The 57671-nt window shown below is 47.8% G+C and carries 45 protein-coding genes, 1 pseudogene and 1 riboswitch (1 of these 47 running past the window's edge); of the genes and pseudogenes, 9 read left to right on the top strand and 37 right to left on the bottom strand.

Annotated elements, in window-relative coordinates; genetic code table 11:
* From AC3WU2_RS20970 to AC3WU2_RS20900, 15 genes are all read right to left on the bottom strand, one after another.
* A protein-coding gene (locus AC3WU2_RS20970; RefSeq protein WP_492456999.1) for a hypothetical protein crosses the window boundary here: on the bottom strand, positions 1-403 show its 5' end (the start). The gene continues 806 nt to the left of window position 1, outside the view; only the first 403 of its 1209 coding nucleotides appear in the window; it begins with the start codon at positions 401-403; the stop codon falls past the left edge of the window.
* Positions 393-1511: a GNAT family N-acetyltransferase gene (locus AC3WU2_RS20965; protein WP_492456998.1), complete on the bottom strand. Its 1119-nt coding sequence runs from the start codon at positions 1509-1511 to the stop codon at positions 393-395. The genes AC3WU2_RS20970 and AC3WU2_RS20965 overlap by 11 nt, the downstream gene beginning before the upstream one ends.
* Before the next feature lie 34 nt (positions 1512-1545).
* On the bottom strand, positions 1546-2670 hold the full coding sequence (locus AC3WU2_RS20960; RefSeq protein WP_492456997.1) for a GNAT family N-acetyltransferase: 1125 nt from the start codon (positions 2668-2670) through the stop codon (positions 1546-1548).
* The gene (locus AC3WU2_RS20955; RefSeq protein WP_492456996.1) at positions 2667-4151 is read right to left on the bottom strand and encodes an oligosaccharide flippase family protein; all 1485 of its coding nucleotides are present in this window, start codon (positions 4149-4151) and stop codon (positions 2667-2669) included. The genes AC3WU2_RS20960 and AC3WU2_RS20955 overlap by 4 nt, the downstream gene beginning before the upstream one ends.
* Positions 4141-5262 (bottom strand): glycosyltransferase family 4 protein, encoded by a 1122-nt coding sequence (locus tag AC3WU2_RS20950; RefSeq protein WP_492456995.1) that lies wholly within the window; start codon positions 5260-5262, stop codon positions 4141-4143. The genes AC3WU2_RS20955 and AC3WU2_RS20950 overlap by 11 nt, the downstream gene beginning before the upstream one ends.
* Positions 5259-6608, bottom strand: a complete 1350-nt coding sequence (locus tag AC3WU2_RS20945) for a phenylacetate--CoA ligase family protein (RefSeq protein WP_492456994.1) — start codon at positions 6606-6608, stop codon at positions 5259-5261. Before AC3WU2_RS20945 ends, AC3WU2_RS20950 begins: the two co-directional genes overlap by 4 nt.
* A complete protein-coding gene (locus AC3WU2_RS20940) occupies positions 6599-8776 on the bottom strand; it encodes a bi-domain-containing oxidoreductase (protein ID WP_492456993.1) in 2178 nt (725 codons plus the stop codon). The genes AC3WU2_RS20945 and AC3WU2_RS20940 overlap by 10 nt, the downstream gene beginning before the upstream one ends.
* A gap of 18 nt (positions 8777-8794) precedes the next feature.
* Positions 8795-10780 carry a heparinase II/III family protein gene (locus AC3WU2_RS20935; RefSeq protein WP_492456992.1) on the bottom strand — a complete coding sequence of 662 codons (1986 nt, stop codon included), beginning with the start codon at positions 10778-10780 and terminating at the stop codon, positions 8795-8797.
* Positions 10781-10786: 6 nt separating this feature from the next.
* On the bottom strand, positions 10787-12055 hold the full coding sequence (gene wecC, locus AC3WU2_RS20930) for a UDP-N-acetyl-D-mannosamine dehydrogenase (protein ID WP_492456991.1): 1269 nt from the start codon (positions 12053-12055) through the stop codon (positions 10787-10789).
* A gap of 27 nt (positions 12056-12082) precedes the next feature.
* Complete coding sequence (locus tag AC3WU2_RS20925) at positions 12083-12754, bottom strand: sugar transferase (protein WP_492456990.1); 672 nt, start codon at positions 12752-12754, stop codon at positions 12083-12085.
* A gap of 14 nt (positions 12755-12768) precedes the next feature.
* Positions 12769-13665, bottom strand: coding sequence for a UTP--glucose-1-phosphate uridylyltransferase GalU (galU, locus tag AC3WU2_RS20920; protein WP_492456989.1), 897 nt, complete (start codon positions 13663-13665; stop codon positions 12769-12771).
* 247 nt (positions 13666-13912) lie between these two features.
* The gene (locus AC3WU2_RS20915; RefSeq protein ID WP_492456988.1) at positions 13913-14605 is read right to left on the bottom strand and encodes a CpsD/CapB family tyrosine-protein kinase; all 693 of its coding nucleotides are present in this window, start codon (positions 14603-14605) and stop codon (positions 13913-13915) included.
* Positions 14586-15338 (bottom strand): YveK family protein, encoded by a 753-nt coding sequence (locus AC3WU2_RS20910; protein ID WP_492456987.1) that lies wholly within the window; start codon positions 15336-15338, stop codon positions 14586-14588. The genes AC3WU2_RS20915 and AC3WU2_RS20910 overlap by 20 nt, the downstream gene beginning before the upstream one ends.
* A gap of 20 nt (positions 15339-15358) precedes the next feature.
* A complete protein-coding gene (locus AC3WU2_RS20905; RefSeq protein ID WP_492456986.1) occupies positions 15359-16123 on the bottom strand; it encodes a tyrosine-protein phosphatase in 765 nt (254 codons plus the stop codon).
* Positions 16124-16198: 75 nt separating this feature from the next.
* Positions 16199-16633 (bottom strand): hypothetical protein, encoded by a 435-nt coding sequence (locus tag AC3WU2_RS20900; protein ID WP_018757558.1) that lies wholly within the window; start codon positions 16631-16633, stop codon positions 16199-16201.
* A gap of 210 nt (positions 16634-16843) precedes the next feature.
* Between AC3WU2_RS20900 and AC3WU2_RS20895 the strand changes: the two genes are divergently transcribed.
* Positions 16844-17215, top strand: a complete 372-nt coding sequence (locus AC3WU2_RS20895) for a helix-turn-helix domain-containing protein (protein ID WP_314590530.1) — start codon at positions 16844-16846, stop codon at positions 17213-17215.
* A gap of 74 nt (positions 17216-17289) precedes the next feature.
* On the opposite strand, the gene AC3WU2_RS20890 is transcribed toward AC3WU2_RS20895, so the two are convergent.
* From AC3WU2_RS20890 to AC3WU2_RS20875, 4 genes are all read right to left on the bottom strand, one after another.
* Positions 17290-17454 carry a hypothetical protein gene (locus AC3WU2_RS20890; RefSeq protein WP_492456985.1) on the bottom strand — a complete coding sequence of 55 codons (165 nt, stop codon included), beginning with the start codon at positions 17452-17454 and terminating at the stop codon, positions 17290-17292.
* A gap of 473 nt (positions 17455-17927) precedes the next feature.
* Positions 17928-22529: a glutamate synthase large subunit gene (gltB, locus tag AC3WU2_RS20885; protein WP_492456984.1), complete on the bottom strand. Its 4602-nt coding sequence runs from the start codon at positions 22527-22529 to the stop codon at positions 17928-17930.
* Positions 22530-23038: 509 nt separating this feature from the next.
* Positions 23039-25036, bottom strand: a complete 1998-nt coding sequence (locus AC3WU2_RS20880; RefSeq protein WP_492456983.1) for a YhgE/Pip family protein — start codon at positions 25034-25036, stop codon at positions 23039-23041.
* 115 nt (positions 25037-25151) lie between these two features.
* Positions 25152-25730: a TetR/AcrR family transcriptional regulator gene (locus tag AC3WU2_RS20875; RefSeq protein ID WP_492456982.1), complete on the bottom strand. Its 579-nt coding sequence runs from the start codon at positions 25728-25730 to the stop codon at positions 25152-25154.
* A gap of 247 nt (positions 25731-25977) precedes the next feature.
* Here AC3WU2_RS20875 and AC3WU2_RS20870 point away from each other — a divergent pair, with 247 nt between their 5' ends.
* Positions 25978-27099: an MGDG synthase family glycosyltransferase gene (locus AC3WU2_RS20870; RefSeq protein ID WP_492456981.1), complete on the top strand. Its 1122-nt coding sequence runs from the start codon at positions 25978-25980 to the stop codon at positions 27097-27099.
* Between the two features lie 149 nt (positions 27100-27248).
* Here AC3WU2_RS20870 and AC3WU2_RS20865 read toward each other — a convergent pair whose 3' ends face one another.
* Positions 27249-28148: a cation diffusion facilitator family transporter gene (locus tag AC3WU2_RS20865; protein ID WP_018757551.1), complete on the bottom strand. Its 900-nt coding sequence runs from the start codon at positions 28146-28148 to the stop codon at positions 27249-27251.
* Positions 28149-28300: 152 nt separating this feature from the next.
* Here AC3WU2_RS20865 and AC3WU2_RS20860 point away from each other — a divergent pair, with 152 nt between their 5' ends.
* Entirely contained in the window at positions 28301-28486 is a 186-nt protein-coding gene (locus AC3WU2_RS20860) for a hypothetical protein (protein WP_018757550.1), read from the top strand.
* 908 nt (positions 28487-29394) lie between these two features.
* Here the strand turns inward: AC3WU2_RS20860 and AC3WU2_RS20855 are convergent.
* The 5 genes from AC3WU2_RS20855 to AC3WU2_RS20835 all read right to left on the bottom strand — a co-directional run bounded on the left by AC3WU2_RS20855 (position 29395) and on the right by AC3WU2_RS20835 (position 35931).
* Positions 29395-30381, bottom strand: a complete 987-nt coding sequence (locus tag AC3WU2_RS20855) for an S-layer homology domain-containing protein (protein ID WP_492456980.1) — start codon at positions 30379-30381, stop codon at positions 29395-29397.
* A 209-nt stretch (positions 30382-30590) separates the two neighbouring features.
* Entirely contained in the window at positions 30591-31799 is a 1209-nt protein-coding gene (locus AC3WU2_RS20850; protein WP_492456979.1) for an MFS transporter, read from the bottom strand.
* Between the two features lie 189 nt (positions 31800-31988).
* Positions 31989-32978, bottom strand: a complete 990-nt coding sequence (locus AC3WU2_RS20845; RefSeq protein WP_492456978.1) for a helix-turn-helix transcriptional regulator — start codon at positions 32976-32978, stop codon at positions 31989-31991.
* Between the two features lie 145 nt (positions 32979-33123).
* Positions 33124-34740: an ABC-F family ATP-binding cassette domain-containing protein gene (locus AC3WU2_RS20840; RefSeq protein ID WP_492456977.1), complete on the bottom strand. Its 1617-nt coding sequence runs from the start codon at positions 34738-34740 to the stop codon at positions 33124-33126.
* Between the two features lie 237 nt (positions 34741-34977).
* Positions 34978-35931 (bottom strand): MBL fold metallo-hydrolase, encoded by a 954-nt coding sequence (locus AC3WU2_RS20835; RefSeq protein WP_492456976.1) that lies wholly within the window; start codon positions 35929-35931, stop codon positions 34978-34980.
* 237 nt (positions 35932-36168) lie between these two features.
* Between AC3WU2_RS20835 and AC3WU2_RS20830 the strand changes: the two genes are divergently transcribed.
* The 3 genes and pseudogenes from AC3WU2_RS20830 to AC3WU2_RS20820 all read left to right on the top strand — a co-directional run bounded on the left by AC3WU2_RS20830 (position 36169) and on the right by AC3WU2_RS20820 (position 38953).
* Positions 36169-37305 carry a conserved virulence factor C family protein gene (locus AC3WU2_RS20830; protein ID WP_018757542.1) on the top strand — a complete coding sequence of 379 codons (1137 nt, stop codon included), beginning with the start codon at positions 36169-36171 and terminating at the stop codon, positions 37303-37305.
* A 258-nt stretch (positions 37306-37563) separates the two neighbouring features.
* Positions 37564-38216 (top strand): annotated as a pseudogene (locus AC3WU2_RS20825) (transcriptional regulator).
* 533 nt (positions 38217-38749) lie between these two features.
* Positions 38750-38953, top strand: coding sequence for a DUF6199 family natural product biosynthesis protein (locus tag AC3WU2_RS20820; protein WP_492456975.1), 204 nt, complete (start codon positions 38750-38752; stop codon positions 38951-38953).
* 14 nt (positions 38954-38967) lie between these two features.
* Here AC3WU2_RS20820 and AC3WU2_RS20815 read toward each other — a convergent pair whose 3' ends face one another.
* The 4 genes from AC3WU2_RS20815 to AC3WU2_RS20800 all read right to left on the bottom strand — a co-directional run bounded on the left by AC3WU2_RS20815 (position 38968) and on the right by AC3WU2_RS20800 (position 43434).
* Entirely contained in the window at positions 38968-40839 is a 1872-nt protein-coding gene (locus AC3WU2_RS20815) for an ABC transporter ATP-binding protein (RefSeq protein ID WP_492456974.1), read from the bottom strand.
* 155 nt (positions 40840-40994) lie between these two features.
* Positions 40995-42053 carry a stalk domain-containing protein gene (locus AC3WU2_RS20810; RefSeq protein ID WP_492456973.1) on the bottom strand — a complete coding sequence of 353 codons (1059 nt, stop codon included), beginning with the start codon at positions 42051-42053 and terminating at the stop codon, positions 40995-40997.
* A 100-nt stretch (positions 42054-42153) separates the two neighbouring features.
* Entirely contained in the window at positions 42154-42864 is a 711-nt protein-coding gene (locus AC3WU2_RS20805; RefSeq protein WP_492456972.1) for an anti-sigma factor, read from the bottom strand.
* A complete protein-coding gene (locus AC3WU2_RS20800) occupies positions 42865-43434 on the bottom strand; it encodes an RNA polymerase sigma factor (RefSeq protein WP_492456971.1) in 570 nt (189 codons plus the stop codon).
* A gap of 226 nt (positions 43435-43660) precedes the next feature.
* Between AC3WU2_RS20800 and AC3WU2_RS20795 the strand changes: the two genes are divergently transcribed.
* Together AC3WU2_RS20795 and AC3WU2_RS20790 are read left to right on the top strand one after the other, a co-directional pair.
* The gene (locus AC3WU2_RS20795; RefSeq protein ID WP_492456970.1) at positions 43661-43828 is read left to right on the top strand and encodes a hypothetical protein; all 168 of its coding nucleotides are present in this window, start codon (positions 43661-43663) and stop codon (positions 43826-43828) included.
* A gap of 75 nt (positions 43829-43903) precedes the next feature.
* A riboswitch (Lysine riboswitch) is annotated at positions 43904-44092 on the top strand.
* Between the two features lie 118 nt (positions 44093-44210).
* Positions 44211-45671, top strand: coding sequence for an amino acid permease (locus tag AC3WU2_RS20790; protein ID WP_492456969.1), 1461 nt, complete (start codon positions 44211-44213; stop codon positions 45669-45671).
* A 65-nt stretch (positions 45672-45736) separates the two neighbouring features.
* On the opposite strand, the gene AC3WU2_RS20785 is transcribed toward AC3WU2_RS20790, so the two are convergent.
* The gene (locus tag AC3WU2_RS20785) at positions 45737-47215 is read right to left on the bottom strand and encodes an arylsulfatase (protein WP_492456968.1); all 1479 of its coding nucleotides are present in this window, start codon (positions 47213-47215) and stop codon (positions 45737-45739) included.
* 44 nt (positions 47216-47259) lie between these two features.
* A complete protein-coding gene (locus AC3WU2_RS20780) occupies positions 47260-47625 on the bottom strand; it encodes a DUF4180 domain-containing protein (RefSeq protein WP_492456967.1) in 366 nt (121 codons plus the stop codon).
* 176 nt (positions 47626-47801) lie between these two features.
* Between AC3WU2_RS20780 and AC3WU2_RS20775 the strand changes: the two genes are divergently transcribed.
* The gene (locus AC3WU2_RS20775) at positions 47802-48923 is read left to right on the top strand and encodes an ArsR family transcriptional regulator (RefSeq protein ID WP_492456966.1); all 1122 of its coding nucleotides are present in this window, start codon (positions 47802-47804) and stop codon (positions 48921-48923) included.
* Between the two features lie 43 nt (positions 48924-48966).
* Here AC3WU2_RS20775 and AC3WU2_RS20770 read toward each other — a convergent pair whose 3' ends face one another.
* The 6 genes from AC3WU2_RS20770 to AC3WU2_RS20745 form a co-directional block, all read right to left on the bottom strand.
* Entirely contained in the window at positions 48967-49719 is a 753-nt protein-coding gene (locus AC3WU2_RS20770; RefSeq protein ID WP_492456965.1) for a class I SAM-dependent methyltransferase, read from the bottom strand.
* 104 nt (positions 49720-49823) lie between these two features.
* Complete coding sequence (locus tag AC3WU2_RS20765; RefSeq protein WP_492456964.1) at positions 49824-51248, bottom strand: amino acid permease; 1425 nt, start codon at positions 51246-51248, stop codon at positions 49824-49826.
* 110 nt (positions 51249-51358) lie between these two features.
* Positions 51359-52630, bottom strand: coding sequence for an MFS transporter (locus AC3WU2_RS20760; RefSeq protein ID WP_492456963.1), 1272 nt, complete (start codon positions 52628-52630; stop codon positions 51359-51361).
* Between the two features lie 14 nt (positions 52631-52644).
* On the bottom strand, positions 52645-53757 hold the full coding sequence (locus tag AC3WU2_RS20755) for a transglutaminase domain-containing protein (RefSeq protein WP_492456962.1): 1113 nt from the start codon (positions 53755-53757) through the stop codon (positions 52645-52647).
* A gap of 19 nt (positions 53758-53776) precedes the next feature.
* Positions 53777-56125 (bottom strand): S-layer homology domain-containing protein, encoded by a 2349-nt coding sequence (locus tag AC3WU2_RS20750; protein ID WP_492456961.1) that lies wholly within the window; start codon positions 56123-56125, stop codon positions 53777-53779.
* Between the two features lie 101 nt (positions 56126-56226).
* Positions 56227-57156 carry an alpha/beta hydrolase gene (locus AC3WU2_RS20745; RefSeq protein ID WP_492456960.1) on the bottom strand — a complete coding sequence of 310 codons (930 nt, stop codon included), beginning with the start codon at positions 57154-57156 and terminating at the stop codon, positions 56227-56229.
* Between the last annotated feature and the right edge of the window lie 515 nt (positions 57157-57671).

Here is a 57671-nt window from a genome sequence, read left to right as displayed (position 1 = left end):
CTTGCACGAAATCTGCTGCATTGGGACCAACAATGCCATGTGTTGTCCCATGGTAGGCAAGCTCGAAGTTCGGGTGATCGTGGATATATCGGAAAAACTGCTTGCTCTCCTCATCCGCATTCATGGGTACCGATACCGTCTTGATGACCGGATTGTCAATCATACCGACCCGAACCCCAACCGGCACGAAAAAAGTGACCTTGACCTCGGGATGTTGCAGCAAGATGTTTTCGTTCAAAAAACGAAACGAGGACTGCTCTTGATTCCTGAAGTACCCCCAGTCTTCGCCCAAATCGACCGTCCCATTTCGATTCGTGTCTACCCATGTATTCGCCAAGTCGTCAATCATGAATAGAACAGGAGAATCTGCATCGTTATACCACTTGCTTATATCAATGTGCATAGCCTTTTCTCCTTATCGCTCGAATCGTATGGTTCACGCTTGCCATCCATCTGTACAGTTTCACGCGATTCTTCGACATATTCCACATCGTAAACGAATAATTCACTTTGAACTGGTTCGTCCACTTGAATTTCCATGGGTAGCTCCCCGATCCGAAATCAATCTGATTCCCCACACCGTGTTCATATAAATACTGAATCATCTCCAGCATAAGCACATCCGCAAGACTATGGAACTGAGAATATTTCGGAGAGTACCCCGTATTCCAGCCATGCAGCGTCTTTTTGTAGAGATAGCATACCCGGTAAATAATAATATCCCCCGCTTCATCCTCAAGCAGGAAAGTAACAACTTGTCTGTTCTCTTTAAAATGTTTCTTGAAAAATGCTTCATTCTGTTTGTCGTCGAATATACTCTGCCGTTCGCTTCTTCCCTTCTGGGTCTGCAAATACTCTTTCTCCTGCCGATGCACCTGAGCTATTCGATGATAGAGATCGTCGTTATGACAGCCATAGAACACTTTTAATTGATACGGGAATTCTCTGCGGAATTTCTCATTCGTCTTCTTCGCCCTCGAATATACCCTCGCCTTCATAAAATCCTCGAAATTCGAATAATCCGATAGCTTAACCGCTGGGCACGACGTAAGATAGCTAATATGCGGATTATATTTGTCATGGCGTAGCAAATAATACAGCAGCTGGGTATCGTTAGCCATATGCGTTAGTTCGCATTTTTCCCATCGATCCGCATGCTCCTCAATAGCTGCGAAGAGGGATTTATAAATCTTCAGATCTGTCGGATCCTTCTTGTCAACGATAAACGTGAAATAATCCCCCTTCCCAAGGAAGCATAATACATGGAACTTCAGCCCTTTCTTCTCCGTATGACGAATCATTAACGGCGCAATTCCGACCAAGCGATTATCTCGGTAGCTGCAGATGATGAATAGCTCTTTACTCGCATCCGATCCATAGGTCTCCCACCAGGCATAATTATATTGAAACGTACTATAGTAGGTGCAATCCGGATCTCGCTGTTCCAGCCTTTCCCAGTCCTCTTGAAGTCCGCGAAACCCTTCCATATCCGATATGATCTTTGTATTCATGCCATCATTGAACTCCTTTAGCAGATAATTTCCCTCACAATAACATCCCCGTCTGTATATCTTGCAGTTCAATCACGAATATTCCTCGCACACCCGCCAACAAGTGGAACAGCCTCACTTTCCACTTTGCCTTGTTCCACTTTCTGAAGACATAGCTCACCTTGAATTGACGCGTCCACTTAAATTTCCATGCATAACTTCCAGCACCGCAGTCGATTCGCCCGGCTAAAGGATGCTCGTAGAGATATTGAACGGTCTCGAGCAAGAGTACATTGGATAAGCTGTGCACGTAAGAATATGCTGGAGAATATCCCGAGTTCCAGTCATACAAAGTTCCTTTGTACAAATAATTGATGCTGTACATAATCATTTCGCCGGCTTCATCTTCGAGCAGGAAGGTAACCACTTGTGCATTCTCTTTCAAGAACCCCTTCAGAAAATCGTCCGTCCGTGGGTCGTCGAACAGGCTTCGTCTTTCCATCCTGCCTTTGTGCTGAAGATAGTCTTGTTGGGCTTTGTGAATACACGCCACGCGTTCGTAGATCGTATCATCCTGTCCACCTAGGATCACTTTGAACTGATACCGGACGGTTCTTCGGAATTTGTCCCGTGTTTTTCTTATTTTCACAATCTCCCCGGACTTAACGAAAGCCTCGAAGGAGCGATAGGCTTGCAAATCAATAATCGGACAAGAGGTTAAATAATCTACATGCGCATGATAATGGTCATGCCTCAACAAATAGTGCAGCAATGTCGTATCTTGGGCTAAATGCGTGAACTCGATTTTATCCCACTTCTGATGATGCTGTTCGATCGTTTGGATTATCACCTCTACGATCTCCATTTCAGCTTGATCCTCACGATCGATCAGGAACGAGAAATAGTCTCCTTTCCCTAAGAAGCATAGTGTCAAACATGTAGCAATAACCTTATTCCCGCGCCGGATCATTAACGGGGCAATCCCTACAAGTTTATGTCCACGGTAGCAGCAGATGAGGAAGAGCTCCTTCTGCGGATCGCTCCCGAAAGCTTCCCACCACGAATAGTTAAATCGAAACGTGCTGTAGTAAGCGCAGTCAGGATCTTGCTGCTCCAACCTCTCCCAATCTTCTTGAATACTTCGAAATTCATGCATATCCGTAATTATCTTTGTATTCATGATTCTGACTGCGCTCCTTTGATCTGTATTTTTTTCGACCTCCGTTCCATCCAATACTGTACCGCACCCGTAAGCTCCGATCGCGAGATCAATTTGAACCACACACTGCAAGCAATAAAGAGCAGGCATAGGACCACGTTCAACGCAATTTCGAGCATAAGAGAACGAATAAAAGGCATATAGATCAAATAGATCGCATACACCGGAACATAGATCATTAAATATTTATAGGGATACAACACGCCAAGATTTAACGGATAATATTTTGAACCATAATAATAGAACACGACATTGGTGAAGGCATAAGCAATAACCGTCGAAATCGCCGAACCATATATCCCGAGCCACGGGAGGAGCAGAAGATTGAACCCTACATTGATTAATGCCGTAAGCACTGTGATCATAGAGTTCAATCGCATTTTGTTCGCAATATGTAGTCCGAGCGAATAGAATGAAATGACGCCGGATAGAAAATAAGAGCAAGCAATAATAGGCACCAGATAGGCAGCGCCTTCGTAGGCAGATGTCGCAATCAGCTGGATCGCCACATTAGCGAAGATGGACAGCCCTAGTACACATAACCATCCGATAAAATTATATATCCGGAACATTTTACGTATCCGCTCTGGACCATCTTTTTCTTTGTAAACCTTGAATTTAAAAGCGGTAAACACAGCGTTAAACGGACTAATGAATACGGGATTGATCAACATTCCAATTTTGTAGCCAATCGAATACACCGCTACGGATGATAGATTCATATAACCTTTGATCAAGAAGCGATCACTGAGTGAGAGTACCCATGATGATAAGTCGCCAATTAGGAGACCCGTCCCATAGTTAAGCATTTTACGAAGCGGATCCAGTCTGAGTGAAATCTTGAATCCCCGAATATGCAGCAAAAACAACGTGATGAACACAACCAGATTCCCCAATAACTGCGCCAGTAAAATGCCGACGATTCCCTGCTTCAGCTCCAGAAAAAAATAGAGGGCAAACAATAGTGTAGCAAGCATGCTGGATAGCTGTATGCTGCTTGATTGAATCGCCTTGAACTGCATGGCGTAGAAGCTTGAGAACGTCATGTTCAAACAGACTGATACTGAGCTCATCACAATAAAAGGGACGAACAAGTAGGCAGATGGCGTGTGACCGAACATGAGTGGATAGACGAAAGGATTAATCGCCCAAGTGAGCCCGATACAAATGCCGCCCCATAACATTGAGAACGTAAGTGCCGTATTCTTTAAATCTTGCTTGTTCTCGAACTCATTAAAAAAACGTATCATCCCCGAATACACACCTAATGTTATCGCAATGGCTAACAACTGCTGCACGCTGATGATTAAATCGTATTGACCGTATTGTTCCTGTGTCATATTCCTCGTATATAGAGGAATCAGAATCAAATTTACTGCTTGGGTAAGTAGAGAGGTACAGAAATAAGCGACGCCATTGGACAACATTTTCCTATTTTCCATCAATGTTCATAACTCGCTTTCCTCTGGTCCATCCCCGTCTTGCCACCTGATGGTAGATCGCGATAAGATCCGCAGCATAATCATCATTCCTGCTGAGACGATAAGCCTCTTGTTGATATGTATCGTAGTTCGCTATCATATCCAGCACTAAGTTAACAAGCGCAGTGACATCGCGTGATGGGAATAGAATTGTACCTGTTGGTCTCTTGCATACATCGCTTGCAATTGCTGGCACCGCATAGTGGAGTGCCTCGGCTATCGATACCCCGTACCCATCCGTACATGTTGGCCGAATGAATAAATGGCTGCGCTCAAGGATCGGATAGAATGCCGAATTCTCCACTTCATAGAAGTAGAAATAACGTTCCAGATGCTCCGCCTGCAGCTTCTGCTGAAGTGATTCATAATATTTGCGCTCCTGCGCGGTCTGTTCCGCAACCCCTAGCACGGCAAATAATAACCGAACCGTTATGCCCTGCTTCTTCAATTGATGTACCAACGCTATGAGCAGGTCTACACCGTACAAATCTTGCTCATGGTGGAAGCGAATGAAGCCATTAGCGCAGATGACAAAGCCGTCCCCCGCCATAAACTCAAATACCCGGTCTGGGATCATACGGCGAGCTTCCTCAAGGTCTACCGGATGAATGTATGCTGGAATCGTCCTTACTTGCTCATGGCGAAACCCTGCGTCTAACAACGTTTTCGTCGTTGCTTCGTTCACACATACGATTGCGTCCAACGACTTCAAGCTGCGCAGGAGCAGCCTTCGTACGAGCCGGTTGGATCGCTCCAGTTGCTCTGCAAGACTCTCCCCATGGATCGTTAACATCAACTTCTTGCCGAAGAGTTTATATACCCCTAAGATCATCCGCAGTCTTCGATCAATCGTATGGAAATGCAGAACATCTCCACGCAGAAATGGAATCTGAAATAAAAACCATCTAAAATTGTCGATCGGATAGATCTGTTCCTCTGCATTCCCGATCTTCGCTTCGTTATAGATAACGCAGTCCAACCCTCGCTCCTTTACAGCAGTGGACAACCTTTGAATATGAATCGAAATTCCACCGATGGGCGGTGGTACCGGTCCAATCATCACGATTTTCACACGATCACCGATTCCTTTACAATGCGTACTTCAACACTCTTAAATTTCCCTGTCGCAGACCGAGGAATATGCGGTACGATCGAGAGCTTAAAATTCATCTCGGACGAAAAAATCTGCTCTAGCTTTGCCGTGACTATCTTGAGTTCTTCCATAACCCTTTCTTCTGAGGCGATTGATTCCACGACGAGTTCGATCAGATCATATTGGTGTTGAATCATTTTGCAAGCGCTGAGCGTCTTTGTTCCTCTTAAAGCAATAGCAACCAGGGAAGAGGACAACCAATCACCATTTGGCTTATACATGATCTCTCCCATTCGGCCGTCAATCGCTGGAACGACGGGAAATAAATGCGACTGTTCTGGACGAGGCTGTGGTTCAAACCCTGCTGTTTCATCTGTTAATTCATATCGAATCAGCGGCATGACATCATTCACAAAGGATGTGCCTATAATCGCCTTTGTCTGCGGATTGTGCTCCACGTAACTATACAAAGGTAAAAAATAATAGGCCTTGGACGAATCCTTCCATCCCCCCAGTGCGACTCTCTCCGTCTGTCCGTAATGCGCGAAGATCGAAGCGTCTTGGAAGACATGCTGAATGCAATTCACCTGATAATCATGGACCGCTTCACATGCAAGTAGTACGGCTCTCGGTTTATAGATCCCAATGAGATGGTGATCTGCGACCAACTTCGAGAACATTGAGAGCGCAGAAGGAAATCCATAGAGATATGCATAGCCCGATTGGCAGATCACCTCGACGATTTCTTTAATATTGGAGGCATGGATTGCTGTCGTATTAATTCTCAATGTTCTATGGTACGGGTCCGCAAGATAAACTTTGTTGTTCGGCAATGATCCTCTGAATTCAACACGACCATCTCCCGGCTTATACCCTACGCTAGCCCATTGGTAGCAAATCGCCGCCCATTCTCGTTGTTCGACAGCCCGATTGGAATAGAGGACCAGCGAAGTTCCTGTCGTACCGCTCGTCCCCAATTGCTTCAACTTCTGCGGTCGATATTGGGATACGATCATATCGAGTCCACGAGCTCTTACAGCCTCTTTACGAATCACTGGAATACGCTCAACATCTTCCCAGCTCCGAAGCATTGTCGGATGAAAATCATTTTCATCGTATAGATGTTTATAAAACCGGGTCTGATCGTACGCCAACGTTACAATGCGCCGGAGGGATTCAAATTGTTCTTCGCGAATTTGCTCATAGGTCATCTGCTCCATACGTTCAAACTTGTTCAACCAGCTGTGGAACTCCCTGCCCACATTCACATATCGAAACGGAAAATAGGATAAGACTTTCTTGGCAATCTCTCTCGTTACACCCATTCCATACGCCGCCCTTTATTCAATAATTGCTCTACCTCAAGTGCAATGTTCGTTGCTTGAACCTGCTGCCATAGCGGGATCGGCCAATCCTTACGTCCTAGAATCGCTTCACCGAAGCTTGCGAGGGCCTCACGCTGTCCCTTCTCGGCGAACTTCGTTTCGATGCCTTTCGCCTTACTCCCTACGATCGATAACCGTTTGTAGTTATCCAAGAATAGATTGGCCCCATCGACGTAGATGTCCATCTGTTCTTTCGGATAGTCTGGCGAACCGAGAGCGCTATAGGTTACCGTAGCAATCGATCCATCTGCAAAAGCTAGATTCGCAACGAAATTATCCGTATGAGAATAATGCTTGGTAGCCGGAGCAAGATGGGTGACTTGAATATCGACAACCTTACTATCTGTCAGATACGTGAACAAATCATAGATATGGCAGCATTCGCCGCGATTTCGTCCGCCTCCCTCGCCTGTCTGTGTCCAATGATCCAAAGGAATGTAACCCGCATTCATGCGATAATTCATAATCATCGGATTGCTGCGATGGCGTACAAGCGCTTTGGCCTTTATGGCATAAGGCGAGAACCGACGGTTAAACCCCGTGAACAAGAGAGGGGCGCCTTGATCAGCTGGAAATGTCGCATAGTACTGCTCAATTCCGTGTATTTCCTGCGCTGTAAGCGCAAGTGGTTTCTCCACGTAGACATGCTTGCCTGCTCGCAGTGCATCGAGAACGATAGAAGCATGGGTATCATGCCTTGTCGTAATGATAACTGCATCGACCTCTGGGTCTTCCAGCAGCATCTGATAGCTGGTAGCCGCGTATACAGCACCGAATTGCTTCGCAGTAGCCGCTGCGTTATGGCCCGTCTGACTCATCACAGCCTGCAGCCCAAATTGGCCGGAGAGGGATTGCAGATTAGGCAAATGTATACTCTTGGCAAATTCACCCGCTCCGATTAATCCAACGCGAACCTTACGATCAGCGTCTGTTAACGATTGAATGCTAGGGTTCATCAACACTTTACACGCTCGTGAAGGATCTGTTGTCTCCCTCGGATAAGAGAGCAGCACCATCATCGGTTTGTGTTCTGACTGCTGAATATATTCGTAAGCTTGCGGTGCGTCATGCAGCGCGAATATACGAGACACCATCTGCTCAACCTTAATCTTCCCCGACGCTAGCAGCTTCAAATATTCTTGCATATTGCGATTTTCCGTCCAGCGTACATAGGCGAGCGGGTAATCATGCCCTTCTTCTTCATAGTTCCGATCATATCTGCCTGGACCATAAGAAGTCGAAATATAGAAATCGAGCTCTTTCTCATAGATGTCTGCCCGATTGATGTGCAGTCCAACATCTCCAACCACCACTACGCGTCCTTTGCAGCGTGACATGTGGAACGCGTTCGATACAATACCGTGGGACCTCGCTGCTGCGGTTATGATGACACCATCCGCTCCGAACCCATCCGTAAGTCGATGCACCGCATCCACACTGCTCGATTCGAATGGATGAATCTCGTAATCCATGCCCAATTGTTTAGCGAGCTCAATACGGTTCAGATCTAGATCAGCGCCAATGACGCGACAACCATTCGCTTTTAAGAGCTGCATGGTTAATTGTCCTAAAATCCCTAATCCGATAACAACAAATGTCTCGCCTAAAGTCGGTTTTGCTCTTCGCACTCCTTGCATCGCAATAGCTCCCAAAGTCACAGTGCTTGCCGATGCCATGTCCAACGATTCGGGAATGGCCGTTACTAGGTTGCGAGGAACCCGAATAATCTCAGCGTGATGTGCGAATTGTGCACCTGCACAGGCAACGCGATCCCCTATTTTCAGATCGGTTACCCCTTCGCCCACTTCAATTACAACCCCGGAAGCGGAGTATCCTGTCGGCTGCGCCGTGCTCACTTTACTTCTCACCATTGCCTGTGTTCGCGTTAGCCCTTGCGAAGCAACCATTTGGATAACCTTCTTTACTTTCTCCGGTTGTTCCAAGGCACGCTTCCATAGTGGAACACCGCTCGACTTCAAGCCGCTCATCTCAGTCCCAATCGAAATGCATGAATGATCGACCTGGACCAACAGTGTCCCTTTCAACACCTGAGGTGAAGGGATTTGTTCAACGACGGCATGCCCTTGCTGTATCATGACTTGATTCATCTTATGACCCCTTTCACTTCATCCCCAACGTATGATCGTGCGCAGCATCGATTCCTTCCCCTTGACCCGCAGCAGCAGGCTAGGCACTTGCACCCCGTAACGACGCGAGACCCCTTGATCTTGAAGCTCGATCGATTCCGCACCATCGAACAGCATCACGAACGCTTGATCACGAACCCGCAGCCGAATTTCTCCATCACACCGCTCTACTTCGACCTCCGGCGCTAACATATAAGAGGCTACGAGACAAGGCATAGATCGCCCCGCATCCTCGATCTGTTCGAACGTATCTACGATTTCGAGCTCCGCATTACGCAAGGTGAATACTCTCCGGTGGATGACGCCGCATTTCTGCACATACCCTAGATGACTCCCTGCGAAATAATCCGTCCGGAAGTCTTCACAACGCGCGAAGCTCTGCTCGCGCATCAGAAATAGATTGCACTCATCGAAGTCGTTCTGCTCATATCCGTCTGCTTGTACGGTGTTATGCACCTTCGTGCTTCGGAACACATTACGCATGCGATAATCCGCCGTGTAGACATAGGATCCTGGATCCACGATGAGATCTTGGCCGGCGGCATGCAGCACGAAGCTTAACTGATCATTATGACTATGCGCCCCATGTCCATGGAACGACAGATCGCCGCAGCGAATCAGACAGTAAGCATTCGCATTTCGCAGCACGTAATATCCGCCATCAGGAAAGGATACAGATTGGAGCGGCACGCTTGCCTCTACGTTTGGCTTCACGTCGCCAGCAATCCACTTCGCATCTTCTTGTTCGAATCGTCCCGCATCACGGAAATCATCCCGATCGAAATACTCCCCTGCGACAGCGAGCAAATGGCGGAAATCATCCCGAACCCAGCTGCCGTAACACGATACGATCAGCAGTCTGCCATCATCCGCATCACCGATGAGCGGTGTCAGGCCATCCGGCTTCATGATCTGATGTAGGAAATCATGCATCTTTTCAAGTCTTGCTTCATATTCCTTCGTGAACGTGACGCCATTGCGTGCGCACCAGATCGTCGGGATCAGGAATAATTCCGCTACTAATCGATGATAGGAAGTGGAAGCCTCATAGTTCGATCCGTCGGGGTTTACTTGCACGAACATTTCCCGCTCCATTTCGCGGCAGCCGTATTCGAGCCAATTCCGAGGATGATTCCAGCCGGATTCCTTGGTATCAAGTACAAAATCTCCAAAATAAAGCCCGAGTGCAACCAATCCAACCAGATTGGATAGATAGTGATTCCCGGTATGCTCCCCTTCATTCTCGAGATTCCTCATAATGAACAATCCATGGCGATAGAGTGAAGCGTTCAGCTGACTCCAGAACTCTCCGCTAAGCAGCGGACTATCTTGGAAAAAATAGATTGCTGCGATCCAGTTCACCGCCCGGATGGCCACATCCATCGTGCATGTCCAATTGACGCTCATCTCGACCGGGTTCTGACGGATCCAATCTTCGATTTCAGCTTGGAACTCTAGCGAATATGTCTCATCTTGCGTAAGCCAATAGGCTTTTCCTAACGTGAAAAAATGCTGACACCGTGAAAGCTCCCAAGGGATTTTCACATCTGCAGCATTATCTAAATCGACGATCTTCATATGTTTGTAAAATGTAGGCGGGAATCGAAATCCGGCCTTAAAATCCTCATGCCATGGAAGTGAACCACCTAAATAACGTTCACCTGAACCGAGCAGATTGAAACGGTGTGCACAAATTCGATCGGCATCCTGAATAATTTCCTGGTCACGTCCTGTATTCATAAGAACCTTCACATAGCGCTCACGATCCTGTGGATCGAATAAGAAGCGACTCGTGCTTCGGAATTCCCGGAATGCCTCTGGCTGAAGGGTCAATGGGGTCCATTGAATCCGATACCGCCGATAGACGTGCTTCGTCTCCCGAGCAGCCTTGCCGGCGATCATCTTTACCGCCGCTTGAATCGGCATTCCCCTTAGCTTCCGCACCTTCTGCATCAAGGTGGACATATCGACTCACACCCCAACCTTGATCCGGGACTGGTCCGTGAAGAAACCTCTCGTATCGATAACAATCTTTTCTTGCAATAGATCCCGGTCAATTCCTTGGAAGGCCTCATGATTCACGAGCAGCACCACGATATCCGATTTACGGATCGCTTCTTCCGAACCCGTCAGGCAGATATGCTCCGATTGCAGCGATGCTGGCAGTGCCTGAATATGCGGTTCCACAATATGAATCGTTCCGAGCTCCATCCGCGAGAGATGCTGTACGATTTCTAGCGCAGGACTCTCACGCAAATCATCAATATTGGCTTTAAAGGATAACCCTAAACAAGCAATAACAGGAGACTTCAATCTTCTAGCCCGTTCCGCAATTTTCTCAATCACATAGCCAGGCTTATAATCATTGACAATCCTCGCGGTATGTATCAATCTGGCCTGCTCTGGCGCAGCATCGACGAGGAACCACGGATCAACTGCGATACAGTGACCGCCGACACCCGGACCCGGCTGAAGAATATTGACCCTTGGGTGATGATTGGCGAGCCGTATCATTTCCCATACATTAATATCAAGATGATCACAGATCAGCGACAGTTCATTGGCGAATGCAATATTCACATCTCGAAATGAATTTTCGGTCAACTTCGCCATCTCGGCGGTACGTGCATTCGTCTCCAGAATCTTCCCGCTAACGAATTGTCTGTAGAACAGAACCGCTCGGTTCGTTGATGGACCATCGACGCCGCCAATAATACGATCATTCTCAACCAATTCGCGAAGAATTTGTCCGGGCATCACCCGTTCTGGGCAGTGCGCAACATAGATGCGCTGCTGAATAGAATGCACCGCTTCTGATATATTCAGATCCGTTCGTGCTTCAAGAATCCAATCGGTGATCTTCTCTGTCGTACCAACTGGACTCGTAGATTCCAGAATGACCATGTTCCCAGGGCGTACATAAGGAACGATGGATAACACAGCTTGATGAACATAGGATAAGTCCGGCTTTTGATTGTCTTGAAAAGGAGTCGGAACCGCCAAGATGAAGACATCCGCCTCTTCCGGTTTCGTCGACACTTGCAGTTGACCGCTCTGTACAGCGGCTTTCACCATAATATCAAGGTCTGGCTCATAGATATGAACCTCGCCTTGGCTGATCCGATCAACGGCATGCTGATTCACATCAACGCCATGGACATGGAATCCTTTAATGGCGAGCAAACTCGCCGTCGGAAGTCCAATATAACCTAACCCAACCACACATACCTTCTCTACCATTCGGAGACCCTGCCTTATGTACAAATTTTAGAAAGCATCTTTCGTTCCAACCAATACTCTTACGGTTTTGAGGAGAATCAAGAGATCAAAGCGGATGGATTGTTTACGAATATATTGAAGATCCAGTTCTACCATCTCTTTGAACCCGAGCTGATTCCGGCCGCTAACCTGCCAAAGACCCGTACATCCAGGGATGACGGTTAAACGCTGCAAATCATATGATGTGTATTCATTGACTTCACGCGGAAGCGGTGGACGAGGGCCAACCAAACTCATTTCCCCTCGTATAACATTGAATAATTGGGGTAGTTCATCGAGACTCGTTCGACGAATAATGCGCCCAATCGGGGTCACCCGTGGATCATTTTTCATCTTGAACATCGCACCCTGAATTTCATTCTTGTGCAGCAGATCCTGCTGCTTCGCTTCCGCATCCCTGACCATGGATCGGAACTTATACATCTCAAAGGACTTCCCATCCTTGCCGATCCGAATCTGCCTATAGATACCGGGCGCTCCCGGCTCTTCGACCTTAATCAGAATCCAGAGAAGGAGCAGTAGCGGCGAAATAACAATACATGCGGTACAAGACAAAATCACATCCATGGCCCGCTTCATCATGATAAATAACTGATTATTAGCCTGCTTATGTACTTGAAATTGAACTTCGAGATCCCCCTGCCGTTGCGGCAAACTCACGACCTTCACACCTCTCATTGTACTCGTCCTTGCTTCTCAGCCTGCAAAATCCGATCCAATTCCTTTAGCAAATCCAGTCTGAGATCCTGCTCACGTAATGCAAAATCGACCGTTGTTACGATAAAGCCCAGCTTCTCACCAACATCAAATCGATCCCCGATGAACTCATAGGCAATCGTACCCTGAAGCAAATTCAGCTGCCCAATCGCGTCCGTCAGTTGAATCTCCCCTCCATACCCAACCTCTTGGCGTTCCAGAAAATTAAAAATCTCCGGCGTTAAAATATACCTGCCCATAATCGCCAGATTCGATGGCGCCTCGCCAGCCGCCGGCTTCTCCACAACCCTCTGAATGGAATAGGTACGCCCGCTCGCATCCAGCACATGCAAGGGATCAATAATGCCATAACGATGCGTCTGATCCGATGGAACAGGGCCCACCCCTAGTACTGATCGTCCATACATCTCATACTGATCCATCAATTGTCCGATACATGGATTCTCCGATCGAACAATATCGTCTCCAAGCAGTACAGCGAAAGGTTCGTTACCGATGAAATTACGGGCACACCATACGGCATGGCCTAATCCTTTGGCTTCTTTCTGCCGGATATAATGAATCTCCACCTTCGATGATCGCTGTACCTGTTCGAGCAAATCCAGCTTCCCTTTTTCAAGCAAATTATTCTCGAGCTCGTACGCGTAATCGAAGTGATCTTCAATCGCCCGTTTTCCCTTGCCTGTCACAATAATAATGTCTTCGATGCCCGAAGCGATGGCTTCCTCAACGATGTACTGAATCGTTGGCTTATCGACGATCGGAAGCATTTCCTTGGGCATTGCTTTCGTCGCAGGCAAAAATCTCGTCCCGAGCCCTGCTGCTGGAATAATCGCTTTTCTCACTCTGCTCATTTGCGTATCCTCCACCTACCAATGATCTTCATACGTATCAACCACCTACGAACTCGCAGATCGACACATGAGCTATAGGGTCCGTAACCCCATAACTCATACTTCCATCACGAAGTATGATAACGGGCATTCAACCCGGCCTCACACCACACCATCGACGATGAACGTCTAAGGTACTTTTGTACCCACAGCATGACCGAGTGCCTACCGTGATAGAGGTGCAGTAGGCATGACCTTAGGCGGTAACTCATTGTTCTTGCAGACCGTAATAGTAATAAGGATTCGCCTCAGATTTATGGAATTTCTTATTATTTAGAACAACACCCAGGAGATGCGCTTGAACATGCATAAGCTTCTCTTTGACCTTCAGAATATGCTCTCGCTTCGCTTTTCCCGCCATCACGACGAGAATAACACCGTCACTTACAGCAGAGATGACTAGTCCGTCAGCCACTGCCATTACAGGTGCCGTATCAATGAGAATCAGATCATATTCTTCTTTCAGTTGCTCAATCAGCTCGTTGAACTTACCAGATGACAACAATTCTGCCGGATTGGGGGGAATCGCCCCTGAAGGGATGATCGATAAATTCTCAATCGATGTCAGGCGCACCGTTTCATGATATGGACATTGATTCGCTAATATGTTTGACAGCCCCATTTTGTTCGTGATGTTGAACATGGCATGCAGTGAAGGGTGTCTTAAATCCCCGTCGACGAGAAGCACCTTTTTCCCCTCATGCGCATATGCAACAGCCAGATTACTAATCGTCGTGGTCTTACCTTCGCCTGCCAGTGTCGAAGTGACTGCCATCACTTGCAGTTCATGCTTCCAGCTAGAAAATTGAATATTGGTACGGAGACCACGATAGGCTTCAGCTATAGGTGATCTTCGATTAATGTCCATGATTAATTTCGATTCATTGGCTGATCGTCGCATATTGCTGCTCCCCCACTTTATTTTTCCCTTTGGATCGCACCCTCGTTCGGAGATCGCGTTTGCTCATTCGTCCGATCGTCCCTAATGTAGGCATCTCCAGGTAACGCTCGACATCATAGTCGGTTTTGATTGTATCGTCTAAGTATTCAATGAGAAGGACAATGCCCACCGCGATCAACAAGGAAGCGACAAAGGCGATGGCCATATTCAATTTAATAAGCGGACTCACGGGTGCAGGGTCTGTCTGAGGGCGTGCTGTATCGAGAATGGAGATGTTGTCAATTTTCATAATCTTGGGGATCTCTTCTTTGAACACCTGAGAGACTGCATTCACGATATTCATCGCTTGCACATAAGAGGTGTCACGTAGTTGAAGGGTAATAATCTGTGAGTTTTGTGTCGTAATCACTTTCATGCGATCTCTTAAGTCCTGTGCAGTCACCTGAAGTTCTGGATGCTGCATTACGACCTGATCCATAATTTTGCCGGAGCTTAAAATCTCTTTATAGGAATTAATCAACATAATGTTCGAATTAATCTCATTGATATCGAGGGACGGTTTGCCTTCTGCATCCAGATTGGATTTATTCACAATCAGCGTACTGGATGCCTCATAGACTGACTTCATCCAATAAATACTGTATACGCCCGCTGCCGCCGTACAGATAACGACCGTCAATAGCAGAAACCATACCCTTTTCCATAACATGCGTATCAATAATTTCAGTTCCATGATTCATCCCTCCACCTTGGCTAGATTTCATCCATGTGCTGCTGCTCAGTCAGAGCATTGACATTCGCTGTAATGATCTCCTCCCCCCGAATCAGGCGAGTCGCATTGGATCGCAACTGTGATAGATAGGTCACGCTTGAACATTCCACAACGATTTTGCTTCCTTCTCGCATATAGAATTTCCGACGTACAGGATCATGTGCATCCGATGCGATAAAATGAGCCCATTGCCGCTTACAGATCCATTTCGCCGTATCCTGTATTTTCTGGCCAAAATAGCCAACAAGCGACTGTGTCGTAACCTGCAACAATACGCCATGCTCCAGCCAATTCTGTAACATCGCGGGCTGTTTAATAATCTCGTAATTTCTTTCTGGGTGTGCAATAATGACGTGAATATGATGTCGATTCATATAAGCGAGGAATTCCATGAAGTAATCTGGAACAAGTCTGGATGGCAATTCAACGAGTAAATAAGAGGTGCCTGCCAACGTCTGTATGCGGCCTTTGCGGTAGTCTGTGCGATAATTCTCGGTGAGGCGGAACTCTTGCCCCGGCAGAACCGTCAACGGAATCCCTTGCTTTTTCAGCTTGGCGTTCAAGAGACGTACGGCCCGTTTGATTTTGGAAGACGCATTACTGTATTTTTGGGTCGCATGATGGGGGGTTGCAATAATCGTATGTATCCCTTGCTTGACAGCAGCTTGTGCCATGCGAAGTGAACCCTCTGATGTCTTCGGTCCATCATCACAATTCGGCAAAATGTGACAATGCGTATCGATCATACCTCTCACCTGATTCCCTATTTTTGCGACTATTTCACTAATGCACAGCTGTCAGAAATATAGTAAAATGATATTCTAGTGATCCGATGACACACTTCGTAACAATGTGCTATATAATTGATGAATTCGCTCTTGCTCAGGAATGATTGATCTTAGATAGTCATGGAGTAATTTACTTAAGAGGAGCCTCTCAGCCTCAGTCTGAAGCAGCGTAACGCCGTATTCGTACAAGTTCTCTTCTTCAGTCCTCCACTCAACAGCGCCCCTCAGTTCCAAATGAACCTGAAGTATTCGCATTTCAATTCGTAATTCATAGTGGGACTCTACAGGGAACTTGAGGTGCGAGCAAATTCGCAATCCTGAAGGACTCATGTGGACGATAAGCACGGGATGTGCATTGCTCTTCACAGGCTCGCCATTTACGGCTTCAATACACAATTGGCCGATCAGAGGTGGGATGAGCCGAAGTCTGATATTCTTTCTTCCAATAGGTTTTTGTTTATGTTGCATACACCGTTTCCTTCTTTTATTCATGGGAATGAGCAGGATTAACCTAGCTTAAAAAAGGGAATAATGCTACTTGTTGTTTCAAAACATCGCTTTACGATACAATTTGTATCATGGATGACACTATTAATTTACGATACAATTTGTAACATGTCAAGCGTTTTTTATCGTTGTCGATTTTAGATTGCATAGCATCCTTGGGGAGGAAAACATATGAAAAACGGGAATCGAATCTCAGAACTGCGGGAGCAAAAAGGGTGGACGCAAGAGGAGTTGGCAACGATGATCGGCATCAGCCGAGCAGCACTGTCACACTATGAGAAGAACCGCAGAAAGCCAGATTTTGAGACGTTGACACAGCTAGCCGATCTATTCCAGGTCTCCATCGACTACCTCATCGGTAGAACGAATACCTCACAGCATGTTCTAGATCCTGAAATCGAACACTTTACGGAGCAATTAGAGCTCTCCGATTCGGAACTCTTAGAACGATTTAATCTAACTATCGATGGACAACAATTAACGGATGATGAAGCCCGTCGCTTCATCGCATTTGTTCGCGCCGAACGTATGATGAAATCATAAGAAGAAAACATAACAATCCTCAATCAAGTGAATGAAATCTCTCGCCATTCATTTGACTGAGGATTGTTCGTTTGTTAAGAGGGATCTAGCAGCACACGCTTCTGAGTGATCTCCAAGGGCCACCGTTCTTCCTCAATTCCGAGCTGATGCAGCATCTTAATGACATCGATCTCAATCTTAACCGGTGCATCCGCTTCCTTGTGAACCAATACGGTTTCAAAAGCTTGCTCTTCGCTCATACTATGTACCCTCGCTTTTTAATATATTTCTATGTATCACGTATCATCATCTGGCATCATTTTGGACTTCCTAATGAAGCACAAGCCTTATTATAAGGGAAGCGATCACAGGATGTTGTCGTTATCTGGAAGGGATGAACAGGTTTTTCATTCTTTTTTTGTCGAATCCATTTAGGTTTAGTTTAAAGTGTTAAAGTGTTCCTATAGAAGCTGTTAGAACGACTCAATTCTATACGAAACCCATACGTTTGAGCATGTGGAGGGATGGGTATGGGGCTCCAATCGCTGTTGAAATCGTGTCCACTTGAATGGATGTTATAGCGGTTTTGGACACGATTTCAAAGGCGAACGCTTCGCTTTTCCACCCCATACCCATTCTCTTTTCTGATCCTACTCCGCGTCTACTTCAACTTATGAAAACAACACAAAAAACCTCAACCCGTTCAAAACGGATTGAGGTTTCTCTATCTCGACTACACCTTCACAACTTCACGCATACTGGTCTCGAAAGCCGACATTAATGCGCTCTCGCCCTCAAGGCCTTTCGCTTCAGCCTTCGCGATGTATTCAAGCATTTTCTTATAATCCTTCGGAATGATCCGTACGAATTTCGGAAGCGTTGCATCCCAATTAGAGAGGAGCCGTTGACCAAGCTCACTGCCCGTGTAACGAACATGCTCTTCGATCATCGTACGTAATTCCTTCACTTCTTCCGTATCCTCAACACGTTCGAGCAAGACCATCTCCAGGTTCACACGGTTCACGAAGGACTGATCCGTATCGAGTACATACGAAACCCCGCCGGACATCCCGGCTGCGAAGTTACGTCCTGTAGCACCAAGAACAACAACACGACCACCCGTCATATATTCGCATCCATGATCACCGACACCTTCAACGACAACATGTGCGCCGGAATTCCGAACAGCAAATCGTTCCCCAGCAATCCCGTTAATGTAAGCCTTACCGGATGTCGCCCCGTAGAAAGCCGTATTTCCGATAATGACGTTCTCTTCTGCCTTGAATGTCGCCTTCGCAGACGGTCTGACGATCAACTTACCGCCTGACAATCCTTTACCAACATAGTCATTGGAGTCACCCTCCACGACTAAGGTCATCCCCTTCGGAATGAAGGCCCCAAGACTCTGGCCTGCCGTACCTACAAAGTTGAAACAGATCGTATCTTCCGGCAAGCCTGCCGCACCATAACGACGCGTCACTTCGCTGCCAAGAATCGTACCCGCTGCTCGATCCACGTTCGTGATCGGAAGCGTCGCTTCAACCGGCGTACCCGATACAAGCGCCTGCTCCGCAAGCGGAACCAGCTTCTTCATATCTAGCGTCAGCTCTAGACCATGATTCTGCGACTGTACGCAATAACGTTCGCTGTCCTCAGCCATTTCCGGTTGATATAACATCGATGAGAGATCGACGCCTTTGGATTTCCAATGCATAACCGCTTGCTTCGAATCCAGATACTCCGTACGTCCAACCATTTCATTCACGGTACGGAATCCGAGCTCAGCCATAATCTCACGAAATTCCTGAGCAATGAACCGCATGTAATTCGCCACATGCTCAGGGTCCCCTGTGAAGTTCTTACGCAGCTCTGGATTTTGTGTCGCAACCCCTACAGGGCACGTATCCAATTGGCAGACACGCATCATGATACAACCAAGGACGATTAACGGCGATGTTGAGAAGCCATATTCCTCAGCACCTAGCAATGCGGCAATCGCCACATCGCGTCCGTTCATCATCTTCCCGTCCGTCTCGACTACGACGCGATCCCGGAGGTTATTAATCATGAGCGTCTGGTGCGTCTCTGCAAGTCCTAACTCCCAAGGCATCCCCGCATGGCGGATCGATCCCTGTGGCGAAGCTCCAGTTCCGCCATCATAGCCACTCACGAGAATGACGTCTGCACGTCCTTTAGCAACACCTGCCGCAATAGTACCTACCCCAACTTCGGAGACGAGCTTCACATTGATGCGAGCACGTGGATTGGCGTTTTTCAGGTCATAGATCAATTCAGCCAAATCTTCAATCGAATAGATATCATGATGTGGCGGCGGCGAGATCAGACCTACGCCTGGCGTTGAACCACGAACTTCAGCAACCCAAGGGTAAACTTTACGTCCTGGCAGCTGACCGCCTTCACCCGGCTTCGCGCCTTGCGCCATCTTGATCTGAATCTCATCGGCATTCACGAGGTAATTCGATGTTACACCAAATCGGCCAGAAGCGACCTGTTTGATCGCACTACGTCTTGAATCCCCATTCGCATCCGGAATGAATCGTGCTGGGTCTTCGCCGCCTTCACCTGTATTGCTCTTCCCGCCAATACGGTTCATCGCAATCGCAAGACTCTCATGCGCTTCCTTACTGATCGAACCGAAGGACATCGCCCCCGTCTTGAAGCGGCTCATGATCGACTCAATGGACTCAACTTCATCCATCGATACAGGCGTCCCTGCATACTTGAAGTCTAGCAGCGAACGAAGCGTTAGATGCTTCTTGTTCTCACCCTGCACAAGGTTCGAGAATTTTTTATATAATTTGTAATCATTCGTGCGGCACGCATGCTGCAGCGTATGAATCGTCTGTGGGCTAAATAAGTGGTCTTCACCGTCTTTACGCCATTGATACTCACCGCCCGAATCGAGCGTTAGATCATTCGCTGTTCCTTCCTCAAAGGCACGGCGATGCGGCGCAAGCGCTTCTTCTGTAATTTCCTCGAGACCAATGCCGCCAATCCGAGAAGGCGTCCATGTGAAATATTCGTCCACGAACTGCTCTTTGAGGCCAACAGCTTCGAAAATTTGCGCTCCACGGTACGATTGAATCGTCGAGATGCCCATTTTGGATAGAATCTTCACGACACCCTTCGTCGCGGCCTTGATGAAGTTCTTCACGGCTTTCTCATGCGTTACACCGCGTAGCAATCCTTGACGGATCATATCATCGAGCGTCTCGAACGCTAGATACGGATTCACCGCACTGACACCATAACCTAATAACAGGGCAAAATGATGTACTTCACGCGGTTCGCCGGATTCGAGCAGGATGCTGACTTTCGTTCTTGTTCCTTGGCGAATTAAGTGATGATGGAGCGTCGATACGGCGAGTAATGCCGGAATTGCAGCATTCTCCGCATCAATCCCACGGTCGGACAGAATAATGATATTGTGACCTTTGGCAATGACACGATCCGCCGCTTCACACATCACTTGGAGCGCATCGCGCAGTCCATTACTGCCTTCATTCGCCAGGAAAAACATCGGAATCGTAATCGACTTAAAGCCTGGACGATGCAGATGACGCAGCTTGGCGAACTCTTCATTCGATAACACCGGGGTGCTCAGATGGATCTGGCGGCAGCTCTCCGGCTCTGGGTTAAGCAGATTGCGTTCTGGTCCGATTGTCGTTCCTGTCGCGGTGACGATTTCTTCACGGATCGCATCGATCGGCGGGTTCGTCACTTGCGCGAACATTTGCTTGAAATAGTTATACAATCGTTGTGGACGATCCGATAACACGGCCAGCGGTGCATCGTATCCCATGGAACCGATTGCTTCCTGACCAGTTGTCGCCATCGGTTCTAGCACTTTGCGCAGCTCTTCATAGCTATATCCGAAGGCAAGCTGACGGCGGTGAACGGCTACACGGTCCGGTTCAGGCATTTCCTTCGCATCCGGCAAATCCTCAAGGGCCACCAAATGCTCATCTAGCCATTCCTGATACGGGTGCTCGGCAGCGATTTGTGCTTTGACTTCCTCATCCGAGATAATGCGGCCTTGCGCCGTATCCACGAGCAACATCCGACCTGGACGCAGACGTTCCTTATAGAGAATTTGTTCTTGATCTAGCTCCAGTACGCCTGCCTCCGACGCAAGCACGATCATATCATCTTTGGTGACGACATAACGTGCCGGGCGAAGCCCGTTCCGATCAAGAATCGCACCGATCTGAACACCATCCGTAAAGGCCATTGCTGCAGGACCATCCCACGGCTCCATTAACGAGCTGTGATATTGATAGAATGCACGTTTCGCAGGGTCCATACTCTCATGATTCGACCATGGCTCCGGCACCATCATCATCGCAACATGAGTCAGGGGGCGCCCCGCCAAATATAAGAACTCTAGCGTATTATCGAACATCGCCGTATCCGAACCGTCCTGATTAATGATAGGCATAATCTTCGCTGTATCTTCACCGAACATATCCGATGCAACCAGCGTCTGACGCGCATGCATCCAGTTCACGTTCCCGCGAAGCGTGTTGATCTCCCCGTTATGAATCAAATAACGGTAAGGATGCGCCCGCTCCCAACTCGGGAATGTGTTCGTACTGAACCTTGAGTGAATCAGCGCAATCGCTGACTCCAACGCCGAATCCTGTAGATCCACATAGAAATCTCCGACTTGCTCTGTTGTAAGCATCCCTTTATAGACAACCTTACGGCAGGAGAAGCTTGAAATATAGAATGTATCCGCACCTTCGCCACCCGCATAACGGATCGCTTGTTCAGCACGTTTACGAATCACATACAATTTCCGTTCAAATGCAAGATCATCCACTGCATCAAGCGCCTCGGAACGTCCGATTATCACTTGACGCACATAAGGTTTAACTGCCTTTGCCGATTTCCCTAACTTCTCATCGTTCGTTGGAACCGTTCTATAACCTAACAGCTGCTGTCCTTCCTCTTGTACGATCGTCGCAAGAATCGCTTCATGCTTCTCCCGTAACGCTGCGTCTTGCGACATGAACAGCATCCCTACGCCATATAGTCCCGCTTCAGGAAGCGTTACACCCATCGCGCCCATTTCTCGAGCTAAGAAACGATGCGGGATTTGAATCATGATCCCTGCGCCATCGCCAGTATTTGGTTCACTTCCTTGACCGCCACGGTGCTCCATGTTCACCAAGACGGTTAGCGCTTGTCGTACAATTTCGTGCGACTTCTGACCTTTGATGTGCGCAACGAACCCCATACCACAGGCATCTTTTTCATATTGCGGATCGTATAATCCCTGTTTTGGGGGCAGGCCATTACCGTTCTGTATCATCGTAGCATCGCAACCTTTCAAAGAGTAATTGAGGTTGTTCAAAAAGTCATCTTTTGATCACGAAGAGCTTCAAGTAGCGGATTCGACATCGAATCTTGCGTTCACCTTCGAAGAGCTTACGCTTACGGAGTATGTTTCCTTCTGAAACATTTCAGGTACTCATTTAGGTTTTGCCTAAACTCCGTTCCTCCTCCTTCAGGTTCTCCCAACCTAAGCTTAGGCTTACGATGCAAGTTTTCTCCGAAAACTCATAGGTGCTGAAAATCTGATTTTTGAACATGATTTAAAGTATAAAAAACGTATACAGTCTCAATATTGTTCAATCATTGTATCACCCGCAAAAAGGTCAACACAATTTAATTCTTTTTATGGTCGTGATAAGAAAGTTTATACTATTTTCGGCAAAAAAATCTAAAGTTTGTGCAAAAATGTACATGGTAAAATGATAGAAAAAATGCTCCAGAAGCGCATAACTGTGCATTCTAGAGCATTTCTCACATTCTATACGATTATACTAATGCATTTTCCTTTTTATTACCATACACAGCTTGGAAGAATACGAATGTCAAGATCAAGAAAATGATCGCGAAAATGGATAAGATCCCTGCATTATTCCACATCATGGCATGATCGCCCATCGAAATAATCGCTTTAAACCCATTTACAGAGTACGTCATTGGCAGCCAAGCGCCTAGTACTTGATAGAACTTCGGTGTCAATTCCACAGGGAACGTACCGCCGCAAGTTGTCAATTGTAGAATCAAGATCACAATCGCAGCGAATCGTCCAGGGTTTCCCAGCGTTGTAACAAGACCTTGAACAATGAACATATACGTTAAGCTCGTGATAATACTGAATATCACGAATAAAGACACACTTTCCACTTCTAATCCTAATCCGTACAGAAGAATAGCATCTGCGAATAACGCTTGAAGCACACCTATACCAATCAAAATAAATGTTTTACTTACGAAACGCCCCCAGCCTGACGCATTCGCAACTGGGCTTTCACGCAGTGGAATAACAATGGTAGAGATCAATGCGCCAACGAATAATCCTAGCGATAGGAAGTAAGGCGCAAATCCAGTACCATAGTTCGGCACTTTATTAATGCTCTTCTCAACGAGCGTTACTGGTGACGCGAACATATCTACACGTTGGTCTGTACCTTGAATACCCGATGTTTTGTCTGCTGCTTCATTCAATTTCGTTGCCAGTTCACTAGAACCGTCTTTCAACTTCACAAGTCCTTCTGTTAATTTCCCAGCACCGTCATTCAATTGCGTTGAACCGCTGGATAATTTAACAACTGCATCGCCAACTTGTTTAATTCCTCCAGGGAGCTGCGATGTTCCTGCTGCGAGCTTCTCTGTCCCAGCAGCGAGTGCCTTACCACCTGCAGCCGCTTCAGACAACTTCGTACCAAATTGCGTCATGCCGCCTTGCAGTTGTGCTTGCCCTGCTTCGAGCTGTGTAGCCCCTTGGCTTAGCTTGACTTGGCCTTCATGCAGATCCGCTGTTCCTTTCGCAAGCGCTTGGCTCGCTGCTAATAGCTGCTGCAACGCAGGGTTCTGTTCACCCTTCGTCGCTTGAATGTATTGTTCCAGACCTTTCGAGAGCTGCTCCGCGCCGCTCGACAATTTTGCACTGCCGTCCACCGAAGCGTTCAAGCCTTGTGCCAATTGATCTGTACCTGCTTTGGCCTTATTCGCCCCTTGCAGCAGCTGTTGTTGTGCTCCGTTCAATTGTGCAAGACCGCCTGATAGCTGCGACGCACCCTTTTGAAGTCCTTTTGCACCTTGATCTACAGCTTGAGCTCCACTATGGAGCTTATCTACACCTGTCTTCAATTGACTTGTTCCCGAGACGAGCAAGCCTAAATTTTTCTTAAGTAGATTCGCGCCAGATTCCGCATCATTGACGCCGTTCGTTAACTTCGTTGCACCGTCGCCAGCTGTCGTAAATCCTTCTGAAACTTCCGTCAACTGTTCGAACACGGACTCTGTATAAGATTTCGTCACTTCTGCAGATACTTCCGACTTAAGGGTCTGCATCCCCGAACCACCAATTTGAGCCGCTAAGAAGTTATGTCCTTCATTAGCCTCGACAGTAATTTCTGCTTGCTGCGGCTGATCTTCCATGAGCGTCGTTGCTTTCTTCGAGAAATCTTCAGGAAGCTTTACCGTCAGATAATAGCGGTTGTTTCGAAGTCCATCTTCCGCTTCCGCTTCATCGACGAAATGCCACTCAAAGGACGGATTTTCTTTCAATTTCTTCACGACATCCGAACCGACATCAAGTGATTTTCCTTCATAATTCGCACCCTTATCTGCGTTAACGACTGCAACAGGGAGCTCGTTCAACTTCGCGTAAGGATCCCAGAACGTTCCGAGGAAGATCCCGCTATACAGTAATGGAATGAACAAAATCGCAATAACAGGAATTAAAACTTTTGGACTTCTCACGATCGTGGAAATCTCTTTAGACAACACCGACAAACCTTTCATATTTCTTTCTCTCCTCTATCTTTTATATAATAAGATTATACTGAATGACCACTATTGTCATTTAGTCAATCTTGGTGAAAATAAAAACGTCATCGATTCATGACGCTCTTACAACCTACGCTTTAGGCGACAATCCTTCTATAAAATACAACCGAAAATACTCTTTGATGGCTTCCTTTTCGAGCGGTTCTTGCGTTTTTCTCCAATCGGCTGTCAAAGCCACATACAGCTTCAACATGACAAAGGAGGTAACCGCTGGATCGCATTCTCGCAATTCTTTCTTCGATATGCCCAGGCGAATATCTTGTTCTATATAATGAAGAATCATCGATTCAATCTTGCTTAAGCCTTCGTTCGCCTTCTGGGTCCCGAAATCCCGTACTTCATGAGACAACTGAATGATCAACTCATGATGACTGCGATAATCCAGCAATCGATCTAGAACACGATACAGATTATCGAAGAACGGCTTATCTTCCTGAATTTCACCTTCAACGATATGTTTCATCTCTTGAATAACCTGCTGCAAGATCTCATCGAACAATTCTTCTTTATTTGCGAAAAAAGTATAGATCGTCCCTTTTCCAACGTTCGCAATTTTCGCAATCTGATCCATTGTCGTCGCTTTGTACCCGAACAGCGCAAATGATTTGGATGCTGCTAGAACTACTTGTTTCCTTCGATCAATGATCAACGTACAAACACTCCTTTCTTTCGTGTATAATATAATGGAGCCGAGAACGGACTGACCGGAATTCGAAATTGGTCAATTGGTCATTCATTACTTTACCATGCCTTTTTACCAATTGCAAGCAAAACAAATTCTTTTTTCATTCATTCTTTCTCTTACATATTTATATATTTATGGATATTTTACATTGAATGGTCTATCCAATACAGCAATCCTTCGTTACAATGGAGTATAAGAAGTAGGTGAAAACATGCGAAAGAAACGGGTCCTTCTCTTATCCGAAGCATTCGGAACGGGTCATACCCAAGCTGCTTATGCCTTAGCTGTCGGCCTTAAGCAACTGTCCCCCCAAGTGCATACGCGGGTTATAGAACTCGGTAAATTCCTAAATCCTACGGTAGGTCCCTTAATCGTCTCTGCCTACAGGAAGACTGTGAGTACGAGGCCTGAATTAGTCGGTAAACTATACCGTAATAAATATAAAAAACCATTAAACCGCATTACCCAGCTCGCGCTGCACCGAATTTTCTACGCGCAAGCCGCGAGTGTGGTTCGTCATTTGAAACCGGATATGATTGTATGCACACATCCGTTCCCGAACATTGTAATTTCAAGGCTCAAACGCCTCGGGCTGGATATTCCATTATTTACGCTCATTACGGATTATGATGCCCACGGTACATGGATCAATCCGGAAGTGAATAAATTTCTCGTCTCAACACCGAGAGTTAGAGAGTTGCTGCTCGCACGAGGCATTCATCAGAGCCGGATCGAAGTAACCGGCATTCCGGTACATCCGAACTTCTGGAAGCCGCATAATCGCGATGAAATTCGTGCTGAGTTCGGATTCCAAGCCGTGCCGACCGTAATGGTTATGGGCGGCGGATGGGGGCTCGTATTCGATGAAGGGCTGCTTACCTATATGGCTCAGTGGAAAGATAAGATCCAGTTCATCTTCTGTATGGGCAGCAACCAGAAAATGATTCAGAAGATGCAAGCCGATCAGAATTATCAACATCCGAACATCCACATTCTCGGTTATACGCACGAGGTGCACAAAATTATGGATGTCTCCGATCTGCTGATCTCGAAGCCCGGTGGAATGACGTGTACGGAAGGACTTGTCAAACGAATCCCTATGCTCTTCTATGATCCCATTCCTGGGCAGGAAGAAGAGAACTGCGAATATTTCGTTCAAAATGGACATGCTGAAATACTCACATCGACCGATACACTGGATAGGTGGTTCTCGCTCCTTGTAAATGATTACGAGGCCGTCACAAGCCGCCGTATTCAGTTGACACAGCAGTTGACCGCATCCTCATTCGACCATCCTTCTCACTGCTCGCAAGCGGTACTTGATCTTTTATAAATAAAAGGCTATCCGAACAAGGTCTTACAAACCTTGCAGGACGGCCTTTTTTCATTGCCCAATAATTCTATCGAATTGGTTAGATCCCCATAAACAACAAAACCTTAACCCTTTCCAGCTTATCTGAAAAGAATTAAGGTTTCTCGTCGTTATTCCCCGTGGTGTTCGTAAGGCTCCATATGAACATGGACATTCATAATATTGTGTTTCTTCATCATCCGTCGTTCGATTTCATCACTAATTCGATGCCCTTCCGCAATGTTCAATCCCGGATTCACTTGAACCACAACATCGACGAGCACTTTATTCCCATGTACCCGCGCTTTCATATCTTTGATCGTCTCGACACCAGGAATTCGGGCAACACTCGTACGGAAATTTAACAGCTGCTTCTCATCGAATCCATCCGTCAACACCAGTGTCGCATCTGTGAAAATATCCCAAGCGGTTTTACAGATCAATACAGCCACGAACAGCGCAGCAACCCGATCGAGCCATGGAAGCCCAAACTGTGCCCCAATTATTCCCATCGCCGCACCAATACTGACGAAGACGTCGGAACGAGAATCTTTGGCCGCAGCCATTAACGCTTGGTTATTAATCTGAATGGCGAGCTTACGATTATACCGATAGACAAGATACATGAACACCGCAGAGATCAGCGCTACCCACGCCGAGCTCATATTCGGCACCTGCGAGCCTCCGCCTGCCACCCAATTACGTATCGTCTCGATAAAGAGCTGAATGCCGACTGTCGCCATAATGAACGAAGCGAGCAGCGCTGCAACAGTCTCTGCCCTTAGATGACCATAGGGATGGTCTAGATCCGGCGGCTTCTGCGAAATTCGAAGTCCAACGAGTACCGCCACCGACGCAATGATATCCGTTAAGTTATTTAAACCGTCTGCAGTCAGCGCGCTCGAACCAAAGATCACCCCGCTGATCAACTTGAATGTAGATAAGATCAAATATGAGATGATGCTAATCCACGCGCCACGCTCACCTTTTTTTATATCTGAGTATGCGTCCAGAACAACACCTCCAATCACCTTTCTAATCTATTCATCAATATTCGAATTTGAATACATTCTTTATCATTGTCTCCTTGAAGCGGACCTCAAAAACGTATACAATGAAAAGGTAACAAAACCCTATCGTACCGAAGCACACGCTTCGATATATTGAAGGCAGGTGGAACGAAATGTCCGAAACCAATGAACCGAAAAAAATAAACTTGGCTGATGCCATCAAACAAAAGCTTGCCCAAAAAAAGGAACAGCAATCCCAGCAGAAGAATCAATTTAATGGTGCTGGCGGCGGGAAAAAGCTCGTATCGCAAAATAACAAAAAGCCAAATAATCAGAGACGTCGTACAGGCGGATCGTAGGAGGAAAGACCGGGAAACGGTCTTTTTTCTTTTTGTGCGGGATGCGTGATGAATTTAGCAGGCTGGGGAGGGGGCTGGGTATGTCCGCTATCGTCGCTGTTGAAAACGGGAAGGTATGATTGGATTTTGTGTAGGTAACTTCCCGTTTTCAAAGGCGAACGCTGTCGCTCTCTATCGGACATACCCTGCTCCCCTTTTGGCCTACCAAATTCATTCAGCTTACCGACCGTTTCACGGTCGGGGGAGGGCAAAGCAGGGTTCACTCCCGGCTGCGCGACGGAGTAGCGATATTGCTGGGAGCGTACTCGGCTGTGCCTACCGTGCGAGGTTGGTGCAGATGCTCCGTCCCCGTCACGTCCGGGTTACATTGTTTACAAGATGACCGGAGTCCGTACTCCTTCACCTGCTCCATCTTTCACCAACCTTCTATCTCTCATCATCCATGTGATTTGTTTAGCAATGCCTCTCGACTACTTCACCGCGCGGCTATGTTGGATATTTGCAGTAACTTCGGCTCGAAATGCAGCGATTGAGCTGCTACAGTGGATTTTTGCACGAACTACGGTCGATTTGAGCAATGTAGAGGTTATATTGGGCATGCTATCCTGCAGGAATCCAGTATAGATGAGGCGTACTGCCCTTTTTACATCGCTATGTTGGATGGAATCCAGTATAGACGCGCAGAGGGCATCTTACATGCGATGTTGGATGGATGAAAGTGCGTTGATCATTTAATACGATGTTGGATGGATGAAAGTGCGTTGATCACTCAATGCGATGCATGAAGAGCACCGAATCAACGCGGCACGGCAAAACCGTCATGCCACGCGCAACAGAAGCTTATTCACGCAAAAAAAGGCTCACCCTTATTCGTATCCGAATTCGGGTAAGCCTTTTTCAGCAATAGATTAGTTCCACCACTTATAGTAGACCGTCGCGTAAGAGGTTGGGCTTGTAATCTGTGGATCAATTACGAGCGTCTTGCCGCCAACGGTGACGGAGACCTCTTTCTTGTTCTTCTCGGCCTCTTCGATCTTCTTGAAGAAAGTATTATCAACCTTAAAGCCGTACAAATTCAGAATATCGAGCATCATGTTGCGCTGCACAATATCCGTACAGTTGGATAAAGATACCCCGCTGAAGCCCTTCAGCTGCTGTTCGAATTGAACGGCAACCGACGTATCCGTCTGGTTCTGCTGCAATGTTTTCGTCAGAATGATCTTGTTCACACCGTCATCGTACATCCGGTATCCGGTGTAATTCGGGAATACTTTTTTCCGAATCGCTAGATACATCTCATCTCGGTACGTATCCCATGCTGTCGGCAGCTTCGGTAATCGAGCCTCTGACGTCACTTCGAGCGGTCGATCATACATCTCCTGCATGCCGTGATCCACCAGATTACGAATCAATTGCAGTACTTCGGCGCGTGTAATCGTCGCTCCACCCATGAAGCCCTGGATGGTATTCTCGCCTTTGATGCGGCCGTTCGCATATTTTTTACCCAGTACATATTGAATAGCTTGATCACCTGAGAAATTCACGCCATCGCTGCTCGAGACGAGCTCTGCCACATGCGCTCGATTGACGTAGCTATTCCGGTTTTTCGGATTATCATACCCATCCACAGGATAGTTCTTAAAATGAAGAAAATCATAATATTTGTCTGACCAGTTGTCAGTAATGAAATTATCTTCCAAGTCCTTGCCCGTAATCCCCACAACGAGCATCCGAATGAATTCCGCCTCCGTCACGTTCTGATTCGGCATGAACATCCCATTCGCGTAGCCCTTCACGATTCCTTTCTCAACGCCCCATTCAATCGTCGTCTTCGCCCAATGATTCTGTATGTCGTTAAAAGTAACACTGCTCGCCGCAGATGCATTACCTGCCAAGAGCAATCCTCCTAAAACGATAGCCGAAAAAACTTTGTAAAGCGTTTTCATACCTTGACCTCCATTGTCATGTTCTTCCACCCAATCCCGCATGGGAGTAGGCCTACCGAACACATTCTACCTGCCTCAAAATCAGACGGTCAAGCATAATAGCCACAAAAGTCGAAAGTTGGGTGAATCAGACTAATCCTGTCGAATCAATAGGAGACTTAAGCACTAGGACTGAAGGTTTCTGATTTGTGAGCCGAGTCCGGCGTCAAAGCGATCCAGATCGAACCGCATAACAAGAGGATACAGAGTGCAAATGGAAGCAGATGATTCACCTGATACAAAAGTGTGCTCACGACAGGAGCGATGATCGCCGAGACACCATTCACGGATTGCGTCAGTCCAGCCACAGCCCCTTGCTGCTCTTGTGAGACGGCTAGCGACGCCCCCGTCATATAGCCTGGCAATTGCAGTCCACTGCCGATGCCGAAGATGAAGAACGCCAAATAATAGGTCCAGTGCGATTCCGTGACGAGCAAAATAACGAAACCAATCACGGTCATCAAAGCCCCGATCCAGATCATCTGCAAAGGGGTAAATATCCGTTTTCTCATCAAAATGAGCTGCGTTATCAGCATCGCAACACCGGTTAAGGTCAATGCCAGCGCGAGCATTTTGGCCGTTGAAGCAACCGATAGCCCCAGGCGATCCTGGAAGTAAAAGCCGGTATTCACCTGAATGGACACAATTGCGATAAGTGCGAATAGACCAAGTGTCAGGAACTTGCGTACTCCTCGATGCCAAGGCATCAGCCGCTGCGGTTTCTTGACCATTCTCACTTTCGATGGCGGCAAAATAAAGAAGACCGTAATAAAAGCAATCAGCGGCAGAATCGTCCCCGCATACAACGGCCAGATCAAGCCGATCAGGACAAGCAGCCCACCAAGCGCCGGCCCGAATACGAGCCCCATCCCGCTTGATGCACTAATAATCGCCATGCCGGAGGATCGATCTCCTGCCTCCGTAATATCTGCCATATAGGCTTGCGAAGCCGACGGTACAGCAGGGATGAAAGCTCCCACCAAGAACCGCCCAATACTAATCAAGACAAATATCGTCGTAACCGATAACGTTCCGCTTAAGCCCAGTTGAATCTGATACGTGTAAATCGCGTAGCTTGCACACAAACCGATTAGTCCCACTAAAATAATCGCTTTGCGGCCGAATCGATCACTTAATCTTCCCCATATCGGTCCCATTAAAGCCGTCCCAATGGCTCCGAAAGTCACCATGAAGCCCGCCTGACTCTCTGTCAAATGCAGCTCCCGAACAATCGGTGATAGGACCGGCATAATAATGGATACCCCCAGCGAGGCGATAAACGCGCATATAAAAATCAATATTTTCGTCATTTTCACAGACCTTGTCATCTTTTCATTCCTCCTTGATGGATATCTCTTCTCTCCCTGTGAGAAACATTATCATTTAGAGAAATGATGATCTCCCCCAGGATGGATTTTTTATCCCCCGAGAGGGAGTCTGACTGATAGTCTGCATACCAAAAAGCCCTTCGCTCGGCATCGGCCAATCGAAGAACTCCTCCATCATCGATCACAATTCTATTTTCGTGCAATCATCTCACCCGGATTCACCCCATATCGCTTCCGAAAGGCAACCGTGAAGTGACTTGGATTGGAGTAACCTACAGCACAAGCAACTTCTCCAACATTCATTCCTCCCTGCTGCAATAGCTGCATCGCATGCTCCAATCGTTGATTGCGTAAATAACCGAACAAGGTCGTGCCGAATACTTCCTTAAAACCAGCCTTTAGTTTGTAATCATTCAACCCAACAATCCTAGCCATTTCAATCGTAGAGGGCGGATGATCCATATGCGCGAGGAGCACATCCCGGGCATGCAGAATACGGTCCCGATCGTCACGCCGGAGCACAGAAACATCAGATTCCTGCACAGACGATTCCATCACATACCGCCGCAGATAGTAGGCGAACAGCTCCAGCATCTTGCTCTCCAGCACCATTTTGCGAAGCGGCTGCGGATAATCACAAAGCCGAATTTCATGCAAAAGCCGATCCACATGGGCATCCATCGGATGTTGAACCATCCGGTAGCCTTGCTGCCCAATCCAGCGCTGAATATCGAACCCCTGACCCAGCCCAACGCCCTCCAGATACTGTTTCATAAGGGAAAGCTCCATGCGCAGCTCCAGAAATTCGGTATCGATCTCACGCACCAACTCCACCACCGCATGCACCTGTTGGATGATCGAAATCCGACATTCGTGCTCCATCATGATGATTTCGCGCCCCTGAATACCGCAATGATATCGACCTTTCAAGCAGAAAGTCAGCTCAATCGCTGGTTCCGCGGAACGAAATTCCAATACCTTATCCTGTGCTAGCCGATAGCTGGACGTAATCATCTCCATGCCGTCACGCAGCTTCATCCGAGCTAAGAGCCCCTCCCCTATAGCAGAGGGTATGATCATCGTCTCAATACCACCATCCGTGCAGAGCACTTGGCCGAGTTGAGACACATAGTTGTTATACGTATGATGAAAATCAGCAATCACTTGCGAATGGCTCATTGGAGTGCACCTCCTGTCTAAATCTGATTCTGACCGAACACCTAATTGAGAATCATTTTCATTATAGATTTAGAAAAAGAATCCTGCAAGAGAACAAAAAAAGAGCGCAAGCCATTGCTGGCCCTGCACTCTTTTTTCAAAAAGCTTAGTTATATATCTTCTCACGCAATTGTTTGATTTCGTCGCTCTCCAGGTATTCATCATACGACATTTGACGATCGATGATACCGTTCGGCCCAATCTCAATAATGCGGTTCGCAACCGTCTGAATGAACTGATGGTCATGGGATACGAAGATCATGGTCTCTTTGTAGTCGATCATACCATTGTTCAGTGCTGTGATGGATTCGAGATCCAAATGGTTCGTCGGTTCATCCAAGAGCAGCACGTTCGCGCCATGAAGCATCATTTTGGATAACATACAACGTACTTTCTCGCCCCCGGACAATACGGAAGCTTTCTTCAATGCTTCCTCACCAGAGAATAGCATACGTCCCAAGAATCCGCGCAAGAACGTCTCGTCTGGATCTTTGGAATATTGACGCAGCCAGTCCACGAGGTTCATGTCTACACCGTCGAAATATTCTGCGTTATCTTTCGGGAAGTAAGCCTGCGATGTCGTAATCCCCCATGAGAATTCACCGCTATCTGCTGTCTTCTCACCCATTAGGATTTGGAACAACGTCGACTTCGCAAGACCATTTGGTCCTACAAGTGCGATTTTGTCACCTTTGTTCACGATGAGGTTCAAGTTCTCGAACAGCTTCTCGCCATCTACGCTCTTCGTCAAGCCTTCAATCGTAAGGATTTGTTTGCCGCCTTCACGATCTGCTTTGAAGTTAATGAACGGATATTTACGGTTCGATGGACGTAGGTCGTCGAGCGTAATTTTATCGAGCTGCTTCTTACGGGAAGTTGCCTGCTTCGATTTGGAAGCATTCGCGCTAAAGCGTTGAATAAACGCTTGAAGCTCTTTAATTTTCTCTTCCTTCTTCTTGTTCGCATCGCGTACAAGTGTCAGAGCCAATTGGCTGGACTCGTACCAGAAGTCATAGTTACCGACATACATTTGGATTTTACCGAAGTCAATATCCGCAATATGTGTACATACTTTATTCAAGAAGTGACGGTCATGGGATACTACGATAACAGTACCTTCATAATCCATCAAGAAGTTCTCTAACCAGCTGATCGATTCGATGTCCAAATGGTTGGTAGGCTCATCGAGCAGTAGGTTGTTCGGTTGGCCGAACAAAGCTTGTGCTAAGAGAACGCGGACTTTCTCGTTACCGGAGAGTTCCGCCATCTTCTTGTCATGCAAATCACGAGAAATACCAAGACCGATCAAGAGCGCCGAAGCATCCGACTCGGCTTCCCAGCCGTTCATCTCAGCGAAGTCGCCCTCAAGCTCACCCGCACGCAGACCGTCTTCTTCGGAGAAATCCGCTTTTGCATAAAGCGCATCTTTTTCTTTCATAATGCTATATAGCTTCTGGTGACCCATAATAACGGTCTCGAGTACCGGGAACTCATCGTATTCGAAATGGTTCTGCTTCAATACGGCCATACGCTCGCCCGGTGTCATACTAACGTCGCCAGTGTTCGCTTCAATTTCGCCGGAAAGAATCTTAAGGAACGTCGATTTGCCCGCTCCATTTGCTCCAATTAGCCCGTAGCAGTTGCCCGGTGTGAACTTTATATTGACATCTTCAAATAGCGGGCGCTTGCCGTAACGCAAACTAACGCCTGTTACTGTAATCATGAATTAATCCGTCCTCCCTTAAATTACGTGTTCAAAAAGTCGGCATTTCAGCACCGAGAAGGTTGCGAGAACCTGAAGAAGACGGAACGGAGTTTAGGCGAAACCTAAATGAGTACCGGACTTCGAAGGTGAACGCAAGATTCGATGTCGATTATGCTTCTTGAATGACTTCGTGATCAAATGATGACTTTTTGAACAACCTCTGAAATTAAACCCTAAATCCTTACCAAATCATTATTATAGCACAAAATGGTCTGATAAACGTACTGTTTCGCCGTGTGCAGGCACAATAATTCGCTCTTTCGCAATATTTTTGCGTCTGCGTTCCGTTTCCAGCCGATCGAGTGCTTCCTTAGGCGTATCATCTGCTAATCGGAATGCCCCATAATGCATCGGAATTAACACTTTTGCACGCGATTCGATGAACCCTCGCAGCGCTTCTTCCGGCGTAACATGCTGCGTTTGCATGAACCATTCAGGCTCATACGCGCCAATCGGCATGAGTGAGACATCAATGTTGAACCGCTCGCCAATTTCTTTGAATCCGCGAAAATACCCCGTGTCCCCCACAAAATGAATCGTTGGATACGGCGCCGTCGAAGACGGAATCGGTTCAATCATATATCCGCCCCAATGGGACGTGTTCGTATCGGTTAAGGTACGTCTTGTCCAGTGCTGCGTCGGCACGAAGGTGATCTGCACTTCGCCCAGGGTCAACGCTTCCCACCAATGCAGCTCCGTCACGTTGCGGAAGCCTTTGCGCAGCATTTTGCTCTTGAGTCCGGCAGGCACGACGAGCATCGTCTTCTCGTTGTACAATTTCCGAACGGAACTGATATGCAGATGATCATAATGCGAATGCGATATTAAGATCACGTCCATTGTCGGGAGCGCTGCAAGCGGCACACCCGGTTCTGAGAGGCGGCGTTGGAGGCCCATACGCTTCGCCCACACAGGGTCCGTCACGATATTTAAACCAGCATATTGTATGAAAAAAGTGGAGTGCCCGATCCAAGTCACCGTTGGCTCGGTGCGATTTCCCTTTAAATATTCAATGTCCGGTTCGACATTCGGAACGACGAAGGTATAATCTTTCTTCTTCGCGCGCCGTTCTTTCTGCCACTGTCTTAAGCTCTTGAGGTCATTGTTCATCTTCTTGAAGTCTAAATTGTGGAATCGTTCTTTTGCCATGCGTTCTGCGCTCCTTTCCCGTAATTCTACTATAGCAAAATTTGGACGCAAAACAAAAAAATCCGCACCTCCCTCAGAATTCACTTACGTAAAGATACCGGGGCGGGGTATAATAAGATAACCCCACAAAGTGGAGACCTGGCTTCGAAGCTGATTCAGGTACTTTGCGGAGGGCCTGAAAATATAAATTCTAGTATGATAAACAAAGAACGTTGTAAATCCATAGGAGGAAGAACAATGAAATTAATATCGATTGAACCCACGCCAAGTCCGAATTCCATGAAGCTTCATTTGGATGAGAGCCTTGCGCATGGCGTTCGTAAAACGTATACGCATGAAAATGAACGCTCTGCACCACCTTTTATTCAACGCATGCTGGCCATTAATGGTGTAAAAAGTGTGTTCCACACTGCGGACTTTGTGGCACTTGACCGCCACCCGCGTGGAGATTGGGCCGCTATTCTCGGCGAGGTGCGCGATATCTTTGGCGCCGCTGACGGCGCACCGCTCGCCGCATGGGACCCCAATGCGGCGGTAAGCTACGGTGAAGCACAGGTATTCGTGCAATATTTCCGCAGCATTCCGATGCAGATCCGCGTCAAAGCTGGCGTCAGCGAGGAGCGGATCGGGCTTGGTGACCGCTTCACGCAGGCGGTCACGGCAGTGGCGAGCGCGACGATGATTAAGGAGCGCCGCTTGGTTGAATTTGGCGTGCGCTATGGCGAGCTTGCCGACATCGCACGTGAGGTAGAGCAAGAGCTCGAGGCGGCTTATCCGCCTGAGCGGTTGCAAGGCCTTGTCGAGAAGGCGATCGCGCTCGGTGCGAGCGAGGAGCCTCTGATTGAGGAGCGCGGCGAGCTGACGGACAGTGAGCTCGAGGCGCTCCTGCGTGACGCGGACTGGCGCGTGCGATACGCCGCGCTAGACCGCATGCAGCCGAGCCTGGCGCGGCTGCCGCTCTTGGCGGAAGCTTTGCGCGATGCGCAAAGCTCGATCCGCCGCCTCGCCGTGGTATACCTCGGCGAGCTGCGTGCGCCTGAAGCGATGCCGCTCCTTTTCGCGGCATTGCGTGATTCGTCCGCAGCCGTGCGGCGGACGGCAGGCGACACCCTGTCTGATCTAGGCGATCCCGCCGCGATCGGACCGATGCTTGAAGCGCTCAGCGACTCGAACAAGCTCGTTCGCTGGCGCGCCGCCCGCTTCTTGTATGAAGCCGGCGACGAATCCGCGCTCGATGCGCTTAGAATCGCGACGGCTGACCCCGAATTCGAGGTCAGCCTGCAGGCCAAAATGGCGGTCGAACGCATCGAATCCGGCGAGGCCGCTGCAGGTACCGTCTGGCAGCAGATGGCACGTCGCGGCGACGAAGCGTAAATCGCCTAGTACGCCGACTTAGACTCCCATTCGCACACATTTCGCTCGATCTACCTACCTGCTTATTCAAAAAAAGGAGTTCCCCTTTTCCTGGGAACTCCCTTTTCCTTTTCATATTTTCAAGTTATACTAACCATATATTGCAGGTCGTGAAGCACACGCCGCTTTGTACCATACTTCGCCTTTGTGGGTCAGTATGTGTCAGAGCGGCTTTTTTGCGTCCTTCACCCATGATCCTCGAAAGGTGTGTGTGAAGCCATGTCAAGATTTGACCAAGCATTCGAAGAGTGGATGCATACTAGCATCACGCAAGAGCAAAATCATAGAAGACGTGAAATACTCGAGAAAGGACTTGGTCACGGTACCATTGAATTTTTGCGAAGTGTCTGGTTTCCTGCCGTGAAAAACTTCGATCATCTTCAACCGGAATGGGAAGTCCGTGATTTCCATAACGGCTATAGGTATCTGGATCTTGCCTATATACCTGGCGGCGATGTCAAAGGTGGGATCGAGATTCAAGGCTATGGTCCTCACGCCAGGGATCTCGACGTACGACGGTTTAAGGACTTGTGCTGGCGCCATTGTCTGTTAGCACTGGACGACTGGCTATTCCTGCCCATTGCCTATCTATCGATAACCGACGAACCTAAGCGTTGTCAGCAGCTCGTCCTTTCTTTATCGGTAAGTTCATTTCAACGGTTGTACCTGCACATTTGATCTGGCTCGAAGCCGAGACCCTACGCTATGCGAGACGACTTCTTCGTCCATTTACACCTCAAGAACTAGCAACCCATCTGCGCGTGACAGACCCACATGCGAGACGAATCCTTCATAAGCTAGTCGAGCTCCAACTTTTGTTCGTGATCAGCGGCAATCAGCGTTATCGTACATACGGCTTACGAACTCAGTAACCCTTATTTGCTCAAAAAACTGCGATTTAGAATTCTAACGAACTCCAGCGGCGCTATTCCTCGTAAAAGTGCTTCAAAACAACCAAAATAGGCACAATAACGCTTCTGGAGTTCGTTAGCTCAAAAAAAAGCCCATTTTCTCACGAATAAGCACTATACGATTCGTTAACGCGAGTGACTTCACTCATGTGACGTCCCACAATGGTAATTGAGTGTGATAAGCCACATCAACGCGATCTCACTTTCAGCTAACGAACCCAGTAACCCTTATTTGCTCAAAATCCCGTACTTTTCGAATTCTAACGAACTCCAGCGGCCCTATTCCTCGTAAAAGTGCTTCAAAACAACCAAAATAGGCACAATAACGCTTCTGGAGTTCGTTAGCTCGAAAAAAAGCCCGTTTTCTCACGAATAAGCACTATACGATTCGTTAGCCGCGGACTGGCATTCAGTTACCCAAACCCCACATTAACCCCCCTCAACCGAAACCGCTTACCTTCAACTGACGTACAATATACAAAGGAGATGATCTGATGTTCTTTTTCTTCGGTTTAATCATCATTGCCATCGGTCTAATGAATATCTTCAAACCATCCCTCGCCTGGTACCTCAAAGAAGGTTGGAAGGTTAATGGGGACTCCGAACCGAGCGATACCTACCTCGCACTAACCCGGTTTGGTGGCGTCGTTGCTATCATTATGGGGTTGTTCGTGATGATCTCAGGTTGTTCCATGTAACCCCGATCGCCCCACTATACCGTCGCAAACTGCGTCTCAAACAGCATCGCATACACACCATGCTGCGTAAGCAAGTCCTGATGCCGTCCGCGTTCCACCACGCGGCCGTCCTGCACGACTAGAATCTGATCAGCAGCCAGAATCGTCGACAGACGATGCGCGATAACAAGTGTCGTACGGCCCTTCATCAGCTCCTGCAGCGCTACCTGCACATACCGTTCGGACTCCGAATCCAGATGCGAGGTCGCTTCGTCGAGCAGCAGGATTGTCGGATTTTTCAGAATCGCACGCGCGATCGATATCCGCTGCCTTTCGCCGCCTGACAAGCGATGTCCGCGTTCTCCGACCATCGTGTCATACCCATCCGGAAGCGATTGAATGAATTCATGAATATAGGCTTTGCGGCAAGCCTCTTCAATCTCTTCCTGCGTCGCATCTTCGCGTGCGAATCTCAGGTTCTCCCGCAATGTCGCATGGAACAAGAACGACTCCTGCGTTACATAGCCAATATGGCGCCGCAATTCTGCGAGCTTCACGTCCCGTAAATTCATGCCATCCACCTCGATGCAGCCCACGGTTGGATCGTAGAGCCGTGCGATCAGACTGATCAACGTCGATTTCCCCGCACCGCTCGGACCAACGATCGCGACCACCTCATTTGGCTTCGCCTCGAACGTGATCCCCTTCAGCACGAGTTCAACCTCCTGCACCTTAGAGCCCACTTCAAGCCGCTCATCACCATGGTCGCCATTACGTCCCCGATCTCCGCCACCATAACCGAACTTTACATTTTGGAATGTGACCCGACCTGCCGGCGCGTCCAAATCCTTCGCATGCGCCCCATCTTCCATCTCCGGCAACATATCCATGTATTCGAAGATTCGCCCGAACACGCCGAGTGCCGTAACGACTTCAACATGCAAGTTGAGCAAAGTTCCGAACGGCTGATATAACCGCCCCAAATAGGCGGCAAAAGCGACTATCGCCCCTACCGTCATCGTACCTTGAATCACCGCAAATCCGCCATACAAATAAATAATGGCGGTGCCGATCGGCCCCAACACGCCGACGAACATCATGAACCAGCGTCCCATCAGATTCACCTTCAGTTCCATATCCATCACTTGCTTATTCGTCGCTTGAAACTGTGCGGCCTGACTTTGTTCGCGCCCGTAAATCCGGGTCAACAACGCGCCCGAAATCCCGAACACCTCGCCCAGCTGGGAGGCCATCTGTGCACGCACCTTCTGTGTTTCCTGCCGCATTTTTTTACGAAGACGAGATACCTTGCGCACCGGAATCATCGAAATGGGCAGGATAATCATCGACAACAGCGCCAAGCGCCAATCCAGCACGAACAGGATAACCGTTGTTGTCACGACAACCACACTCTGCGTTATCGTATTGACGACCAGATTTGTTACCACGCCTTGTACCGCCTGCACATCTTCGGTCACCCGCTGAATAACTTCCCCAGACCGCGAATTCGTGAAAAATCCGATCGACTGCCGCTGTAAATTGCTGAATAATCCTTGTCTCAGATCCCGCATAATCCCCTGCGCGACTTTAAAATTCATATAATTCTGCCACACCCCAATGACGCCGCTAAAGACTGGCAACCCAATCAACAACGCAGCCATCACGAGCAATTGTTTACGATCCCCTGCTGGAATCGCATCATCAATAATCACTTTCATGACAAGAGGAGGGCCGAGTCCAATCACGGCACCCGCCAGGGCAAGTAGAATAATAAAGCCGAGCAGCGCACGATATTCCCGGAACAACTTCCACACCCGCCGAAGCGATACTTCTTGCACACTATCTTTTAATGTTTTCTTCGGAATCGCCCTGTCCGATCCCTCTACACCACGCCATGCATGTCTCATCCCTATAACACCTCAATTCTCTTCGTACATTATAGGCTGATTATGAAGGACATTTCATCCTGAATTTCAAAAAAATCCCCCTGTCAAGTAAACGTCATGCGCTGTACCGCACCGTTCACTTGAAGGAGGATTTAGAACACTTAAAAGTTATTAATCTATTTTACGATGATCTTCCCTGTCATAAAATTATGCGGTTTACAGTAAAACTCGTACTCCCCGGCATCAGTGAAGGTCATTGTAAATGTATCATTCTTCCCAAGGGATTCACTGTTAAAGGAACCGTCCTTTGCAGTTACTGTATGATCCACATCATCCAGATTGGTGAAAGTAACCGTGGAGCCGGCTTCTATTGTCAGCTTATCGGGTTTAAAGGAGAATTCAGAAATACTGACCGCATATTTCTTGGCGGATTCCGCCTTATCCGCTCCTGTCGGCTGTTCAGACGCTGTCTTTGTCGTAAAAGTGATCACTTGCTTCACTTCCGGCTTAATCGGTTTATGATCATTTCCTACCAGCTGGACCGTCAAGGTGTGCTTGCCCGGTTTAACATGCTCGAAGACGGCGGGGTTACCGTTAATCATTTTATAGGCCGCTTTGGGATCGCTTGCGTCGGTATCCAGCCAAATATGGACATGCCCCTGGCCTTCATGCGGCTGCATATGGGTGCGGAAATCTGCAAGTTCATGGTTAAATACAGCAACTCCGACTTTTACTTTATTCGTATACAACACTGCATCTTTCGTAGGGCCCAGAATTCTTAATGAAGGCTTATTCGTTGATTGTAACGAAACCGTTTGCTTTGTGGCATCATACTTCACATCTACCCCTAAATTCTCCGATACGAATCGGATCGGAACCATCGTAACACCTTTTACGACCCTTGCCGGTTCATCTAGAGTTACAGGAACACCATTCAGGGTTGCCGTCTTCGATCCCAATGGTAGAAGGTAAGTGTTAGCTCCTTTGGTGACCTTAACCGTTTTGGTCGCGGCTTCATAACCAACGACAGCACCGATAGCTTCTGCTATTGGTCTATAGGGTACCAGCAGTCTCCCATGACTGAGCAACGGCTGCTCACTGAAGGTAATCGCCTTGCCGTTGAGTGTCGCGGACACACTGGTTGACGACACTGGTGCCTGCGCTGCAACAGGCACCGTTCCGAACATGGCTGCGAATAACGCAGTCGTGAGAAGCATTTTACTAATCTTGTTCATGGTTGATCCTCCTTAAATGTACCGTACTTGACGGTGAATGCCTTTATTTAAGGGAACGAACACATGAGCAGACCGGTTTGATGAGATGACAAATAAATTTTTACGTACCCAGCACCTTCTTGCCGCGAGGCTTCTCCCCGACCGCATCGGGCTCTAGCGTAATACCAATGGCTTCAAAAGGAACTTGTTGCTCTTTCATATCATACGTAAGCACGCCATTTCCTTGCTCGTCGACAAGAAACACCCCTGCACTCCTTCGCGTTCCATTGTGGATGAGCCACACTTGATAGGCTTCCTGCCCCTTCGCCTGTGATAACCCTTGCACGCTAAATACGAGCTTCTTCGCATCGCCTTGCTGCATCAGCCACGCACTGCCTCTAGCTGCATCTCTACCCGAGTCCGCGGCGTTCAATGCAAAGGTTTGCAGCACTTGCGTCGGAAGGCTCGAACCAGTCTCCATCGCTCGAAGCTGGTCTCTTAAGTGGTTATTATCCCAGGAAACCCCAACCAGGATAAGCATAAGAACCGCTGCTGCGATCCATCCCGTATTCATGGACCATTTTTTCTTCATCACAGGCTGCTCTGCCTTAAAAATAGAATCCATGACCTCTGATTTCAAATCCGCTGGTGCCTCTATTTCTTCCATCGCATATGGGATTGCATTCCACGCATCCCGCATCTCTTCCAGTTCCTTCTGGCAGGTCTGGCAAGATTCGAGATGATGTTCAATGCGTATCCGATCTTCTTCATTGATTTCACCGAACATATATTCAATGAGTTGATATGTTCCGTGGCAGTTTGGGTTCTCCATTTACGTCTCCTCCTTTTCATGCACCAAGTGATTTCTTAGTATTTTCAACGTTTGGTGAAGTCGGCTTTTCACCGTACCTACGGGTTCGTTACGCATCTGAGCGATTTCACGAAGCGAATAACCTTCCCAGTATAAGTATTGAATGAGTTCGACTTGGCTCTTCGATAGATACTGATAGGATCGTTTCACTTGTTCACGAATCAGCTTCTGTGACACGACATGCTCAGGATTGTTCTCTGTTCGGTCAGGGATGACCTCCCATATCTCCGGGTCCATCGTAACCGCTTGCTGATCTCTTCTCTGCTTGCGGATATAGTCAATCGTAATATTCCGTGTCACCGTAATCAACCAATTGATATATTCACCTTTACTTGGATCATATCCCGTCCGGGTCGTCCACAAGCGCGTAAACACAGACTGCACAATGGTTCTTGCCTGCTGTTCATCATTCGTTGACTTCATGGCAAAAGAGTACACGAGCTTCACATATCGATCATATAACTCTTCCAAAGCCGGGCGATGCTTGATCATCACAAGCTGCATGAGATCAAGATCTGTCTTGTTCTTCATCAGATCCGCTCTCCCCCTTTTCTGATCCCTGTTCTTGCACCCATTTTACCACATAATTTCCCATGTACTTTTGAAATTCAAGTTCATCGATTATTACTGAAAAATGCTACCCAATAGCTTAAAATGACCTTATTATTATTATTTTTTCCTAAATCATCCAACACTTTACGATGTCGATCGTTTTATAGGGTATAGCAGCACAACATTTATGATGGAGGGATATGAAATGGTTGATGTTAATCAAGAGAACCGAATTACGAATATAGGTTTTCTGGGGCTCACGAAGGATTTGGGTTATGACTGGTGGCGCCAATTGTTCGATCGATCCCGATTGAACACCGTAGCCCTGTCCCCTTCGTTCTGGCTCCCGAATCAGCGAATTGGAAGCAACTAACATTGATCCCACGTTGGTTCTCAGCTATACTAAAACTCAAATTTGCAATTGAATAGAAAACCCTCATCTTACGAAGGATGAGGTAGAGGTCGCGGTTGTTAAGAGTAAGAAGCGGAGAGCCAGAGAAATGCTCAATGATGCTATTCTGAAAGGAACCACCGCCGAAGTTCGTCAAGGTACTCTGCCTTTGCGTGCTGGGGCTGCTGCTGAATAAGCGCAGAACTGTCACATGGGATGCATCCCATGTGTTGTGCTATCTTATTCGTACATCGTAGGAGCCGTAGGGGTTGAATTGAACCGCCGTACATCGCTACGGCGGTTTTTTGGCATTCTAGCAGCATAAAGCCTTATATCGTTCTGACATCTAAGAAGGAGTGTTATTATGTCTAAATCCACATCCCAAGCCACTCCGGAGCTCAAGCGCTCCCTTAAAGCACGCCATCTCACAATGATCGCGCTTGGTGGCTCCATTGGTACTGGCCTGTTCCTCGCATCAGGCGGTGCGATTGCTACAGCTGGACCTGGCGGTGCATTGCTCGCATACTCCGCTGTTGGCATCATGGTATATTTCCTGATGACAAGTCTCGGGGAGCTCGCCACTTATATGCCGGAATCCGGTTCATTCAGTACCTACGCAAGCCGTTTCGTCGATCCGTCGCTTGGCTTCGCGCTTGGCTGGAATTTCTGGTACAACTGGGCGATTACAATCGCCGCGGAGCTCTCTGCCGCGACGCTTATTATTAAGTACTGGTTCCCGGACACCAATTCCTTCATCTGGAGTTTCCTGTTCCTTGCCATTATCTTTTTACTCAATGCACTATCTGTCAAAGGCTACGGTGAGTCGGAGTATTGGTTCGCCTTGATCAAAATTGCTGTTGTCATCGTCTTCCTCATTGTCGGTGTGCTGATGATCTTCGGAATTTTGGGCGGCAAATCTCCTGGCTTCAGCAACTTTACTATGGATGGCGGTCCGTTCCACGGTGGATTCTTGACCATTCTCGGAGTCTTCATGGCTGCCGGATTCTCTTTCCAAGGAACAGAACTAATCGGGGTTGCTGCCGGGGAGAGCGAAAATCCTCGTGAAAATGTACCTCGCGCCATCCGTCAAATTTTCTGGCGTATTCTCATTTTCTATATTCTCGCGATCTTCGTCATTGCGATGTTGATTCCGTATACGAATCCAAACTTGGTGCACGGCGGTCTGGAAGACATCGCGATTAGTCCATTCACGATTATTTTCGAGAATGCAGGACTTGCTTTTGCAGCCGCTGTGATGAACGCCGTTATTCTAACGTCGGTACTATCCGCCGGTAATTCAGGGATGTATGCATCCACCCGTGTCCTATGGGTTCTCGCCAAAGAAGGCAAAGCACCAAAATTCCTTGGCAAACTGAACCGCAATGGTGTACCGATCAATGCACTGTTGATGACAACAGCCGTAGGCATGCTCGCTTTCCTCGCATCCTTCTTCGGCGACGGTGTCGTGTACACCTGGCTGCTTAATGCCTCCGGTATGTCCGGGTTTATCGCTTGGGTCGGTATTGCGATCAGCCATTATCGGTTCCGCCGGGCGTTCACAGCCCAGGGCCGCAGCCTCGATGAGCTCCCGTATCGCGCCAAATGGTTCCCTTTCGGGCCGATCTTCGCGTTCATTGTCTGTATGATTGTTATTCTCGGTCAGAATTATCAAGCTTTTCTTGGCGATACGATCGATTGGAACGGTGTGCTCATCTCCTACATTGGACTGCCGTTATTCATCATCGTCTGGCTCGGTTACAAATTCATTAAGAAGACGAAAGTCATTCCGTTACATGAGTGTAAGCTGGATCCTCCAACAAAATAAGCCTGAAATGAAAAACAGCCTCTCGATCCACGTTCAACGTGATTCGAGAGGCTGTCCTTATATAACTATGCGTGAACCGCCTGCTGCTCCCGCAAATGCGTTAAACAGCTCTTCGGCGTTCGGCCTACCATTAAAGCTCCATTCGCGACATACCCTTCTTCTCGGTCGAGAAGCTCATGGACAAGACGTGATCTACCCAAGGCAAGCTCCGCTTCATACGAAGCATCTGCCACTAGGTTTCGTAGCTCCTGTGGATCTTCATCCAGATGGAACAACTGCTCCGTACCTGTCTGCGAATACCAGATGTATTTCCAATGCCCGTCCGTAATATAGTGATGCGACAAGGCGCCATACGCATGCTCACCATGTAGGTAGGTTCGCCATGAACGCTCCTCCGAATCATTACAAAGAGGTACGACGCTTTTTCCATCGACGCAATCCGGTATCGCTGTTCCGGCCGCATCGAGCAGCGTCGGCATAATATCACGCATCTCGATCACTTCAGAGACAACGCTGCCTGATTTGAATCCAAGCTTACCGGTCCGGTCGCTAATAATGAACGGTACCTTGGCACTGCCTTCATAAGCAAGTGCTTTCCGATAATAGTGATGATCTCCCATCATTTCACCATGATCCGAAGTGAACACAATGACCGTATTATTCAGTTCCCCATATTCATTCAAGGCATTGATCAAGCGTCCAATTTGATAATCTAGATGCGTAATCAATGCATAATACCCGGCTCTCGCTCGTTGCAGTTCATCCGCGCGCAGCTTCTTCAACCCCGTGACCGGACTTGCACTGCCCGCTTCTGCTGCGAACTCGTTGACCCAATCACCGACAGGTGGGTCTGGTAATGTCTGATGGATATACATATCCAGATACGCCTGCGGCGGATCGAAAGGCGGATGCGGACGGACGAATGAGGTCCAAAGGAAGAACGGCTTGGACGGATCGCGCCGGCGCAGGAAATCTATCGATTGTGACACGGCCCAATTCGTTGGGTGCAGTCGTTCTGGCAAATGCCAAGGCAAGGTAACCGTCGACGCATTACAATCGAGCGCCATATCCATGATGTCATGATGCGAACCTGCTTGATCACGCAGCCATTGCAAGTAATCATCGCATTCATCGAAATGTCCTGCCGTGGATTGAGCCTTGCGATCGCGATTATAGTGCATATAGCCATCGTGCAGCACGACATTATGGAATCCACAGAGATTGCGCGTTGGATACACATGCATTTTGCCAACACATTGGGTATGATAGCCCGCATTCGCCAGTTCACCCGCTAACATATGCTCATATGGCCAAGGTACCCGATCTTCGTACCCGACCCTACCATGCGATTGCTGGCTCATCCCCGTCATAATCGCCGCCCTCGCCGGTACACAGCTTGGTGTTGCCGTATACGCATTGCGGAACATTACGCCACTTTCTGCGAGTCCATCTAGATTCGGTGTGCGTACAACCGGATGCCCGGCCGCACTTAGACAATCAGCTCGCATCTGGTCTACAGTAATCAATAAGATATTCGGTTTCATTCCTCTACCCCCGCCTCATGATCGAATCCCTGCCACGCCTTATATTAGGAACGATGAAGCGCCTCCAGCGCCGCCTGCTCGTCCGCCACGAAGAACACTTGACTGCCTTGATTGCATTCGTAGATGAAATCTCTCAGACTTTTGCTGGTATATCCGCTATAATCCCCTACAATCGCGATTTTGAGCTGGTAATTCATATATTTCTGCAGAATCTCACCTGCCAGCTTCGTACTTAAATCGAAGAAGACTTCCGTAATATTGGATTTGTGCAGGATGATCTTATCGCACTCCTCTTGATACCTCACCGTGGCCATCAAATCCAAAGCATCTTGTACATCCTGAATGAGCAGCCTATCGTTCTCCACAATAGCCACCTTAGAATTTCCTTGTTGATCAACACGAATATGCATAGCCTATCTCCTTTCTCCATTCTTATCGCTGTACTTTACCTGATTTTACCACGAATTTGATGCAATCAGTAGATAACACGGCACGATCATTTTCGTTGATATTTACAATTTGTCGTCGTTATGATATTATGTGATTACGTAATTACGTATTTAAATAAAATAATGAGGTGATCCTGTTGAAACGAAATGTTGAAGCAGAATTAGATGCACTAAAGGTACAGATGACTGAACTTCATGCACTCGTGAGACAACTATCCGTGTCAAACCCTACGCCTACTGCCAACCCCGCATTGAACCGCGTTGCTGCCCATCCTATCCAGACGGAAGTGCCGCAAGAATCGATCGATCAAGGCGGCGTCTATTTTTCCGGGCAATATCAGGGGGCCTTCTCCCAATATCGATGGGAACCGCAAGAACGCCGCATTAGCCAACTGCTTGATCTGGATGGCGACAAAGTTGCCAAGGTACTATCCGTACTTGGACACCGTCAACGCTTAGATATTTTGCGCGCCGTCATGCAGGAACCCCTAACAGGGGCTGAGATTGTAGAACGGTTGAATATGGGTACGACCGGTCAACTCTATCACCATATTAAAGCTTTACTCGGCGCAGATCTCCTAGTCCAGGAGGAACGCGGCGGCAAATATACTTTGCCTGAACGACGTGCTCTCCCGCTGCTCCTTCTGTTCGCTTCATCGGCTGAACTGCTCGATACGAGCGATTACATGGAACTTGCTCATGTACGAGAAAATGCAAGCGGGTATCTGGGCAGCTCACAGGACGTCTATGATCCGCATTTGCTCTTAAGATCCGTCATTGAGAACACCTTGCTGGAACACCAAGCCGGTTATTGTTCAGAGGTTAGCATTATTTTGCACGAGGATGGCAGTGTGACGGTCGTAGACAATGGCCGTGGGATTCCAGTTGTAGCATTCGCAGGCACATCCAAACCGCATGTGCAAGCCGTGCTCACGGAACTCCACGAGAATGCCAGTGCATCCGTCCACGCCTCGAACCGTAACAAAGGAATCAATATCCCCGTCGTCAATGCGTTATCGGAGAAACTATCGGTTGAGGTTCGTCGGGAAGGCAAAATCTACCGTCAAGACTATAAGCACGGCATCCCGCAATCGAATGTGCACACCGTTGGACTCACGCGCGATACAGGCACGAGCATTACCTTCCTGCCCGACCGCGACATCTTCCGTATGTCCTTCGATCGCAATCGGTTGGCTCAAGAGCTTGATGACATTTCGGCCCACCATGCAGGTTTGGCTCTGCATTTTCTACAGGACTAACAAAAAAGAGCAGGGTACGAGGTACCCTGCTCTTTTGGGCTGATTAGGATCCCCAGAACACTTCTGTCTCATAATCGAAGGACACTTGACCACCCTGTTCGTTACGTACAAATAATTCACGCAGCGCATCCATCATCGCATCGTAGCTCGGATCCCCTGGTACGGGAATGTAAGAGGAAGATAATACTCGTCCCGCTAGCCCCTCTAAATCGAATAATTGATGATTCGGGAATCTTCCGATCTGCATATCCCCTGTTTCGAAAAATTGCCTCAATGCATCAGGCGTAATATTTTTCTGCGTCACCGTCTTATAATCCGTACCGAACGTATGTAGGAACTGGTCATACTCTTCGCGAAATGGTGTACCCTGTGTCAGACGATTGTTCCAGATCAGAACGATTTTTCCATTCGGCTTCAGAATTCGCTGGAACTCTACCCGCGCTGCCGCCCGATCGAACCAGTGGAATGATTGTGCACAGACGATAAAATCGACAGAATGATCCGGTAGTCCTGTCTCTTCTGCCGAGCCTGGCACAGCACGATATTTCGGCTCATCTCCGAGATCCCTCTCGGCTGCTTCACGCATCTCCTTATTCGGCTCGACGGCAATCACATGACTCCCACGCTCCAAGAGCAGCTTGGAGAAAATCCCTGTCCCTGCACCAACGTCTGCTACAACACGATCCAGATTCAATCCAATGACACCGTACAAATAATCCATGACTGCTTGCGGATAACTCGGGCGGTACAACACATACGTATCGACCCGGTTCGAGAACCGTTCCTTGCTATTCATAAGATCACGCTCCTTCACAGATTATCATTGCAGGTCACAGCGTGATTGGCAACTTATAAAAAAAAGACGCTTCTTACGCGGAAGCGTCTTTCTCCTCTGCATTCTTACCGCCGGCGCATCTTCGCGATCTGCGGAAGGACCAATCCTAACGCAATCAAGACACAAGCCGTTACTATGTTCATAATGAATTGGAAGTACCATTCGCTGGTATAGGCTTCGACCTTAGGGAACATTCCCATAATACAAGCGAATGCGGTGAAGATGAAGCACCATAGACCGATGATGAAACCCCATGTTTTATTTTTGACAAATTGGTATTCCGACTTGAACTTATCCGCCGCCTTCATGAGCGCCATGAAAGCAAGAAAGACGAATAAGTAACGAAGCGGCATGACGATGGAATTGAGGTCAAGCAGCCAGTTGTAGAGGGAATTCATGTTACCGATCCCGAGCGCCGGAATGATAATCAGAATCCCGACCAGGATCCCTGTCATCACATAACCATTCACCGGCGTACCGCGGGAATTGGTCTTCATTAAGCCTTCCGGGATATACCTGCGGTCCGCATCGCTCAATAATACTTTAAGCGGCGCGTCAATGGAGAACGCGAGGGCGGAGATTTGCGCGAGCGTATTCGCGATCGCATACAGAATCATGAGACCGTTGCCGAGTCCGTAATATCCCCCAAGGATCTGGAAGGCATAATACTGTCCGTTCATCTTCAGGTCGGCTGGAATGTTATTCGAGTCGAACATCAGTCCCATCGCGAAGGAGCCGAGCAATGCGCAGATTGCAACCATAATTGCAAGTGTAATCATCCCCCGCGGGAATTCTCGTGCCGGATTACGCGTCTGATTGACGTAAGGGGAGATTTTCTCCGCTCCGCCAACCGCGAAGACGAGCATGGAAATCGTCGTGAAGTAGGCGAAATTAAAGTCAGGAATAAAGGTCTTGAACGTAATATTTGCCGTCGCGATCTTCGCCCCCGTCAAAGCTGGAGCTGTAATGGCAAGCAGTATGTACAGCAGTGACATAATGAAGACCGCAAGTCCTGCGATCGTGCCGATCCGCTTCAAGGAAGCAAGCCCATAAGATGCAATCCATAAGAAAATCAGGAAGACGACAAGGCAAGCCGTCTGAATGAGAATGGGGGAATATTTCGACGTCAATCCGCCTGTCCCTGTAAATGCCCAGCCCAGTGCGATCAGAATCCCTTGCGGCTTCTGGGCCAAATAAGGCACGTGAACCACCCAATACGTCCATGCGGCGAAAAAAGCAACGGTTGGACCCATCGTCTCTTTAATCCAGCTGCTGACACCGCCTTTCCCCTCCTTGAAGGTAGAGCCCATTTGGCCGACCATCAACGCGTAAGGAACGAAATATAACGCGATAATCAGAATCCATGATGTAATTACCGTTAGTCCCTGGTTTGCATAGTTGTTAACAACATTCCCGAATCCCCATACTGACACGAAGGCGATTAAGGCGACGTTATACCAGCGTAGCTTTTTCTGTTCGATGCTATTCATTTGTTCTACGTCTTGCTCCTCTCTAAGATGTACCGTTTAGCCTAATTATTCTCCCCCTATCGTTTCCAATTCGCTATGAATTAAGCCACAACGGCACAAAAAAATCGGCCCTATAAGGACCGATTCATTGGAGCGGCTTGCTGAGGCTGCAGCTCATTGAACGATTGACGATACAAGTAACCAATACCCGTTGCCACCAAGCTTAATAACCCGCAAATCACGTAGATGGCTGCAATGCCGAACAGATCCGAAAGAACCCCAAGCACAACCACCGATATGCCGAAAATAAACGTGTTGAGCGTAGACATCGCTGCGAGCACCTTCGGCAGCAGCTCTTCTTCCACGCTAAGCTGTCTGATCGTCGTAACGGCTACCGTACGCATTTCAACAAGCGGACCCATAAATAATGCGAGTGCTAGAGCAATCCAAGCGCTCGTCATATATCCGAAAATCAGGGTCAACACACCGTAGCCGATCATTCCGATCATCATGGCACCAAAGCGGTTGCGGTTCAACCATGAACTGATCACAACAATACACAGACCGCCAAGAATCGCACCGATAAAGTAGGAGACATTGATATACCCCCACCACGTCTCATCGCGGTGAAGCACAGTCTTCACGTAAGCTAGCAAGAATGCGCCTACCCAGACCGAACCTGCTAATCCTTCTAAGAAATCCATGATGGCTAGTGACCGAAGCGCAGGACGTGACCAGATGATCAACCAGCCTTCACGAAGACGCTGCCAAGCGCCTGCTTTAGGCGCCTCCTTAGATTCAACATCCGATGCCGACTTCTTCTCGCTCTTCCGCTTCGGTTCATGCACCATCGAGGTCATCAAGAACGCGAGGAAATACATCACCGCGATGCTAAGGAGGGTGTACGTTCCGCCGAGCCAATTGAACACGATGGCACCGCCGGCCCAGCCAGCGAGCTGGACGATTTGATTGGCTGTTCCGAACACGCCATTCGCCTTCAAGACATGCTCGGAATTGTCGAGCAGCCTCGGAATGAGGGCACTAGTAGCTGGCGAGGTCCAACCGTCAAGGAATGCCCACACCATAATGAGGAGGAGCATTACCCAGAGCGTCTCCGGACTAAGCGACTGCCACGCATACCAGCCAATGATACAGAACAAAATGAACTGTAAAAATTGAGAGCTTTTTAATAAAAACGTTAATGGATAACGATCAAGCAGGAGCGGCGAGATGAGCCCGCTAATACTCTGACTGATCATTCTTACTAGTGGAACAAGTGCAGTATACGTTACCGAATTACTAATATGATACATGAGCGTAACGATCGTAATGGTCGCCATTACATCAGCGAGATTGGACAACGTCTGACCGAATACTAAATTTCTGACTGAACGATTAAACACGGAATCTATTCCTTTTATTTCAGAGTTATTTCGAGCAAAATATCACCCGTATTCTCAAAATCACGGTAGCTGTATCGAATGGACCCTTCGAATCCGCTTATATCTTGCAGCGCTTTACTGAGGTCATCAGATAGTGTTGCCTTGCGTGTGTAGCGTATTTTTACCGATGAATCCCCTGCACGCACAGCCTTCTCAATCTTCGCAGATAGTGCCTTCACGGAAGAGACAATGTTCTCCGGATTCAAGTAAATATAATTCAGGTCAGTCTCCAGCTTGGTATAGAATGCACTGCGGCTCTGATCATCCTTCTTCAGCCGTTCTAGTGTCATGTCATAAGACTCAGCCGCTGCAGGATATACCTTCGTCCACTGATGATCCGCTCTAAGCTGCTTATCCGTACGCAAATAATAATTATAGCTAACTTTGCCCTTCTGGTCCGGAACAGGGTCATCCCAAGTCGTATCCAGGTGATACCACTTGCCATCGAGGTTCACGACATTCCATGCATGCAGCTGCCCCCCGGCCTTTCCTTCGGCAATCCGATTCGTAATTCCCGCTTCCTTCAGCATCCGATATGTCAATAAGGCATAACCTTGACAGACCGTCTTGCCTTCTTTCAATCCCAGATACGCTGTATCATTCTTCAGGGATGTGTCATAAGCCAAATTCAAGACGACCCAGTCGTGAATGGCTTTTACTTTCTCATGCGCGTTCATATTCTTGTTAATGATTGTAGGTAATACGCGCTTCACCGTACTTGTCACATACGCCGTCTGATCCGCGTCCTCACGGTACTCCATATAAATCGTAATGCTCGAGGATAGCAACGAGCTTTTGTATTGATAGGAATATTGACGGACCATAAACTGAACGTATGGATCCGTTGCAATTGCGTCCTGCAATGCCTTCTCGATCTTGGACTTGGATACACTGCCATTGATAGAGTAAGTCATGACCGTATCGCGGTTCAGCATCGACTGATAGATTTCCTTCGTAAGTCCTTCCATGGAATTCACCGTGGGCGTATCCACCGCCGCCGTGACAGGATTATTGATTACTTCAATCAGCGCAAAACTCAGCGTACTTGCGAACAAAATTTTAAAAATATGCTTTGCGAATCGAGGCACAACTCAACCCCCTTGTAAACTATCGTTGAATTTCAGAATCAATTCGTCCCTGAATTTCAACCAGCTTCATAATGGTCTCCGCTGCTTCTGCACGTGTGACCGTAGATTTCGGATAGAACTTGCCTCCGTCCGTGCTCATAACGCCTAATTTCAGCATAAGGGCAACGACACCTTTGTTCTGCACCTCAGCGGCATCCTGCAACTGCGTCACTTCCAAATCTTTGGATAAGAATTTCGCTAGTTGCTCGTATTGTAGTATACGAGAGACCGATTCGGCAAGTTGTTCACGGGTTAATTCGGTCTCAGGTCTCAGAAATTCGGATGGATTTCCCTTCAACCAACCCTTGGAGATGAAGAAGGATACAGAGGAATAATAAGTGCTGTCGGATGTTATATCCTTGAAAAGCGGCTTATCATCACGGTTAGACGCATAAGGCTGCACCGAATTGCTGATCCATTGCATCCAATCGCCGAGCTTGATCTTATCATTCGGTTTCACCAACCCATCTACATCCGATTTCAACACGCCAGCCTGAAGCAATTTTTTGAAAGCTGCCTCCGAAGTCGTGCCTTGGATATCTTTAGCATTCAACGCATCCTGGTTGTTCCTTGCATTATACCAGCCTGTTTCGAATTTACCTGTTATGGCGTTTAGTACAGTCTCATTCTCTGGGTTGAATTTTGGGCTATAGACAAGTCTTTGCTCTGATTTGATATTCGGGTTTGCATTGTTGTAGTCATAAGGTCCAACACGTGAATAACGGAGTTCCATCTCCAGATGATCTAAATACGTAGAACGTGCTTCTTCCGCAGTCATGGATGGCTTTAGACCTTTCATACCTTCTAGGTTCACTGGTTGGATCGACGTCTCATAATTCACAAGCTCCCCACGGCTGCCTAGCTCCATTCGAACGCTATTGAAGTTCACTGGAATACCACCCACAAATTGCTGGTACTCGAAGTGAAACCCGCCATTATCCTGCACATTCTGCTCTTTGGATGGGGTGCTCAGTTTCAAATTTGTCGCTGCGTCTGGATAGAGAAGGTTGATCCAGTAGTTGGCTTTTTTCTCTGCATCCGCTAGGCTGATCTCCGGATTCTTCTTCTCGGTCATGTTCTCATTACGGTACGGCCGATATGGATTTCCAATCGATAGAATTTGACCCGTCGCTGCATGGATGCGTGCGACAAATTGATTATCGTACCCCCCATTTGGCCCCGACCCCGCAGGGTTATCCCACGACAAGTACCACATTTTCACCTTCGGGTCATACCAATCATTCTGGATATGCTGATTCGTACGCGTATTAGCGGCAGGCGGCTTCATCACGTTCAATGCAATCTCTTTTGCCTGCTCATCAGTCAACTCGCTACCTTGATACGCTGCAAACAGCTTGGCTGTTGGTGTAATATTTTGATATGTATTTGGCTTCATATTCGCTTCTTTGCCGGTTGTCACATCGACGAATTTGCCGCTCTTCGCATCCAGAATACCATATTGGACACTCGTCGGTTGATAGGCGAGCATCATTTCCTTCGATGGACCATACGGCTCACCCACAGGCATATAGACGAGCTCCATTTTTAAATTTTCTGCATACAACGATTTCGCTTTCTCTGCCGTAATGGATGGAGTCGCCGATGGATAGCTCAGTTCCGATTTGGACCGAGTATATCCAAAGATGTTGCCTTCCCCATCGATGGACACATAAATCGCTTCTTCCGAAGGCAGCCCATTTACAGGGATGTTATATGAAAAAGAATACCGTGCAGGTCCGAATAGGCTTGTTCCATAATCATAATATGTTGAATTTTGCCCTTTCAGCTTCTGCATATCTACGTTTGGTGCTACACGCCCAACTAGCTTCTTCACGAGTTCTTCCGCTTGTTCTCTCGTGTAGGTCGGCGGATATTTCACTTTGTCTCTGCTTAGATCCGTCCATGGCGAGAAATTCACCTGCAAAATTTCACCGGTCAGTGCATCGACACTACTGCTGAACCCGTAACCGTTATTCCCTACTTGATATTCCCATTGAATCGTCCAGACCATTTCTTCGCGAGGCGGATAGACATTCGGATTCCCTAACGTAACGGACTGTACCTCAGCATCTTTAAATTGCGGGAAAAATTCTCTAATCTTTGCTACAGCCTGATCTTTGGTAATGACAGGGGTTTTCTTCACTGATTTGTCCGTCGTGGCCTGGGTGTTGCTACTTGCCGAAACCGAAATAGTGTCTGTTTTTACCGTCTTTTCATTTACGCCGTAACCTTCAGCCGCTGCAACTTGTTGCATTAGACATACACTAAGCGTCGTAGCAATAGCTGCTTTTTTAATCAGCACCGCTTGGCGATTTTTCTTTTGCCTCAATGTCATCGCTCCTCCCAATCGTATACCAGATATTTCCTTACATATCATGTTAAACGGTTGAAGAGGAGAAAAGTTCCTATAATTTCGTTATATCCCAGAAATTAGGACCTCTGAGCCATTCCGTGCTCCGAACCCGTAGGGAAATGCTGTCGAAAAAAAGGAATTACATGCCCCCAGAATTGATGATCTTTCTCCGAACAGCTGTGACCTTTAATATCAATGAATAAATGCTCGACCTTCGTGCTGACATGATCAATAATGTATTGTAATTCTGAATGTGGGATAAACCCATCATGCCGAGAATGGATGAAGAAGACAGGAATCTTCGCGCCCTGCGCATTCCGATTGAGGACATGGATGACGTTCATTTTCTTGAACAGCTGTGGCGTGATCCGGGCACGGAGCAGCCAGATGAACATCACCATATAAGCGAGTGGAAACATAGGGACATGAATGCGGCTGCATTCCGATTGCAGCACGGTACGAAGTCGTATAGGCATCGAATCGGTGATAACCGCTTGAACGGAAAGACCGAGATCTAGGGCTAAAATTGCGCCCAACCCACCGAGAGAATGACCAACAACGCCGATCGCATCCTGCTGAACGTCAGACCTAGATCGCACGTATTCAACGGCTGCCAGAAGATCATCACGAAATGTATAGGAGGAGGATGCCGGAATTTCTTCACTGTCGCCATGACAACGAACATCGAACAGGAAGACGGAGAACCCGGCATCATATAAGTGATCGACATACCGTAGGGAATATGCGCGATTCGAACCCCAGCCATGGACAACAATGATCGTCGGTGCCGTCATATGCGCCTGTGACGTGACATCACGACTCGGGATGAACCATCCGCAGCACTGTTTGTCGCTGCTACGGAACTTCACCTCTTCATAATGCTGCTTCGGTAATGCATCATTCACACGTCGAAGCGGCGTCTGCGTTCTCACCCCGAGCAACCACACCAGTACAAGTATGAGAGCCGCCACAAGAATTGCTACCTGTAAGATCATTATTCCCTGCATTCAAAGCACCTCCGACAGCACTTTCATGCCAATTAAAAGTACCTCTAGTGTTCCCCGTTTTGCAGAAAAAAGTGATGAAAAACCGGTGAGAAAGCTGCCCAGTGTCTCCTGCGTATTCCAAGTCTTGCGTGAAGCGGTTTCGTGCGGGGAAAACTGCAATTTTGCAGTTATTATGGGCGGGTAGGGCCAATGCGAGAGGAATAACTGCGGTTATGCAGTTATTCGGGGTAGGTAGGGCCAATGTGAGCGAAATAACTGCGGTTTTACAGTTATATTAGGCGTTTCGAGTTACTGCGAACGAAATAACTGCATTAATGCAGTTATTTTGGGTAGGCAGAGCCAATGCAAGCGAATTAAATGCACTTTTGCAGTTATTTGAGGTGGGGTGTGCCTCTGCGAGCGAAATAACTGCACTTTTGCAGTTATTCGGGGTGGGATGAGCTAAGTCCATATACTTGTGTAAAATGCTATTGGCATAAAAAAGAAGGAGCCATAGCCAAGATCCTCTATTAGAA

Source organism: Paenibacillus sp. EB106-05-06-XG162 (assembly GCF_058791655.1).
Note: the sequence above shows the minus strand (reverse complement) of the source record. Positions and strands in the feature narration are given on the sequence as shown.

Coding starts and splice junctions, on each gene's coding strand:
- AC3WU2_RS20965 (WP_492456998.1), bottom strand. CDS start 1,511: ATGAATACAAAGATCATATCGGATATGGAAGGGTTTCGCGGACTTCAA.
- AC3WU2_RS20960 (WP_492456997.1), bottom strand. CDS start 2,670: ATGAATACAAAGATAATTACGGATATGCATGAATTTCGAAGTATTCAA.
- AC3WU2_RS20955 (WP_492456996.1), bottom strand. CDS start 4,151: ATGGAAAATAGGAAAATGTTGTCCAATGGCGTCGCTTATTTCTGTACC.
- AC3WU2_RS20945 (WP_492456994.1), bottom strand. CDS start 6,608: ATGGGTGTAACGAGAGAGATTGCCAAGAAAGTCTTATCCTATTTTCCG.
- AC3WU2_RS20940 (WP_492456993.1), bottom strand. CDS start 8,776: ATGAATCAAGTCATGATACAGCAAGGGCATGCCGTCGTTGAACAAATC.
- AC3WU2_RS20935 (WP_492456992.1), bottom strand. CDS start 10,780: ATGTCCACCTTGATGCAGAAGGTGCGGAAGCTAAGGGGAATGCCGATT.
- wecC (WP_492456991.1), bottom strand. CDS start 12,055: ATGGTAGAGAAGGTATGTGTGGTTGGGTTAGGTTATATTGGACTTCCG.
- galU (WP_492456989.1), bottom strand. CDS start 13,665: ATGAGCAGAGTGAGAAAAGCGATTATTCCAGCAGCAGGGCTCGGGACG.
- AC3WU2_RS20915 (WP_492456988.1), bottom strand. CDS start 14,605: ATGCGACGATCAGCCAATGAATCGAAATTAATCATGGACATTAATCGA.
- AC3WU2_RS20910 (WP_492456987.1), bottom strand. CDS start 15,338: ATGGAACTGAAATTATTGATACGCATGTTATGGAAAAGGGTATGGTTT.
- AC3WU2_RS20905 (WP_492456986.1), bottom strand. CDS start 16,123: ATGATCGATACGCATTGTCACATTTTGCCGAATTGTGATGATGGACCG.
- AC3WU2_RS20900 (WP_018757558.1), bottom strand. CDS start 16,633: ATGCAACATAAACAAAAACCTATTGGAAGAAAGAATATCAGACTTCGG.
- AC3WU2_RS20895 (WP_314590530.1), top strand. CDS start 16,844: ATGAAAAACGGGAATCGAATCTCAGAACTGCGGGAGCAAAAAGGGTGG.
- AC3WU2_RS20890 (WP_492456985.1), bottom strand. CDS start 17,454: ATGAGCGAAGAGCAAGCTTTTGAAACCGTATTGGTTCACAAGGAAGCG.
- gltB (WP_492456984.1), bottom strand. CDS start 22,529: ATGATACAGAACGGTAATGGCCTGCCCCCAAAACAGGGATTATACGAT.
- AC3WU2_RS20880 (WP_492456983.1), bottom strand. CDS start 25,036: ATGAAAGGTTTGTCGGTGTTGTCTAAAGAGATTTCCACGATCGTGAGA.
- AC3WU2_RS20870 (WP_492456981.1), top strand. CDS start 25,978: ATGCGAAAGAAACGGGTCCTTCTCTTATCCGAAGCATTCGGAACGGGT.
- AC3WU2_RS20860 (WP_018757550.1), top strand. CDS start 28,301: ATGTCCGAAACCAATGAACCGAAAAAAATAAACTTGGCTGATGCCATC.
- AC3WU2_RS20850 (WP_492456979.1), bottom strand. CDS start 31,799: ATGACAAGGTCTGTGAAAATGACGAAAATATTGATTTTTATATGCGCG.
- AC3WU2_RS20845 (WP_492456978.1), bottom strand. CDS start 32,978: ATGAGCCATTCGCAAGTGATTGCTGATTTTCATCATACGTATAACAAC.
- AC3WU2_RS20840 (WP_492456977.1), bottom strand. CDS start 34,740: ATGATTACAGTAACAGGCGTTAGTTTGCGTTACGGCAAGCGCCCGCTA.
- AC3WU2_RS20835 (WP_492456976.1), bottom strand. CDS start 35,931: ATGGCAAAAGAACGATTCCACAATTTAGACTTCAAGAAGATGAACAAT.
- AC3WU2_RS20830 (WP_018757542.1), top strand. CDS start 36,169: ATGAAATTAATATCGATTGAACCCACGCCAAGTCCGAATTCCATGAAG.
- AC3WU2_RS20820 (WP_492456975.1), top strand. CDS start 38,750: ATGTTCTTTTTCTTCGGTTTAATCATCATTGCCATCGGTCTAATGAAT.
- AC3WU2_RS20815 (WP_492456974.1), bottom strand. CDS start 40,839: ATGAGACATGCATGGCGTGGTGTAGAGGGATCGGACAGGGCGATTCCG.
- AC3WU2_RS20810 (WP_492456973.1), bottom strand. CDS start 42,053: ATGAACAAGATTAGTAAAATGCTTCTCACGACTGCGTTATTCGCAGCC.
- AC3WU2_RS20805 (WP_492456972.1), bottom strand. CDS start 42,864: ATGGAGAACCCAAACTGCCACGGAACATATCAACTCATTGAATATATG.
- AC3WU2_RS20800 (WP_492456971.1), bottom strand. CDS start 43,434: ATGAAGAACAAGACAGATCTTGATCTCATGCAGCTTGTGATGATCAAG.
- AC3WU2_RS20795 (WP_492456970.1), top strand. CDS start 43,661: ATGGTTGATGTTAATCAAGAGAACCGAATTACGAATATAGGTTTTCTG.
- AC3WU2_RS20790 (WP_492456969.1), top strand. CDS start 44,211: ATGTCTAAATCCACATCCCAAGCCACTCCGGAGCTCAAGCGCTCCCTT.
- AC3WU2_RS20785 (WP_492456968.1), bottom strand. CDS start 47,215: ATGAAACCGAATATCTTATTGATTACTGTAGACCAGATGCGAGCTGAT.
- AC3WU2_RS20780 (WP_492456967.1), bottom strand. CDS start 47,625: ATGCATATTCGTGTTGATCAACAAGGAAATTCTAAGGTGGCTATTGTG.
- AC3WU2_RS20770 (WP_492456965.1), bottom strand. CDS start 49,719: ATGAATAGCAAGGAACGGTTCTCGAACCGGGTCGATACGTATGTGTTG.
- AC3WU2_RS20765 (WP_492456964.1), bottom strand. CDS start 51,248: ATGAATAGCATCGAACAGAAAAAGCTACGCTGGTATAACGTCGCCTTA.
- AC3WU2_RS20745 (WP_492456960.1), bottom strand. CDS start 57,156: ATGCAGGGAATAATGATCTTACAGGTAGCAATTCTTGTGGCGGCTCTC.